The 57,671-nt window shown below is 68.7% G+C and carries 48 protein-coding genes and 1 pseudogene (2 of these 49 only partly in view); 32 read left to right on the top strand and 17 right to left on the bottom strand.

Translation table 11 applies throughout. The features are described from left to right. Positions 1 to 421, bottom strand: partial view of an SIS domain-containing protein gene (locus ABNQ39_RS27930; protein ID WP_376964658.1) — the beginning only. The gene continues 653 nt to the left of window position 1, outside the view; 421 of the gene's 1,074 nt are visible here — the first part of the coding sequence; its start codon is at positions 419 to 421; its stop codon lies off the left edge, out of view. A gap of 179 nt (positions 422 to 600) precedes the next feature. After that, positions 601 to 2,385 (bottom strand): PTS glucose transporter subunit IIBC, encoded by a 1,785-nt coding sequence (gene ptsG, locus ABNQ39_RS27925; protein WP_376964656.1) that lies wholly within the window; start codon positions 2,383 to 2,385, stop codon positions 601 to 603. A gap of 331 nt (positions 2,386 to 2,716) precedes the next feature. On the opposite strand from ptsG, the gene ptsP reads away from it, so the two are divergent. Beyond that, a complete protein-coding gene (ptsP, locus tag ABNQ39_RS27920; protein ID WP_376964654.1) occupies positions 2,717 to 5,299 on the top strand; it encodes a phosphoenolpyruvate--protein phosphotransferase in 2,583 nt (860 codons plus the stop codon). Between the two features lie 72 nt (positions 5,300 to 5,371). On the opposite strand, the gene ABNQ39_RS27915 is transcribed toward ptsP, so the two are convergent. Then, a complete protein-coding gene (locus ABNQ39_RS27915) occupies positions 5,372 to 6,073 on the bottom strand; it encodes a hypothetical protein (RefSeq protein ID WP_376964652.1) in 702 nt (233 codons plus the stop codon). Positions 6,074 to 6,423: 350 nt separating this feature from the next. Between ABNQ39_RS27915 and ABNQ39_RS27910 the strand changes: the two genes are divergently transcribed. The 3 genes from ABNQ39_RS27910 to ABNQ39_RS27900 all read left to right on the top strand — a co-directional run bounded on the left by ABNQ39_RS27910 (position 6,424) and on the right by ABNQ39_RS27900 (position 11,227). Further along, positions 6,424 to 7,332 carry a DUF6502 family protein gene (locus tag ABNQ39_RS27910; RefSeq protein WP_376964650.1) on the top strand — a complete coding sequence of 303 codons (909 nt, stop codon included), beginning with the start codon at positions 6,424 to 6,426 and terminating at the stop codon, positions 7,330 to 7,332. Then, complete coding sequence (locus ABNQ39_RS27905; protein WP_376964648.1) at positions 7,329 to 8,762, top strand: DUF5666 domain-containing protein; 1,434 nt, start codon at positions 7,329 to 7,331, stop codon at positions 8,760 to 8,762. The genes ABNQ39_RS27910 and ABNQ39_RS27905 overlap by 4 nt, the downstream gene beginning before the upstream one ends. A 362-nt stretch (positions 8,763 to 9,124) precedes the next feature. Then, positions 9,125 to 11,227, top strand: a complete 2,103-nt coding sequence (locus tag ABNQ39_RS27900) for a methyl-accepting chemotaxis protein (RefSeq protein ID WP_376964646.1) — start codon at positions 9,125 to 9,127, stop codon at positions 11,225 to 11,227. On the opposite strand, the gene ABNQ39_RS27895 is transcribed toward ABNQ39_RS27900, so the two are convergent. Beyond that, the gene (locus tag ABNQ39_RS27895; protein ID WP_376964644.1) at positions 11,205 to 12,434 is read right to left on the bottom strand and encodes an ROK family protein; all 1,230 of its coding nucleotides are present in this window, start codon (positions 12,432 to 12,434) and stop codon (positions 11,205 to 11,207) included. The genes ABNQ39_RS27900 and ABNQ39_RS27895 overlap by 23 nt on opposite strands. Positions 12,435 to 12,672: 238 nt before the next feature. Here ABNQ39_RS27895 and ABNQ39_RS27890 point away from each other — a divergent pair, with 238 nt between their 5' ends. The 11 genes from ABNQ39_RS27890 (at position 12,673) to ABNQ39_RS27840 (ending at position 25,226) form a co-directional block, all read left to right on the top strand. Continuing rightward, positions 12,673 to 14,187 (top strand): sugar ABC transporter ATP-binding protein, encoded by a 1,515-nt coding sequence (locus tag ABNQ39_RS27890; protein WP_376964642.1) that lies wholly within the window; start codon positions 12,673 to 12,675, stop codon positions 14,185 to 14,187. Between the two features lie 10 nt (positions 14,188 to 14,197). Next, complete coding sequence (locus tag ABNQ39_RS27885) at positions 14,198 to 15,172, top strand: ABC transporter permease (RefSeq protein ID WP_376964640.1); 975 nt, start codon at positions 14,198 to 14,200, stop codon at positions 15,170 to 15,172. Positions 15,173 to 15,196: 24 nt separating this feature from the next. Continuing rightward, a complete protein-coding gene (locus ABNQ39_RS27880) occupies positions 15,197 to 16,189 on the top strand; it encodes a substrate-binding domain-containing protein (protein WP_376964638.1) in 993 nt (330 codons plus the stop codon). Positions 16,190 to 16,291: 102 nt separating this feature from the next. After that, entirely contained in the window at positions 16,292 to 17,359 is a 1,068-nt protein-coding gene (locus ABNQ39_RS27875; RefSeq protein WP_376964636.1) for a sugar phosphate isomerase/epimerase family protein, read from the top strand. After that, entirely contained in the window at positions 17,356 to 18,528 is a 1,173-nt protein-coding gene (locus ABNQ39_RS27870; RefSeq protein ID WP_376964634.1) for a Gfo/Idh/MocA family protein, read from the top strand. Before ABNQ39_RS27875 ends, ABNQ39_RS27870 begins: the two co-directional genes overlap by 4 nt. A 211-nt stretch (positions 18,529 to 18,739) precedes the next feature. After that, on the top strand, positions 18,740 to 19,735 hold the full coding sequence (locus ABNQ39_RS27865; protein WP_428846418.1) for an alpha/beta fold hydrolase: 996 nt from the start codon (positions 18,740 to 18,742) through the stop codon (positions 19,733 to 19,735). Positions 19,736 to 19,892: 157 nt separating this feature from the next. Beyond that, positions 19,893 to 20,579 carry a hydrolase gene (locus ABNQ39_RS27860; RefSeq protein ID WP_376964632.1) on the top strand — a complete coding sequence of 229 codons (687 nt, stop codon included), beginning with the start codon at positions 19,893 to 19,895 and terminating at the stop codon, positions 20,577 to 20,579. Between the two features lie 79 nt (positions 20,580 to 20,658). Further along, positions 20,659 to 20,925 carry a XapX domain-containing protein gene (locus ABNQ39_RS27855; RefSeq protein WP_376964630.1) on the top strand — a complete coding sequence of 89 codons (267 nt, stop codon included), beginning with the start codon at positions 20,659 to 20,661 and terminating at the stop codon, positions 20,923 to 20,925. 119 nt (positions 20,926 to 21,044) lie between these two features. After that, a complete protein-coding gene (locus tag ABNQ39_RS27850) occupies positions 21,045 to 22,934 on the top strand; it encodes an amidohydrolase (protein ID WP_376964628.1) in 1,890 nt (629 codons plus the stop codon). A gap of 181 nt (positions 22,935 to 23,115) precedes the next feature. Next, positions 23,116 to 23,562 carry a DoxX family protein gene (locus ABNQ39_RS27845; RefSeq protein ID WP_376964626.1) on the top strand — a complete coding sequence of 149 codons (447 nt, stop codon included), beginning with the start codon at positions 23,116 to 23,118 and terminating at the stop codon, positions 23,560 to 23,562. A gap of 59 nt (positions 23,563 to 23,621) precedes the next feature. Then, entirely contained in the window at positions 23,622 to 25,226 is a 1,605-nt protein-coding gene (locus ABNQ39_RS27840) for a Na+/H+ antiporter (protein WP_376964624.1), read from the top strand. A 115-nt stretch (positions 25,227 to 25,341) separates the two neighbouring features. Here the strand turns inward: ABNQ39_RS27840 and ABNQ39_RS27835 are convergent, their stop codons facing one another. Then, complete coding sequence (locus ABNQ39_RS27835) at positions 25,342 to 26,412, bottom strand: ornithine cyclodeaminase (protein ID WP_376965051.1); 1,071 nt, start codon at positions 26,410 to 26,412, stop codon at positions 25,342 to 25,344. 13 nt (positions 26,413 to 26,425) lie between these two features. Beyond that, the gene (gene rocF, locus ABNQ39_RS27830; protein ID WP_376964622.1) at positions 26,426 to 27,376 is read right to left on the bottom strand and encodes an arginase; all 951 of its coding nucleotides are present in this window, start codon (positions 27,374 to 27,376) and stop codon (positions 26,426 to 26,428) included. A gap of 138 nt (positions 27,377 to 27,514) precedes the next feature. On the opposite strand from rocF, the gene ABNQ39_RS27825 reads away from it, so the two are divergent. From ABNQ39_RS27825 to ABNQ39_RS27800, 6 genes are all read left to right on the top strand, one after another. After that, on the top strand, positions 27,515 to 27,958 hold the full coding sequence (locus ABNQ39_RS27825) for an Lrp/AsnC family transcriptional regulator (protein ID WP_098736358.1): 444 nt from the start codon (positions 27,515 to 27,517) through the stop codon (positions 27,956 to 27,958). Positions 27,959 to 28,096: 138 nt separating this feature from the next. Next, on the top strand, positions 28,097 to 28,954 hold the full coding sequence (locus tag ABNQ39_RS27820; RefSeq protein WP_376964619.1) for an ABC transporter ATP-binding protein: 858 nt from the start codon (positions 28,097 to 28,099) through the stop codon (positions 28,952 to 28,954). 160 nt (positions 28,955 to 29,114) lie between these two features. Then, complete coding sequence (locus ABNQ39_RS27815) at positions 29,115 to 29,954, top strand: transporter substrate-binding domain-containing protein (protein WP_376964617.1); 840 nt, start codon at positions 29,115 to 29,117, stop codon at positions 29,952 to 29,954. A 5-nt stretch (positions 29,955 to 29,959) separates the two neighbouring features. Further along, complete coding sequence (locus ABNQ39_RS27810; protein ID WP_376964615.1) at positions 29,960 to 30,676, top strand: ABC transporter permease; 717 nt, start codon at positions 29,960 to 29,962, stop codon at positions 30,674 to 30,676. Between the two features lie 2 nt (positions 30,677 to 30,678). Then, positions 30,679 to 31,368 carry an ABC transporter permease gene (locus tag ABNQ39_RS27805; RefSeq protein WP_376964613.1) on the top strand — a complete coding sequence of 230 codons (690 nt, stop codon included), beginning with the start codon at positions 30,679 to 30,681 and terminating at the stop codon, positions 31,366 to 31,368. 64 nt (positions 31,369 to 31,432) lie between these two features. Beyond that, positions 31,433 to 32,227 carry an alpha/beta fold hydrolase gene (locus ABNQ39_RS27800; protein WP_376964611.1) on the top strand — a complete coding sequence of 265 codons (795 nt, stop codon included), beginning with the start codon at positions 31,433 to 31,435 and terminating at the stop codon, positions 32,225 to 32,227. Here ABNQ39_RS27800 and ABNQ39_RS27795 read toward each other — a convergent pair. The 4 genes from ABNQ39_RS27795 to ABNQ39_RS27780 all read right to left on the bottom strand — a co-directional run bounded on the left by ABNQ39_RS27795 (position 32,214) and on the right by ABNQ39_RS27780 (position 36,883). Then, positions 32,214 to 33,965 carry an ATP-binding protein gene (locus ABNQ39_RS27795; protein ID WP_376964609.1) on the bottom strand — a complete coding sequence of 584 codons (1,752 nt, stop codon included), beginning with the start codon at positions 33,963 to 33,965 and terminating at the stop codon, positions 32,214 to 32,216. The two genes, ABNQ39_RS27800 and ABNQ39_RS27795, sit on opposite strands and share 14 nt — an antisense overlap. Positions 33,966 to 33,984: 19 nt before the next feature. Next, positions 33,985 to 34,515 carry a YfiR family protein gene (locus ABNQ39_RS27790; RefSeq protein WP_376964607.1) on the bottom strand — a complete coding sequence of 177 codons (531 nt, stop codon included), beginning with the start codon at positions 34,513 to 34,515 and terminating at the stop codon, positions 33,985 to 33,987. A 2-nt stretch (positions 34,516 to 34,517) separates the two neighbouring features. Next, positions 34,518 to 36,347, bottom strand: a complete 1,830-nt coding sequence (locus ABNQ39_RS27785; protein WP_376964605.1) for a TonB-dependent receptor plug domain-containing protein — start codon at positions 36,345 to 36,347, stop codon at positions 34,518 to 34,520. Between the two features lie 203 nt (positions 36,348 to 36,550). Next, positions 36,551 to 36,883, bottom strand: a complete 333-nt coding sequence (locus ABNQ39_RS27780; protein WP_376964603.1) for a DUF1289 domain-containing protein — start codon at positions 36,881 to 36,883, stop codon at positions 36,551 to 36,553. Between the two features lie 358 nt (positions 36,884 to 37,241). On the opposite strand from ABNQ39_RS27780, the gene ccoG reads away from it, so the two are divergent. Both ccoG and ABNQ39_RS27770 read left to right on the top strand, forming a co-directional pair. Beyond that, on the top strand, positions 37,242 to 38,723 hold the full coding sequence (gene ccoG, locus ABNQ39_RS27775; protein ID WP_376964601.1) for a cytochrome c oxidase accessory protein CcoG: 1,482 nt from the start codon (positions 37,242 to 37,244) through the stop codon (positions 38,721 to 38,723). Positions 38,724 to 38,854: 131 nt separating this feature from the next. Continuing rightward, entirely contained in the window at positions 38,855 to 40,351 is a 1,497-nt protein-coding gene (locus ABNQ39_RS27770; protein ID WP_376964599.1) for a PLP-dependent aminotransferase family protein, read from the top strand. Between the two features lie 9 nt (positions 40,352 to 40,360). Here the strand turns inward: ABNQ39_RS27770 and ABNQ39_RS27765 are convergent, their stop codons facing one another. Continuing rightward, the gene (locus ABNQ39_RS27765; protein ID WP_376964597.1) at positions 40,361 to 41,566 is read right to left on the bottom strand and encodes an ROK family transcriptional regulator; all 1,206 of its coding nucleotides are present in this window, start codon (positions 41,564 to 41,566) and stop codon (positions 40,361 to 40,363) included. Between the two features lie 451 nt (positions 41,567 to 42,017). Here ABNQ39_RS27765 and ABNQ39_RS27760 point away from each other — a divergent pair, with 451 nt between their 5' ends. The 7 genes from ABNQ39_RS27760 to ABNQ39_RS27730 all read left to right on the top strand — a co-directional run bounded on the left by ABNQ39_RS27760 (position 42,018) and on the right by ABNQ39_RS27730 (position 49,670). Continuing rightward, on the top strand, positions 42,018 to 43,328 hold the full coding sequence (locus tag ABNQ39_RS27760) for an ABC transporter substrate-binding protein (RefSeq protein ID WP_376964595.1): 1,311 nt from the start codon (positions 42,018 to 42,020) through the stop codon (positions 43,326 to 43,328). 126 nt (positions 43,329 to 43,454) lie between these two features. Continuing rightward, complete coding sequence (locus ABNQ39_RS27755) at positions 43,455 to 44,327, top strand: carbohydrate ABC transporter permease (RefSeq protein WP_376964594.1); 873 nt, start codon at positions 43,455 to 43,457, stop codon at positions 44,325 to 44,327. A 2-nt stretch (positions 44,328 to 44,329) separates the two neighbouring features. Continuing rightward, entirely contained in the window at positions 44,330 to 45,160 is an 831-nt protein-coding gene (locus ABNQ39_RS27750) for a carbohydrate ABC transporter permease (RefSeq protein WP_376964592.1), read from the top strand. 13 nt (positions 45,161 to 45,173) lie between these two features. Then, positions 45,174 to 46,202 carry an ABC transporter ATP-binding protein gene (locus ABNQ39_RS27745; protein ID WP_376964590.1) on the top strand — a complete coding sequence of 343 codons (1,029 nt, stop codon included), beginning with the start codon at positions 45,174 to 45,176 and terminating at the stop codon, positions 46,200 to 46,202. A 14-nt stretch (positions 46,203 to 46,216) separates the two neighbouring features. Further along, positions 46,217 to 47,002 (top strand): L-iditol 2-dehydrogenase, encoded by a 786-nt coding sequence (locus ABNQ39_RS27740; RefSeq protein WP_376964588.1) that lies wholly within the window; start codon positions 46,217 to 46,219, stop codon positions 47,000 to 47,002. Positions 47,003 to 47,205: 203 nt separating this feature from the next. Then, positions 47,206 to 48,681 (top strand): mannitol dehydrogenase family protein, encoded by a 1,476-nt coding sequence (locus tag ABNQ39_RS27735; protein WP_376964586.1) that lies wholly within the window; start codon positions 47,206 to 47,208, stop codon positions 48,679 to 48,681. 14 nt (positions 48,682 to 48,695) lie between these two features. After that, on the top strand, positions 48,696 to 49,670 hold the full coding sequence (locus tag ABNQ39_RS27730; RefSeq protein ID WP_376964584.1) for a PfkB family carbohydrate kinase: 975 nt from the start codon (positions 48,696 to 48,698) through the stop codon (positions 49,668 to 49,670). A gap of 94 nt (positions 49,671 to 49,764) precedes the next feature. Here ABNQ39_RS27730 and ABNQ39_RS27725 read toward each other — a convergent pair. After that, positions 49,765 to 50,010 (bottom strand): annotated as a pseudogene (locus ABNQ39_RS27725) (integrase core domain-containing protein); the annotation flags it as partial. Positions 50,011 to 50,146: 136 nt separating this feature from the next. Between ABNQ39_RS27725 and ABNQ39_RS27720 the strand changes: the two are divergent. Then, positions 50,147 to 50,536 carry a hypothetical protein gene (locus tag ABNQ39_RS27720; RefSeq protein ID WP_376964582.1) on the top strand — a complete coding sequence of 130 codons (390 nt, stop codon included), beginning with the start codon at positions 50,147 to 50,149 and terminating at the stop codon, positions 50,534 to 50,536. Positions 50,537 to 50,564: 28 nt separating this feature from the next. Here the strand turns inward: ABNQ39_RS27720 and ABNQ39_RS27715 are convergent, their stop codons facing one another. The 5 genes from ABNQ39_RS27715 to ABNQ39_RS27695 all read right to left on the bottom strand — a co-directional run bounded on the left by ABNQ39_RS27715 (position 50,565) and on the right by ABNQ39_RS27695 (position 57,102). Then, on the bottom strand, positions 50,565 to 52,577 hold the full coding sequence (locus tag ABNQ39_RS27715) for a hypothetical protein (protein ID WP_376964580.1): 2,013 nt from the start codon (positions 52,575 to 52,577) through the stop codon (positions 50,565 to 50,567). 38 nt (positions 52,578 to 52,615) lie between these two features. After that, entirely contained in the window at positions 52,616 to 53,374 is a 759-nt protein-coding gene (locus tag ABNQ39_RS27710; RefSeq protein WP_376964578.1) for a transcriptional regulator NanR, read from the bottom strand. 184 nt (positions 53,375 to 53,558) lie between these two features. After that, a complete protein-coding gene (locus ABNQ39_RS27705; RefSeq protein ID WP_376964576.1) occupies positions 53,559 to 54,395 on the bottom strand; it encodes a phosphogluconate dehydrogenase C-terminal domain-containing protein in 837 nt (278 codons plus the stop codon). Positions 54,396 to 54,421: 26 nt separating this feature from the next. After that, positions 54,422 to 55,816 (bottom strand): four-carbon acid sugar kinase family protein, encoded by a 1,395-nt coding sequence (locus ABNQ39_RS27700; protein ID WP_376964574.1) that lies wholly within the window; start codon positions 55,814 to 55,816, stop codon positions 54,422 to 54,424. A gap of 11 nt (positions 55,817 to 55,827) precedes the next feature. Next, positions 55,828 to 57,102 carry a ribulose-bisphosphate carboxylase large subunit family protein gene (locus tag ABNQ39_RS27695; protein WP_376964572.1) on the bottom strand — a complete coding sequence of 425 codons (1,275 nt, stop codon included), beginning with the start codon at positions 57,100 to 57,102 and terminating at the stop codon, positions 55,828 to 55,830. A gap of 327 nt (positions 57,103 to 57,429) precedes the next feature. Here ABNQ39_RS27695 and ABNQ39_RS27690 point away from each other — a divergent pair, with 327 nt between their 5' ends. Then, on the top strand, positions 57,430 to 57,671 hold the 5' portion of the coding sequence (locus ABNQ39_RS27690; protein ID WP_376964570.1) for an ABC transporter substrate-binding protein. 874 nt of this gene lie beyond the right edge of the window; only the first 242 of its 1,116 coding nucleotides appear in the window; its start codon is at positions 57,430 to 57,432; its stop codon lies off the right edge, out of view.

The following is a 57,671-nucleotide window of genomic DNA, read 5'->3' as shown; positions in this document are numbered from 1 at the left end:
CGGCATTGACGAAACCGACCACCCGCGCACCGCCGGTCTTCGCCGCCTCCACCAGCCGCAGCAGGTCTGGGCTGCGGCCCGACTGCGAAACGGCGATGAACAGCGCCCCCTCCAGGCTGAGATGCCCACCATAGACCGAGGCGATGGACGGCCCGATGGAGGCCACCGCCCGCCCGATCCGCGTCTCGATCAGATATTTGCCATAGGCCGAGGCATGATCGGAGCTGCCGCGGGCGCAGGTGACGACGAAGCGCGGCGGCTCGCGGCGCAACCGTTCGCCCAGTTCGGCGAAGCCGGCGCCACAACGCTCAATCTGCCGGGCCACCGCGGCGGGGGCCTCCGCCGCCTCCACCGCCATCAGTGGGGCCATCAGCGGGGTAGAGCGGGAGGCGTTGAACTCTGGAATGCCCTGATCGGTCATGGCGGCGCTCGCGATTGACTGGTATAGATACCAATGTAAGACCTTCTTGCGCCGGAGGCCAGCGTCCATTGGTGGAATCTCATCACGACAGCCGCCGCAATGCGGAAAAGAAAAGCGGCGCGACCCGGAAAAGGTCGCGCCGCACGATAAAACCACTCAAATACCAGACAGGATGCCCGCTATTCGGCGGCGCGCCGTCCGCCCGGCAGCATGCCGGTCATCGCACCGGCCAGCGCGTCGGCGTCGTTGCCGACGATCAGGTCCAGGCCGTTGGCGCCCAACCCCATCACCGCGCGCACGCCGGCCCGCTTCAGCGCCTCGGCATTCGCCTTGCCGGCATCGCTCAACTCGACCCGCAGACGGGTGGTGGCGAATCCGGCCACGTCCTTGATGTTGCCGGCGCCGCCCAGCGCCTCGGCGATGCGGGCGGCGCGGTCGGTCGGGACCGCCGCCGCGGCCGGAGCGGATACCGGCTTCGCTGCGACCGGTGCCGCCACGGCGGCGGGACCGTCGGCTTCCGCGCCAGCGCTGTGCAGATACTCCTGCATCTCCGTCTTCAGATTCTCCGACAGGGTGCCGAACACCGCCTGCACGCTGTCGCGCACCCGCAGGACGCCGGACGCGCCCATGCCGCGCAGCTTGCCGTCGTCGACGCGGGCCGGGTCCTTCACCACCACGCGCAGGCGGGTGATGCAGGCGTCCAGATTGCTGATGTTGCCACGCCCGCCGAAGGCCAGGACGAGGTCGCGCGCCCGCTCGCTGCCGGTGGCGGTGCTGACGCTTTCCTCCGTCGCGTCCTCGCGGCCGGGGGTCTTCAGGTTCAGCGCCAGGATGGTGTAGCGGAACACGACATAGTAGATCGCCGCATAGACCGGCCCCAGGATCAGCACCAGCCACCATTTCTGCGACAGCGGGCTCAGCGCATTGAACAGCACGAAGTCGATGCCGCCCTGCGAGAAGGTGAAGCCCATATGGGCGCCCAGCGAGTTCATGATGAACTGCGAGGTCGCCGCCAGCACCGCATGGATCAGGTACAGCACCGGCGCCAGGAACAGGAAGCTGAACTCGATGGGTTCCGTAATGCCGGTCAGGAAGGAGGTCAGTGCGGCGGACACCATGATGCCGCCGACGCGCACCCGGTTCTCCGGCTTGGCGGTGTGCCACATGGCGATGGCCGCCGCCGGCAGGCCGAACATCTTGAACAGGAAGGCGCCGGACAGGATGCCGGCGGTCGGATCGCCGGCGAAATAGCGGGCGATGTCGCCATGGACCACCTGCCCGGCGGCATTCTGGAACGACCCGATCTCGAAGAAGAAGGGCACGTTCCAGATGTGGTGCAGGCCGAAGGGGATCAGCAGGCGTTCGACGAAGCCGTAGATGGTCGCGGCCAGACGCGGATCGTTCACCGCCGCCCAGCGCGAGAAGCTGTTGATGCCCTCCTGCACCGGCGGCCAGACCACCGACAGCACGATGCCGAGCACGATGGCGGCCAGCGCCGTGATGATCGGCACGAAGCGCTTACCGGCGAAGAATCCCAGATAGGCCGGCAGCGCGATCTTGTAGAAGCGGTTGAACATCGCCGCCGCCAGCCCGCCGGCCAGGATGCCGCCGAACACGCCGGTTTCCATCGACTTGATGCCCATGATGGTCTTCGGCTCCATGCCCCAGACCCCGGTCATCACGCCCAGCGTGGCGAGCATCACGATATAGCCGATGGTGGCCGCGATGGCCGACACGCCGTCATTCTCGGTGTAGCCCAGCGCCACGCCGATGGCGAAGATCAGCGGCAGATTGCCGAAGATCACGTCGCCGGAATTCTTCATCAGCATCGACAACAGCGGCGGCATCCATTCGAAGTTCGCCGCGCCGATACCCAGCAGCAGACCGGCGACGGGAAGAACCGCCACCGGCAACATCAGTGACTTGCCGATTTTCTGTAGAAACGCAAAGGGGTTCATTGCCATGGCGGCTCTCCCGCAAATTGTCCGGCGGCGGCGACATCCTAGGTTCCGGATGGGTCGGCCCTGGGTGGAACTACAACCTGACCCATGCTCGGGTTTCACGACATAGGCGACATAGCGTGCCGGGCAAGCTTGCGGCTTATCCCCGATGCGCCATGCGGGGCGCGGATTGGCCGCAGGCTTCCGCCTTTCCCGGACGGGATCTTTCGATAACATATGACGAGAATTGCGCTTGGGCTATGCGGCGTCTGCGCACAGACGGCGTCCGATACAGGAGACGCCCGCCAGGGGATGCCCGCTGCGGTCTGGCGATAAGAAAAGAGGACCGAACCACATGATCGCGATCACGCTTGCAGCCCCGCTGGCCGGATGGGCCATGCCGCTGTCCGAGGTGCCCGATCCCGCTTTCGCCCAGGGGCTGGTCGGAACCGGCATGGGGATCGACCCCACGGTGAACGAGTTGCGCAGCCCCTGCGACGGCACCGTGCTGTCGATCCACCGGGCGCGCCATGCCTGCACCGTCCGCACCGCCAGCGGGGCGGAAATTTTGCTGCATCTGGGGGTCGACACCGTCGGCCTGAACGGCGAGGGCTTCACCGCCCATGTCCAGGACGGGCAATCGGTGAAGACCGGCGACCGCCTGATCAGCTTCGACATGGATCTGGTGGGAAGCCGGGCGCAGAGCCTGGTCAGCATGATGGTGGTGGTGAATGACGGCTACACCGTCGACGGCCAGTCCGTGAACCGCGAGATCGCCGCCGGCGACGCCGCGATGACCGTCCATGGCGGCAGCGGCGCCGATGCCGGACTTCCCGCCGCCGCTCCCGACTCGGGAGAAGACGGCGACGGGGAAACCGGCGAGCGGAGCGTCGTGCTGCCCATCGCCAGCGGGCTGCATGCCCGGCCGGCGGCGGCCCTGGTCGCCGCGACCAAGGCCTATCCCGGCACCGTCACCATCCACTGCCGCGACCGCCGCGCCAACGCCAAGAGCGTGGTCGCCCTGATGGGGCTCGGCACCATGCTCGGCGACCGGCTGACGGTGCGCACCGCCGGCCCCGGCGCCCAGGACATGGCGGAGAGCATCGCCGTGCTGATCGAGGGCGGGCTGGGCGATCCGGTCGTCCCCGGTGCCTCGGCCGCTGCCGCTGAACAGGTCGCGCCGGCTGCCACCGCCATCCCGGCCCAGCCGGCCGCCGAGGAAGAGGTCGGCCCGCCCTTCGCCCCCGGCGAGGAGGTGCTGCTGAAGGGCACCATCGCCGTGCCGGGACAGGCGGTCGGCGCCGTCATCCGCCGGTTCCGCAGCATTGTGCGCGTGGTCGAACAGGGCGCCGGCCCGGATGTCGAGGAGCCGCGCCTGCGCCGGGCGCTGGAGCAGGTCGTCGTCGGTCTGGCCCAATCGGCGCAGCGGATGCCCGAACACGCCGCCATCTTCCAGGCCCACCGGGAGCTTCTGGACGATCCGGAACTGCTGGACGGGGCGCTCGCCGACATCCGGGCCGGCAAGAGCGCCGAATGGTCCTGGCAGCGCACGGCGCGCCTCCAGGCCGACGCCCTGGCCGCCCTCGCCGATCCCCGCATGGCCGAACGCGCCGCCGACCTGCGCGACCTCGAACAGCAGGTGCTGACCGCCCTGTCCGGCAAGGGGCCCGACGTCGGGCTGGCCGAGTTGCCGTCGGGCAGCATCGTCCTGGCCGACGAGATCCTGCCCTCCGACCTCGCCGGGGTTCCGGCCGGACGGCTGGCGGGCATCGGCATGGCGCATGGCGGCCCGACCTCCCATGCCGTCATCCTGGCGGCGGCGCTGGGCGTGCCGACCGTGGTGGCGCTGGGCCGGCAGGCGGAGCGGGTGCCGGACGGCGCCCCCGTGGTGATCGACGGCAACCGCGGCGAGCTGCTGGTCTTCCCACCGGAGGACACGCTGGCGGCAACCCGGACCGCCGTCGCCGCCCGCACGGCGCGCCGCGAGGAGAACCGCCTCACCTCCCGCGAGGACTGCCGCATGGCCGACGGCACGCGGATCGAGGTGTTCGCCAATCTGGGCCGGGTCAGCGACGCCCCCGGCGCGGTGGTGGAGGGTGCCGAGGGCTGCGGCCTGCTGCGCACCGAGTTCCTGTTCCTGGAACGCCAGTCCGCCCCGACCGAGGACGAGCAGTACCAGCAGTACCAGCAGATCGCCGACGCGCTGGAAGGCCGGCCGCTGGTGATCCGCACGCTGGATGTCGGCGGCGACAAGCCGCTGTCCTACCTGCCCCTGCCGAAGGAGGAGAACCCGGTGCTCGGCCTGCGCGGCGTCCGCGTCGGCCTGCGCGAGCCGGAGCTTCTGCGCGCGCAGATCCGCGCCATCCTGCGGGTGAAGCCGGCCGGCGTCTGCCGCATCATGGTGCCGATGATCGCCTCGCCGTCCGAACTCCAGGCGGTGCGGGCGATGGTGGATGAGGAGCGGGCAAAGCTCGGCCGGGCCGAACCCATCGAGCTGGGGGCGATGATCGAGGTGCCGGCCGCCGCCCTGATCGCCGACCGCATCGGCGCGGTGGCCGACTTCCTGTCCATCGGCACCAACGACCTGACCCAGTATGTGCTGGCGATGGACCGCGGCAACCCGCATGTGGCGGCCCAGCTCGACGCGCTGCATCCGGGCGTGCTGCGGCTGATCCGCCTTGCGGTGATGGGGGCGAAGACCCATGACCGGGTGGTCGCGGTGTGCGGCGGCTCCGCCTCCGACCCGATGGCGGCGCCGCTGCTGATCGGCCTCGGCGTCACCGAACTGTCGGCCACCCCGGCGGTGATCGCCGACCTGAAGGCGTTCATCCGCACCCTGCGCATGGAGGATTGCCGCCGCGTCGCCGAAGCCGCCCTCGGCACCGACAGCGCCGACGAGGTCCGCCGGCTGGTCGCGGAGGCCTGGCCGGCGCTCTGAGATCCTGACATGGAAAAAGCCGGCCGCCCATCGCTGGGCGCGCCGGCTTTTCAATGCGTTATCGAATAAGCGCTACACCCGCCCGGCCATCAGCAGCACCGCCGCCGCCTGCCGGCCGCCATGCCAGCGGGCGGCACTCCGGGCAGCGGCGCGCATCGCGGCGATGCCGATCAGCGATGCGGCGACGAACAGCCCCGGCGTCAGGTCGCCGCGCATCAGCAGCGCCGCACCCAGCCCGACGATCAATACGCGATAGACGGTTTCGCAGAAGCCCAGCCCGGCGAGGAAGCCGTCGGTGCAGCCGAAGCTGTCGGCTCCGGCCAGCCGGGCGAGCTGCGACTGCCCGCCCGCGGCATGCGCCGGCCCGGTCGCCCCCACCGCGATCATCGCCGCCAGCGCCGCAACTCCGGCCAGCGCCATGGCACCCATCAGCGGAGTCACCAGCGCCAGCACCGCCAGATGGACCGGCGCCCATGCCGCCTCCAGCACCCACAGACGCGGCAACCACCCGGTGGCGGCACCCGACGGCACCAGCCGCGCCAGCTCCCGCGATTGCGCCAACTCCAGCATCGCATGCAGGGCGAACAGGCTCAGCGCCACGGCCACCAGCAGAAGAAGGCTGCCATCGTCGCCCCCCACCCACAGGGCATCCTGCAATGGCCGGGCATAGAGTGCGCTGCCGGCCACCAGCAGGTTCGCCGCCACCCCGAACAGGCAACTGCGGATCAAAGCGGACCGGTTGGTGACCGCGTGACGGGCGATGGACGACGCCATGTCGGACGCTCGCGTTCGGAAGGGAAGGACCGGCGGCAGGCTCTGCGCCCCGCGCGCCATAGCGGGGGCCGGACAGTCACGGCCAGCGGGCTGGCGGGCGGGCTGATGATCGAACGATGACAGGCTCATGCTGGCTACGGCCGGGCGACCGCTCCTTAAACCTCGGCGGACCTCGACGGTCCTCCTGGCACTGCGCAGCCACGGCGACCGTCGCATGTCCGGCATGATGAGTGGGAAAATTTCCCACATCAAGCGAAAAGGTGATTCCCTTTCCCTTCCGCCGCGCTATTGTCACGTCGGTCCTCAGATCGATACAGGACCCAGCCCCCAACCGCCGGAGTGTCAGGCGCGTGCCGATCCGCAGCCCCGAACCAGACCGCGCGACAGTGGCCGGCAGCACCGGGGCGGCACCGCCGCCGGCGCTGCTGACGGCGGTGCGCCGGCTGCTGGTTCCGCTGGTGCGGACGCTGATCGGCTTCGGCATTTCCTGGCCGATGCTGGCGAACCTTCTGAAGTCGGTGTATGTCGAGGTGGCGGAGCGCGGCTTCGCGCTGCCCGGAAAGCCGATGACCGACAGCCGCATCACCCTGCTGACCGGCGTCCACCGCAAGGATGTCAGCCAGATCCGCAGCGCGCCGCCGGTCGCGGAGGCCGCCGCCGCCGCCGCCCCGTCGCTGGGTGCCCAGGTGCTGAGCCGCTGGCTGACCGACGCCGCCTTCCTCGACACCGACGGCCGCCCCCGCCCCCTGCCCCGCGTTTCCGATGGCGAAGCCGGCTTCGAAACGCTGGTGACCGGCATCAGCAAGGACATCCGCCCGCGCGCCCTGCTGGACGAGCTTCTGCATGCCGGACTGGTGACGGAACGGCCGGACGGGCTGCTCGACCTTGCCGAGGCGGCGCATGTGCCGCGCGGCGACCTGGACAAGCTCGCCTACTATTACGGCCGCAACCTTGCCGACCATCTGGCGGCGTCCGGTCACAATCTGGCGGGCAGCACGCCGCCGTTCCTGGAACGGGCGCTCGCCTATGACCGGCTCAGCCCCGACTCGGTCGCCGTCCTGCGGCGGGAGGCCGACCGGCTGGGCATGGCGATGCTGGTCGAGCTGAACCGCCTGGCTACCGATCTCGCCGATGGCGACGCCGGCCGCGACGACGCCGGCTACCGCTTCACCGCCGGCCTCTACCTTTATGACGAGGAAGAGGCCGGCGATCCTGCGCGGCAGGATGCCGGGGCCGGCGAGGGAGCGGCGGCATCGTGATCCGCAAGCCCGCCCCCCTTGGCCGCATGCTGTTGCTGACGCTGATGCTGGCCGCCGCCGGCTGCGGTCCCTCTCAGAACCGGGATGGTGGAGTGGCGGACCGGGGCATCGGCGGCACCGGCGTTTCCGTCGCCGACCGCGGCATCGGCGGCACCGGCATAACCAGCACCGGCATCGTCGGAACCGTCACCGCCTTCGGCAGCGTCTGGGTCAACGGCCTGCGGGTCGATCTGCCGCAGACGACCCAGGTGCGGATCGAAGGCCGGCCGGCCCAGCCCGGCGACGTGCGGATCGGCCAGACGGTCGCCATGACCGCCGCCCCGGGCGGGCCGACCGGCCTGACGGCGCAGACGCTGGAGGTGCGTTTCGCTGTCGCCGGCCCGGTGGACCGGACGGCGACCGGCGGCGCTCTGGTGTTGGGACAGCGCATCGACCTTGCCGAGGCGGAGGGCACCACGGCGCTCACCCCCGGACGCTGGGTCGCGATCTCGGGCCTGCGCCGGCCGGATGGGGTGATCGACGCCAGCCGCGTCGATCCCTGGGAGCCGGCGCGCGGCTGGGTCCTGCGCGGACGGCTGGACTCCGTGACAGCGAAGACGCTGACCGTCGCCGGGCTGACGCTGTCCCGCGGCCGGAGCCTGACCGGCGCCCTCCCGGCGGTGGGCAGCATGGTCCGCGTCGCCGGCAAGCCCGATCCCGCCGCGGCGCTCGCGGTGGAATCCGATCCCTTCAATCCCTTCGGCAGCACGGTCAACGCCCTGTCGATCGAAACCTATGTCGATGCCTCCGGGCAGACGACGAGTCCGGGCGGCCCGCGCATCGGCCGGCCCGACGGCAAAGCCGCGCCTGCGCGTGTGGTGATCGACAGCGTGGTGACGGCCGGCGGCGGAATCGACCGCAGCCGGTCCTTCGGCGCCCAACGCCTGGGAGGCCGCTCGCTCGACGGCGCCGATCCCGCCGCCCGTGCCGCCGGGCTGGCACGGGCAGGCATGCGCCCCGACGGCCCGCAGGGGCAGGACGCACCGGGTATGGAGGGGCTGGGCATGGAGAGGCCGGCCATGGAGAGGCCGGAAGGACCGCTCGACGGCGTGCGCACCCATCCGGGATGGGGGGCGCCACCCAGCCCTTATGGCGGCCCCTATGGCGAGCCGGCCACCGGCCAGCGTCCCGCTGCCGGCCCCAACTTTGGCCCGGACGGCAGCTCCGCCTCCGGTGCCGCCCGTGCGGCCAGCCCGCCCTCTTCCACGGGCGCCTCGCCGGAGTCCACCGCCGCCCCGACCGGCGGTGGGTTCGGGGGAGGATTCGGCGGTCCCGGCCGGGGACGGGGCTCCATGCCGGGGGATGGCGGTTCGCCCCATGGCGGCCCAAGAGGAGGGTTCGGCGGAGGGTTCGGTGGTGGGCCGGATGGGAGTCGCGGCGGGCGTTTTTGATCAAGCACCGCGACCGTTGCGTACAAATAACGCCACTTCCTGGACTTAAGTATTTATTTTAAAAGCCGGAGATCTGCCTTTGCCCCCGCTCGCAAGGTGCTGCGGCATTTTGATCCATACTTGGATTTCGCCTGCATTCCCGACCTTATCCGCATTAGCATATTAATATATCAACGTCGGAGGAAAGCCGTCGCGGAAGACCGGCGCCATTGTCAACCGGGGATGAACCGAAACCGCATAGCCGGTTTCCGGTATCGTCTTCGGTTCAGGCCCTGACCGGTTTCCAAGACCCGCCCTGGCAGGGGGAACGGTGTCGCGCCGTCCGCAACGGCTCCAACCTTTCGCACAGACAGGACCAGACCATGATCCCGCTCCTTTCGCGGCTGTCGATCCGCGCCACCCTTGGACTTGTCGTCGCCGCGCTGGGGCTGTTGCTGATCGCCACCAGCAGTGTCACCCTGATCGACGTCGTCGACCGCACCCGCAACGCCCAGCGGGTCGCCACCCTCAGCGAGACCAGCCGCGACCTGCTGCGCACGCTGCTGGCGATCCGGTTGGAGCGCGGTCTGGTCGGCCCGGCGCTGGGGGCGGAGGAGCCGGCCGGCGACGCCGAACTGCGCGACATCGCCGCCAACCGCGCGGTGGCGGAAAACGGCTATGCCGCCATCGCCGCCAAGCTGGATGCGCTCGACCTTCCCGGCCTGCCGGCTGCGGCCGCGACGCTGCGCACCGCCCACGACACGCTGGCGGCCCTGCGCCGGCAGGCCGATGGCGCGCTGCGCCAGCGCAAACCCGCCCGCGATCCGGCGGTGGCGGAGGCCTGGGCGACGGCGCCGGTCGCCTATCTCGACGCGCTGACCGCCGCGACCGATCTGCTGGACGGATCGCTGAAACTGGCCGATCCGATGATCGACCATCTGCTCGGCATCAAGCGCGCCGCCTGGAACACCCGGCTGAATGCCGGCGGCATGGCGCTGCGTATCCAGACCGCGGTCGCCACCGGCCAGGCCTGGACGCCGGCCGATGCGCAGGCAGTGGCGGAGGCCATCGGCCGTACCGGTCAGGCCTGGGCCCTGGTCAGGGAATCGGCCTCCCGCCCCGACACGCCCGACCGGATCCGCGAGGCGGTCGAAAAGGCCAAGGTGAATTTCGAAGGCCCGCTGGTCGAGCAGCGCAAGGCGGTGCTCGCCGCCCTCGCCGAAGGCCGCAAATCTCCGGTCGAAATCGGCACCCTGCGCCAGCAGGACACCGCCAGCCAGGGCTACATCGTCGACGCCGCCCTGGCGGCGGTGGACCGCATGGTCGTCCGTTCCGATGCGCAGGCCGCGCGTGCGACGCAGGATGCCGTCATCGCCGGACTTCTGGTGGTGGCCGCCGTGCTTCTGACCGTCATCGGCATGGTCGTCGCCAAGCGCCGGGTCAGCGATCCGATCCGCGAGATGACCGAGGCGATGCGGCGTCTGGCCGACCGCGACATGGCCGTCGCCATCCCCGGCCTGGGCCGCGCCGACGAGATCGGCGGCATGGCGGCGACCGTCACAATCTTCCGCGACAGCATGTTGACCGCCGACCGTCTGGCGGCGGAGCAGGCCCGCGAACAGGCCGCCAAGGAGGCGCGGGCCGCCCGGCTGGAAGCGCTGATGCGCGATTTCGATGCCAAGGCCATGCACATCGTCGAGACGGTGGCATCGGCCGCCACCGAGATGCAGGGCACCGCTGGCGCCATGTCGACCACCGCCAGCCATGCCAGCGCGCAGGCGACCGCCGTCGCCGCGGCCTCCGAACAGGCGTCCGTCAACGTCCAGACCGTGGCGTCGGCGACCGAGGAGCTGTCGGCCTCCATCCTGGAGATCGGCCGGCAGATCGCCGCCTCCACCCGCATCTCGGGCGAGGCGGTGACCCAGGCCGAACGGACCAACAGCACCATGCGCACGCTGGTGGAGGCGGCCGACCAGATCGGCCATGTGGTGGAGATGATCAACACCATCGCAGCACAGACCAACCTGCTGGCGCTCAACGCCACCATTGAAGCGGCCCGCGCCGGGGAGGCCGGCAAGGGCTTCGCCGTCGTCGCCGGCGAGGTCAAGGCGCTGGCCAGCCAGACCGCCCGCGCCACCGACGAGATTCAGGCCAAGGTGAAGGAGATTCAGCAGGCCACCGGCGGCGCCCAGGACGCCATCCACGGCATCGGCCAGACCATCGGCCGCATCAGCGAGATCACCACCACCATCGCCGCCGCCATTGAGGAACAGGGCGCCGCCACCCGCGATATCGCCGGCAACGTGACGGAGGCCGCGCGCGGCACCACCGAGGTGTCCTCCACCATCGTCGGCGTCAACCACGCGGTGCTGGAGACCGGTTCCGCCGCCACCGAGGTGCTGGACGCCGCCAGCAGCCTTGCCCGCGAGGCCGAAACCCTGCGCGGCGAGGTGACCTCCTTCATCACCGCCGTGCGGGCGGCGTGACGCCAGTCCCCGTCGTCGGTCCGGCCAGCATGGTTTCCTGCACCGCCATCACCGCGGCGCCGATCACCCCGGCGCTCTCGACCTCCGGCACATACTGGATGTCGAGATGCCGGGTGGAGAGGGCGAGCGAGCGCCGATAGACGCTCTGCCGGATCGAGGCCAGCAGCAGCGGCCCGATCCGCGCCACGCCGCCGCCGATGAAGATGTGCGACGGGTTGAAGAAGTTCACCACGGCGGCCAGCATCCGCCCGATATGGCCGCCGGCCTGCTGGACGATGGCGGTGGCCGCCGCATCCCCCGCCCGGCTGGCGTTGCCGAGATCGACCGTCGTCAGCGCGCCGTTGCGCTCCAGCACCTCCATCAGCCGCGGGCTTTCGCCGCCCCGCGCCGCGTCCTCCGCCATGCGCGCGATGGCCGGTCCGGCCGCCATCGCCTCGACGCAGCCGGCATTGCCGCAATGGCAGACCGGCCCCTGCGGATCGACGCAGATATGGCCGACGTCGCCCGCCGACCCGTCCCGCCCGCGATAGACCAGGCCGTGGCAGATGATGCCGCAGCCGATGCCGGTGCCGACCTTGATCACCAGGAAGTTCTGAAGCTGGCCGCGCAGGCGCCAGTGCGTGCCCAGCGCCATGATGTTCACATCGTTGTCGACGAAGACCGGGGCGGCATACTCCTCCGCCAGGAATTCACGGATCGAGAAGGTCTCCCACCCCGGCAGCAGCGGTGGGTTGACCAGCATGCCGCTGTCGAAGGCGACCGGCCCCGGCACGCCGACACCGATGCCCAGCACCCGGCCCGGCCCGATCCCCATCCGCTCCCGCGCCTCGCGCAGCAGGGCCCGCACCCGCCCGAACACCGCCGCCGGGCCGTCGCGCACGTCCGCCGCTTCCGACCTGTGGTCCAGCACCGTCATGTCGGGGGCGAGCAGAGCCACGTCGATGCTGGTGGCGCCGATGTCGATTCCCGCCAGCACCCCCATCCGGTGGCTCAGCCGCAGCACCTCCGGCCGCCGCCCGCCCGACGAAGGCTGCACCCCGCCTTCCTCGATCAGTTCGCGGCCGATCAGGCTGGAGATCGCGAGGTTGGCCTTGCTCTTGGAGAAATCGACCGACGCCGCCAGTTCGCCCCGCGACAGGCCACCCGCCCAGAACAGCCGCTCCAGCAGGGCGCGCTCGCCGTCCGACAGACGTTGCCAGTCAACCATCGACGAGTGCCTTTCCGAACGACGCGTGTCTCCTTCCCTATCACAGCTTACCCACTTTTGCCAAATTATGTTCGAAGTCGGCCATTGTCTGTCCAAAGCGGCGGGCTTACCATCAGCCCAACGAACGAAGCGGCGTCTTACGGGACGACACGCTTCGCAGTGGGAGAAACGTCATGGACGGTATCCGCCCGGCCGCAGGCTTGCGGTTGGTGGAGAGGCCGTCAGGGGGTGCGGAGCCATGAGCCTGCATGTCGCCTTCGACGGCATCACCAAGGAATTCGGACCCGTGCGGGTACTGCACGGCGTCAGTTTCGACCTGCATCCGGGCCGGGTGCATGGGCTGCTGGGCGAGAACGGCGCCGGCAAATCGACGCTGATGAAGATCCTCGCCGGCTATCACGCGCCGACCTCCGGCACGCTCAGCATCGACGGCGAAGCGGTGACCTTCCGGAACTCCCGCGACGCCGAACAGCGCGGCATCGTGCTGATCCATCAGGAACTCAGCCTCGCCGACGACCTCACCGTCGCCCAGAACATGTTCCTCGGCCACGAGATCAAACGCGGCTGGCTGCTCGACGACCGCGCGATGCGTGAGCAGGCGGCCCAGGCCCTGCGCCAAGTCGGCTTCGAGCGCGACCCCGACACCAAGGTCCGCGACCTGATCGTCGCCGAGAAGCAGTTGGTGGAGATCGCCAAGGCCCAGCTGCGCAACGCCCGCCTGCTGATCATGGACGAGCCGACGGCCAGCCTGACGCCGTCGGAATGCGACCGGCTGTTCGGGCTGATCGACCGGCTGCGGCGGGACGGCGTCACCATCGTCTACATCTCCCACAAGCTGGATGAGGTCGAGCGCATCACCGACGAGGTGATCGTGATGCGTGACGGCCGTTTCGTCGCCCGCGCACCCACCGCCGAGACGCCGCGCCAGCGCATGGCGACGCTGATGGTCGGGCGCGAACTGACCGACATGTTCCCGGACAAGCGCATGCCCGCCCTCGGCAAGCCGCTGATGGCGGTGCGCGGCCTGACGGTGCCCGGCTGGGCGGAGGATGTGAGCTTCGACCTCCATCCCGGCGAAATCCTGGGCTTCGCCGGCCTTGTCGGCGCCGGCCGCACCGAGCTGTTCGAGGGCATCCTGGGCCTGCGCCCGCGCAGCGGCGGCACGGTCGAGATCGAAGGCCGCCCGGTGTCCTTGCGCAACCCGCGCGAGGCGATGCGGAACGGCCTGACCTATCTCAGCGAGGACCGCAAGGGCAAGGGCCTGCACGTCGCCATGGGGCTGCGCGACAACCTGACCCTGATGACGCTGCGCCACCATGCCCAGCCGCTGCTGTCGCCGGCCTCGGAGGATCGGGCGCTGGAGCATGCCGTCGCGAATTTCGGCATCCGCGGCAACCCGCAGGGCACGGCGTCGTCGCTGTCCGGCGGCAACCAGCAGAAGCTGGCCATCGCCAAGTTCCTGGAGCCCGACCCGCGCGTCTTCGTGCTGGACGAGCCGACCCGCGGCGTCGATGTCGGCGCCAAGCGGGACATCTATTTCCTGATCGCGCGGCTGGCTGCCGAAGGGCGCGGCGTGATCGTCATTTCATCGGAACTGATCGAACTGATCGGGCTCTGCCACCGGGTGATCGTGATGCGCGGGCGCCGGGTCGCCGCAACCGTGCCCGCCGACCGGCTCAGCGAAGAGGAGTTGATTGCCCATGCCATCGGGACCAACGCCGGCACCGACATCGGCGCCCACGCCCGTCACTGAGGCCGGCACCATGCCCACAGGCAAGCCCGCCCGCCGCGTCGATCCGCACCGCTTCGGCCCGGTCGTCGGGCTGGTGCTGCTGCTGATCGTCGGCACGGCGCTGAACCCGGATTTCGCCACCTGGGACAACATGATGAACGTGCTGACCCGCACGGCCTTCATCGGAATCATCTCCATCGGCATGTGCTTCGTCATCATCTCCGGCGGGATCGACCTGTCGGTGGGGTCGATGGCGGCGCTGATCGCCGGCGGCATGATCCTGCTGATGAATGCGCTGTCCGGATCGGTCGGCTCGCCGGTCGTCGTCGTGGCGCTCGGCATGCTGTTCGCCCTGCTGCTGGGCGGCGGCTTCGGGCTGGCGCACGGCTATCTGATCACACGCGGGCGGATCGAGCCCTTCATCGTCACGCTGGGCACGCTCGGCATCTTCCGCGCCGTGCTAACTTGGCTGGCCGACGGCGGCGCCATCACGCTGGACAACGACCTGTCGGACGCCTACGGCCCGGTCTATTACGGCAGCCTGCTGGGCATTCCGGTGCCGGTCTGGGTCTTCCTGGTGGTGTCGGTCGCCGGTGCCGTCCTGCTGAACCGCACCGCCTTCGGCCGCTATGTCCAGGCCATCGGCTCCAACGAGCAGGTGGCGCGCTTCGCCGCGGTGGATGTCGACCGGGTGAAGCTGCTGACCTACGGGCTGCTCGGCGTCTGCGTCGGCATCGCCACGGTGCTGTATGTGCCGCGCCTGGGCTCCGCCTCCCCCACCACCGGCCTGCTGTGGGAGTTGGAGGCCATCGCCGCGGTGATCGTCGGCGGCACCTCCTTCAAGGGGGGAGAGGGACGGATTGCCGGCACGGTGATCGGTGCGGTTCTGCTGTCGGTGATCAGCAACATCCTGAACCTGACCAGCATCATCAGCGTCTACCTGAACGCGGCGGTGCAGGGCTGCGTCATCATCGCCGTCGCCTTCCTGCAGCGCCGGCGTCCTTAAAAAATCAAGAGGAGGAGAAACGTCATGTCGGAAGTTGCGCGTTATACCCGCCGTCTCGTCCTGGGCGCCGGTGTCGCCATGGCCGCGACGGTCGCCCTCGGTGGCGGCCTCGGCGGCGTCGCCTTCGCGGCGGACACGGTGAAGCTGGGCGTCAGCATCCCGGCCGCCACCCACGGCTTCACCGGCGGCATCGTCTGGTGGGCCAATCAGGCGAAGGCGGAGCTTGAGAAGGCCCATCCCAACCTGAAGATCACCGTCAAGACCGCCAGCGGCGCGCCGGAGCAGGCGAACCAGCTTCAGGATCTGGTGACGGTGACCAAGATCGACTCGCTGGTCATCTTCCCCTTCGAATCCGCCGCCCTGACCCAGCCGGTGCTGCAGGCGAAGAAGAAGAACGTCTACGTCACCGTCGTCGACCGCGGCCTGACCGATCCCAGCGCGCAGGACGCCTACATCGCCGGCGACAACACCGCCTTCGGCCGCATCCCGGCCGAATACATCGCCAAGAAATACAACGGCAAGGCCAACATCGTGGCGCTCCGCGGCATCCCGACCACGCTCGACAACGAGCGCTGGGAGGCCTTCACCGGCGCGCTGAAGCAGTATCCGGACATCAAGATCCTCGACGGCAAATACGCCAACTGGAACCGTGACGACGCCTTCAAGGTGACGCAGGACTTCCTGACCCGCTTCAAGGACATCGACGTCGTCTGGGCCGCCGACGACGACATGGCCTTCGGCGTGCTGAAGGCCATCGAGCAGGCCAAGCGCACCGACATCAAGGAGGTGTTCGGCGGTGCGGGTTCCAAAACGATGGTGAAGACCATCCTCGACGGCTCCAACCCGCTGATCCACGCCGACGTGTCCTATTCGCCGAAGTTCATCTACGACGCCATCAAGATGACCGCCGAGGCGCGTCTGAAGGGCGACAAGCTGCCGGCGACCTACATCATCCCGTCGGCGCTGATCACCAAGGAGAACGCCAAGGAGTTCTACTTCCCGGATTCGCCGTACTGATCCCTGGTTCGTCAGTCCCCCTGACCGTCCCCCTCCCAGCGGGGGAGGGTTAAGGGGGACAGCCGCCAGCCGACACCTCCCGAAAACCGGGGAGCCAGACCCATGAAGACCATCAAAGGCCCGGCGATCTTCCTCGCCCAGTTCGCGGGCGACGCAGCCCCCTTCAACTCGCTGGACGGCATCGCCCGCTGGGCCGCCGGCCTCGGCTTCAAAGGCGTGCAGATCCCCAGCTGGGACCGCCGCCTGTTCGACCTGCACAAGGCCGCGACCAGTCGAACCTACTGCGACGAGATCAGGGGCACGCTGGCCGATGCCGGCGTCGAACTGACCGAGCTGTCGACCCACCTGCAAGGCCAGCTCGTCGCCGTCCACCCTGCCTACGACGCGCTCTATGACGGCTTCGCCCCGGCAGAGGTCCATGGCCGTCCCGACGCCCGGCAGGCCTGGGCGGTAGAGCAGCTGCACCTCGCCGCCAAGGCATCCGCGAACCTCGGCCTCACCGCCCACGCCACCTTCTCCGGCGCGCTGGCTTGGCCCTATCTCTATCCGTGGCCGCAGCGCCCGCCCGGCCTGATCGAGACCGCCTTCGATGAGCTGGCGAAGCGCTGGCGGCCGATCCTCGACGCCTTCGACGAGGCCGGCTGCGACCTCTGCTACGAGATCCATCCCGGCGAGGATCTGTTCGACGGCACCACCTTCCAGATGTTCCTCGACCGGATCGGCGGGCATGAGCGCTGCAACATCCTGTTCGATCCCAGCCACTTCGTCCTGCAACAGCTGGACTATCTCGGCTACATCGACGTGTTCCGCGACCGCATCCGCATGTTCCACGTCAAGGATGCCGAGTTCAATCCGACCCCCTGGCAGGGCGTCTATTCCGGCTATGCGCCGTGGAAGGACCGCGCCGGACGCTTCCGCTCGCTGGGCGACGGGCAGGTCGATTTCAGCGGCATCTTCTCCAAGCTGACCCAGTACGGCTTCGACGGCTGGGCGGTGCTGGAATGGGAATGCTGCATCAAGCATCCGGAACAGGGGGCCGCCGAAGGCGCCCGCTTCATCCAGGACCATATCATCCGCGTCACCGACCGCGCCTTCGACGATTTCGCCGATGCCGGCACTGACGAGGCGGCGAACCGCCGGATTCTCGGTCTGGGGAAAGGGGCATCATGAGCCCGGATCAAACACCCGCTTTCTCCAGACGGCTGAGGCTCGGCATGGTCGGCGGCGGCCAGGGCGCCTTCATCGGCGCGGTCCACCGCATCGCCGCCCGCATCGACGACCGTTACGAGCTGGTGGCCGGCGCCCTGTCCTCCAACCCTGAGCGGGCGCGGGCCAGCGGAGCCGAGCTTTTTCTGGCGCCCGACCGCTGCTACGACGACTTCCACAAGATGGCGGCGGCCGAGGCTGCCCGCGCCGACGGCATCGACGCGGTCGCCATCGTCACGCCGAACCACCTGCATTACCCCGCCGCCAAGGCCTTCCTCGAAGCCGGCATCCACGTCATCTGCGACAAGCCGCTGGTCCACACGGTGGAGGAGGCTGAGGAGCTGGCCGCACTGGTGCGCAGCCGCGGCCTCGTCTTCGTCCTGACCCACAATTACAGCGGCTATCCGATGATCCGGCAGGCGCGCGCCATGGTGGCGTCGGGCATGCTGGGCCGCATCCGGGTGGTCCAGGCCGAATATGCCCAGGACTGGCTGGCGACCGACCTCGAGGCCAGCGGCCAGAAGCAGGCCTCCTGGCGCACCGACCCGGCGCAGAGCGGCATCGCCGGCTGCATCGGCGACATCGGCACCCATGCCTTCCATCTGGCGGAGTTCGTGACCGGCCTCAACTGTACCCACCTTGCCGCCGACCTGTCCGCCTTCGTGCCCGGCCGGCGGCTGGACGACAATGCCCACATCATGATGCGCTTCGACGGCGGCGCCCGCGGCATGCTGTGGGCCAGCCAGGTCTCCCCCGGCACCACCAACGGCCTGCGCCTGCGCATCTTCGGTGAGGCCGGCGGGCTGGAGTGGCAGCAGGAGCAGCCCAACGAGCTGCGCTTCACCCCGCTGGGTGAGCCGACCCGCACCCTGCTGCGCGCCGGTGCCGGCAGCCTGCCGGCGGCAAGCGGCATCTCCCGCACCCCGGCCGGCCATCCGGAGGGTTATCTGGAAGGCTTCGCGCAAATCTATCGCGACGCCGCCGACCGCATCGCCGCCAGCATCGACGGCCGCCCGGCCCCTGCCGACGTGCCGCTGCCGACAGTGGAGGATGGGGTGCGCGGCGTGCGCTTCATCCATGGCGCCGTCGAGTCCAGCCGCCGCGACGCCGCCTGGGTGTCGTTGGCGGGATAGTACCCTCTCCCGCCTCGGGAGAGGGTACTATCCCTACGAAAAGCCGGTCCTCCTGTACGGGGACCGGCTTTTTCGCGTTTACGGTGCGGGATGCGCAGAACCGGCAAAAGCCGTTCCGAAGAGGCAATCCCCCGCCCGGCCATTTCCCTAACATCCGTTCACCAAGACAGCCGGCGCCGGTCCTGCCGGCCCGGCCCCGAACGGACTTCGCATGACCACCCAGGATTTTCATCCGTCCCGCCGGACGGTCCTTTCCGGCAGCGCCGCCCTTGCCGTCGGGGGCAGCGGCTTGCTGACCGCGGTCGCCGGCACCGCCGTCGCCGCCGAAAAGACGGCCACCCGCCCAGACCAGACCAAAGGAACGAAACCCATGCTCCAGGGCAGCCACGTCACCACCAAGGACGGCGTCCAGATCTACGTCAAGCAGTGGGGTCCGCAAACCGGCCAGCCGGTGGTCTTCAGCCATGGCTGGCCGCTGACCGGCGACGCCTTCGAAGACCAGATGATGTTCCTGGCCCAGCACGGCTACCGCACCATCGCCCATGACCGCCGCGGCCATGGCCGGTCGTCGCAGCCGGGCTTCGGCAACGATCTCGACCATTACGCCGACGATCTGGCCGCGGTGACCGAGGCGCTGGACCTGAAGAACGCCGTCCATGTCGGCCATTCCACCGGCGGCGGCGAGGTCGCCCGTTACATCGGCCGCCACGGCGTGTCGCGCGTCGCCAAGGCGGTGCTGATCGGCGCCATCACACCGATCATGGTCAAGACCGGCTGGAACCCGGACGGCGTGCCGCTGGAGGTCTTCGATGGCATCCGCGCCAGCGTGAAGGCCGACCGCTCGCAGTTCTTCAAGGACCTGACCACCCCCTTCTACGGCTACAACCGGCCGGGCGCCAAGGTCTCGCAGGGCGTCATCGACAGCTTCTGGCTTCAGGGCATGATGGGCGGCCTTCAGGCCGAATATGAGTGCATCAAGGCCTTCTCCGAGACCGACCAGCGCGACGATCTGAAGAAGATGATCGTCCCGACGCTGGTCCTGCACGGTGACGACGATCAGGTCGTCCCGCTCGCCACCACCGGCAAGGCCGCCGCGGCGATGCTGCCGAAGGGCACCCTCAAGGTCGTTCCCGGCGGGTCGCACGGCATGTGCACCACGCAGAAGGACCTCGTGAACGAGGAACTGCTGGCCTTCATCCGCGCCTGACCGGCCTGCGGGACATTGTCCTTAAATTTGCAACAATCATATTCCAACCTATCTGATTGTCCCGAATAGCCGCCCCATGCCATTGTCCCTTCAGACGGCGGCGCCGACGAAAACGGCAGCCAACCCCTTAAAAATCCATACGGAACAGGAAACGATCATGACCTTCAACGCCAAGTCGCTCATCAACGCCGACGACACCGTCTTCATCTTCATCGATCACCAGCCGCAGATGTCCTTCGGCGTGGTCAACATCGACCGCCAGCAGCTGAAGAACAACACCATCGCGCTCGCCAAGACCGCCAAGCTGTTCGGCGCCTCGACCATCGTGACCGCCGTGGAGACCGAGAGCTTCTCCGGCTACATCTGGCCGGAACTGATGGACGTGCTGAAGCAGGACCCCATCGAGCGCACCTCGATGAACAGCTGGGACTCCGAAGAGCTGGTGGCCGCCGTCAAGGCGACCGGCAAGAAGAAGCTGGTCATCGCCGCGCTGTGGACCGAAGCCTGCCTGCTCTACCCGACCCTGTGCGCCATTGAGGAAGGCTTCGAGGTCTACATCGTCACCGATTGCTCGGGCGGCACCTCCAAGGAGGCCCATGACGCCGCGGTCCGCCGCATGGAACAGGCCGGCGCCCATTCCATCACCGCGGTCAACGTCCTCTTGGAAATCCAGCGCGATTGGGCCAAGCGCGAGAGCTACGACGGCGTGATGACCATCGTCCGCGAGCATTTCGGCGCGTACGGCATGGGCGTCGATTACGCCTACACCATGGTCCACAAGGCCCCGCAGCGCGGCGAATTCCCGCACAAGGTGGTCGGCGGCCTCAAGCACGAGCACGCCTGATCCCTGCCTGCATGCCTTGCCGGCGCCCGGTTCCGACCGGGCGCCGGCCCCCATTCCAGAAAGCGGGAGAGCGGACCCCATGATGCCCTATCTTCTTTCGGGCGGTGCCGGCATCCTGGTCGGCGTCATCTATGCGCTGCTTGGGGTCCGTTCCCCGGCGCCGCCGACCATCGCCCTGATCGGTTTGCTCGGCATACTGGTCGGCGAACAGGTGGTGCCCGTCGTCAAGCGGCTGGTGGCCGGCGAGCCGGTGCTCGCCTTCATCCAGACCGACTGCGCCCGCCATGTGCTGGGGCCGCATGCCGGGGCTGAGACGCCGCCGGCTGCCAAGGAAGACAAGGCGTGACGCCTCCCCCCATCGATCGCCCCATTGATCGTCGCAAGGCGATGGCGGGAACCGCCGCCGCTTCCCTGCTAGCATCGCCGCTGCTGTCCACCCTCGCGTCCAGACCCGGGAATGCCGCCATGCCGAACACTGCCGCCCCGAATCAAGCCGCCGGCGATCTGATCCTCGTCAACGCCAAGGTCACCACGCTCGACCGCGCCAACCCGCAGGCCAGCGCCATCGCCATCCGCGACGGCCGCTTCCTCGCCGTCGGCACGGAGGCGGAGGTGCGCGCCGCGGCTCCCCAGGCGACGGTGATCGACGCCAAGGGCCGGCGGGTGATTCCCGGGCTGATCGACAGCCACATGCACATCATCCGCGGCGGCCTGAACTACAACATGGAGCTGCGCTGGGACGGCGTGCCGAGCCTCGCCGACGCCATGGCGATGCTGAAGCAGCAGGCAGCCATCACCCCGGCACCGCAGTGGGTCCGCGTCGTCGGTGGCTTCACCGAGCACCAGTTCGCCGAGAAGCGCCTGCCGACCATCGAGGAGCTGAACGCCGCTGCCCCCGACACGCCGGTCTTCATCCTGCATCTCTACGACCGCGCCCTGCTGAACGCCGCGGCCCTGCGTGCCGTCGGCTACACCAAGGACACGCCGAACCCGCCCGGCGGCGAGATCGTGCGCGACGCCGCCGGCAACCCGACCGGCCTGCTGCTGGCCCAGCCCAACGCGACGATCCTCTATTCGACGCTGGCCAAGGGGCCGAAGCTGCCGCCCGAGTATCAGTTGAACTCGACCCGCCATTTCATGCGCGAGATGAACCGGCTGGGCGTGACCGGGGTGATCGATGCCGGCGGCGGCTTCCAGAATTATCCCGACGATTACGCCATCGTCGAAAAGCTGCATGCCGACGGCGAGCTGACCCTGCGCATCAGCTACAACCTGTTCACCCAGAAGCCGAAGGAGGAGTTGGCCGACTTCGCCGGCTGGGCGTCGAAGGTGAAGCCGGGAGACGGCGACGACCGCTACCGCCACAACGGCGCCGGCGAGATGCTGGTCTATTCCGCCGCCGATTTCGAGGATTTCCGCGTCGCCCGCCCGGACATGCCGCCCAACATGGAAGGCGATCTGGAGCCGGTGATCCGCCTCTTGGCCGAGAACCGCTGGCCCTGGCGCCTGCACGCCACCTATGACCAGACGATCAGCCGCGCGCTCGACGTGTTCGAGAAGGTCAACCGCGACGTTCCCTTCGACGGGCTGCACTGGTTCTTCGACCATGCCGAGACGATCAGCGACCGCAACATCGACCGCATCGCCGCACTCGGCGGCGGCATCGCCGTCCAGCACCGCATGGCCTATCAGGGCGAATATTTCGTCGAGCGCTATGGCGCCAAGGCGGCGGAGCGGACCCCGCCCATCGCCAAGATGATGGCGGCCGGCCTGCCGGTCGGCGGCGGCACCGACGCCACCCGCGTCGCCAGCTACAACCCCTGGGTCTCGCTGTCCTGGCTGGTGACCGGCCGGACGGTGGGCGGCCTCAGCCTCTATCCGCGCGCCAATTTGCTGGACCGCGAGACGGCGCTGCGGCTGTGGACCGAGGCCAACACCTGGTTCTCCAACGAGCAGGGCAAGAAGGGCCAGATCAAGGCCGGACAGCTCGCCGACCTCGCCGTGCTGTCCGACGACTTCTTCTCGGTGCCGGAGGACCGCATCGTCCACCTGACCTCCGTCCTGACCATGCTCGGCGGTGCGGTGGTGCATGGCGAAGGCGATTACGGCCCGCTGGCGCCGCAGTTGCCCAAGCCGATGCCGGACTGGTCGCCGGTGCGCACCTTCGGCGGCTACTACAAGTCGGCCGACGCCGGTGCGAACAGCCAGCGTCAGGCGCTGGCCTCCGCCTGCGGCTGTGCCACCGGCTGCGGCGTCCATGGCCACGACCACGCCGCCGCTTACGCCGCCGACGTGCCGGCCGCCGACGTGCAATCCTTCTGGGGTGCGCTCGGCTGCGGCTGCTGGGCGGTTTGATCCCACCCTTCCCGAAGCAAGTTCCCTCTCCCCTCCGGGGAGAGGGTCAGGGTGAGGGGGTAGCACAGGCGCAGCCTGTGCCAGGGGATTGCCAAGGGGCAGCATGCCCCTTGGTGGTGCGCGAAGCGCGCCCTCCCCCTCACGATTTTGCGTTCCCCCAAAACCGAAACGGTCCCTCGCCATGACCCTCCGCTCCTTCGAACGTCCGGCGGACCGCATCGTCGACCGCATCCTCGACTGGGACGGCACATGGCTGCTGGCCCGGCTGGCCCTGGTCGGCGCCTACCTCCTCGGCGGTTTGGTCAAGCTCACCGACTGGCCGGGCGCCGTCGCCGAGCAGGCGCATTTCGGCCTCACCCCGCCGGCACTCTGGGCAGCCCTGACCATCCTGGTCGAGCTGGTCGGCCCGCTGCTGATCCTGCTGGACCGTGCACTGTGGCTGGGTGCCGGCGCGCTCGGCGTCTTCACCGTCCTGGCCGCCCTGATCGCCAATGATTTCTGGACGATGGCCGGACCGGAGCGCTTCATGGCGACCAACGCCTTCTTCGAACATATCGGGCTGGTCGGCGGCTTCGCGCTTGCCGCAATCGTCTCGCGGATGCGCCGCCGCTTGGGCATAAACCGGTAAGCGAAGGAAAGCGCCCCGGCCTCATCACCCTCCACGACAACAGCACAGCGGACCCCAGCATGTCGCCATCCGGTCAGTTCGAACTCGTCCTCGGCCTGATGGCGGCGATCATCGTGCTGGAACTTGCGGCCAAGCGCCTGCGCATGCCGCCCTCGGCCGTGCTGGTGCTGGGCGGCATCGCGCTCGCCCTGATCCCCGGCCTGCCGGAGATCACGCCCGATCCAGATCTGACCCTGCTGCTGTTCCTGCCGCCGCTGCTGTTCGCCAGCGCCTATTTCACGGTGTGGAGCGATTTCCGCGCCAATTTGCGCATCATCATCCAGCTTGCGGTGGGGGCTGTCGCCTTCACCACGCTGGCGGTCGGGGTGGCCGCCCATCTGGTGATGCCGTCGCTGCCCTGGGCGGCCTGCTTCACGCTGGGCGCCATCCTGTCGCCGCCCGACGCCGTTGCCGCCAAGGCGGCGCTGAAGGGACTGCCGCTGCCGCCGCGCATCGTCACCCTGCTGGAGGGCGAAAGCCTGGTGAACGACGCCACCGGGCTGGTTCTGTTCCGCATCGCCATCGCCGCAGGGATGACCGGCACCTTCGAGGCCGGCCACGCCTCGCTGGAGTTCCTGTGGCTCGCCATCGGCGGTGTTGCGGCCGGCGTGGTCTTCGGCCACATCGCGGCACTGCTGCTTGGTCGCCTGCGCGACGTGCCGCTCAGCATCGTCGGCGGTTTCCTCGCCGCCTGGGGCAGCTATCTGGGCGGCGAGGCGCTGGAGGTGTCGGGCGTGCTCGCCACCGTCGGCTGCGGTCTGGTGATGGGCCGGCGCCAGCACGACCTGTTCACCGCGCAGCTGCGCACCCACGCCAACGCGGTGTGGGCGGTGGCGGTGTTCCTCATGGAATCGATGGTCTTCATCATCATCGGCCTGTCGCTGCGCGGCGTGCTGGGCCGGCTGGAGGCCGCCGGCACCGGCCTGACCGACCTGCTGCCGATGATCGTCGCCGTCACCCTGGCGATGATCCTGTCGCGCTTCGCCTGGCTCTTCCCCTCGACCTACCTGCCCCGCTTCCTGTTCCCAAGCCTGCGGCGGCGCGATCCCTACCCGTCGGTGGCGGTGCCGGTGATCATGGGCTGGGCGGCGATCCGCGGCGTGGTCAGCCTTGCCGTCGCCCTGTCGGTGCCGGTGGAGTTTCCCGGCCGCGACATCATTCTGGCGACCACCTGGGCGGTGATCCTGGTGTCGATCCTGGGGCAGGCGACCACGCTCGCCCCGCTGATCCGCAGGATGCGGCTGGGCGGCTTCACGCTGGAGCGGCGCCCAACCCTGTCGGAATCCGAAGCCCGCATCCGCATGGCCCGCGCGGCGCTGGACGCGGTGCGCGAGCGTTCGGGGACGGCCGACGGACGGCAGCGCCACCCCCGCCTGCTCGAACAGTACGGCCACCGCGCGACGATGGCTGAGCGCTTCCATGAGAGCGAAGGCATGCTGACGGAGGACCGGCGCGAGCATTTCGCCGCCATCCTGGCCGCCAACCGCGCCGCCCGCACGGAGATCCTCGACCTGCACCGCGGCGGCCGCATCCACGACACGGTGCTGCACCGTCTGGAGGCGGAGCTGGACCTTGAGGAACTCAGCGCCGAACAGGCGCTGGCGGAGGGGGAGGCTGCGGGGTAAAGCGCCTCTCCCCCTAGAGTCTGTCCGATGCTTATTGAAGCATTAGACAGACTCTAAGCATTTGGTTTTCCGTGTGATTCACGCTTCAAGCGATTGCGCTTGAACCGATCACACTCTAGGCAGCCTCGCCCACCGGGGCCGGCTTGGCCGCGCGCAGGATCATGCCGAACAGGTCGCGCGGCTCGTCCGGATCGGCCAGCATGTCCAGATTCTCGAAGAATCCCGTCCCCGCCACCTTGTCGCGGACATAGCGCAGGGCGGAGAAATCCTCCGTCGCGAAGCCGACCGAATCGAACAGCGTGATCTGCCGCGCGTCGCGCCGCCCCACCGCCTGCCCGGCCATCACCGTCCACAGCTCCGTCACCGGATGGTCGGGAGCGAGCTGCTGGATTTCGCCCTCGATCCGCGTCTGCGGCGGATATTCGACGAAGATGTCCGACCGCAGCAGGATGTCGCGGTGCAGCTCCGTCTTACCGGGGCAGTCGCCACCGACCGCGTTGATGTGCACCCCGGCCCCGACCATGTTGTCGGTCAGGATGGTGGCGTACTGCTTGTCGGCGGTGACGGTGGTGATGATCTGCGCACCCTCCACCGCCTCTTCGGTCGATTTGCAGGCGGTGATCTCGAAGCCCTGGTCGCGCAAGTTGCGCACGCATTTCTGCGTCGCCGCCGGGTCGATGTCGTAGAGCCGCAGTTTCCGGATGCCCAGCAGCGCCTTGAAGGCCAGCGCCTGGAATTCCGCCTGCGCCCCGTTGCCGATGATCGCCATGCAGGCAGCATCCTTCGGCGCCAGATGCTTGGCCGCGACGGCGGAGGTCGCGGCGGTGCGCAGCGCCGTCAGGATGGTCATCTCCGTCATCAGCACGGGATAGCCGTTGCCGACATCGGCCAGCACGCCGAAGGCGGTCACGGTCTGCCGCCCCTCCCGCGTGTTCTTCGGATGGCCGTTGACGTACTTGAAGCCATAGGTCCGGCCGTCGCTGGTCGGCATCAGCTCGATCACGCCCTCCGCACTGTGCGAGGCGACCCGTGGCGTCTTGTCGAAGCTCTCCCAGCGGCGGAAATCCTCCTCGACATAGGCCGACAGCTCGGTCAGGAAGCGCTCCACGCCGATGTGCAGCACCAGCTTCATCATATGGTCGACGCTGACGAAGGGAACGAGATTCAGGTTCGGGATCATGGTCAGACGCTCCATTCGCTCAGAAGCTACGGGTGGGGTAATCGAGGACGCGGCGCCCCATCAGGCTCGCCAGCAGTTCCACCATCAAGGTCGCGGTGCGGCCGCGCTCGTCCAGGAAGGGGTTCAGCTCGACCAGATCGACGCTGCTGACCAGACCGGTGTCGTGCAGCATCTCCATGATCAGATGGGCCTCGCGGAAGGTGGCGCCGCCGGGAACCATGGTGCCGACGCCGGGGGCGATGCCGGGGTCGAGGAAATCCACGTCCAGGCTGACATGCAGCAGCCCGTCCGCCTCCACCACCCGCTCCAGGAACGGGCGCAGCAGGGCGACGATGCCGTGCTCATCGATCTTGCGCATGTCATGAACGGTGATGCCCGAGGTCTCCAGCGCCCGCCGTTCGGCCGGATCGACGCTGCGGATGCCCATCATGCAGACATTGTGCGGGTCGAGCCGTGCCGGCGGCGGCGGGAAATAGCCGTCGAAACCGGCCAGCCCGGTGGCGTAGGCCATCGGCACGCCATGCAGGTTGCCGCTCTCCGTCGTCTCCAGCGTGTGGAAATCCGGATGCGCATCCAGCCACAGCACGAACAGCGGGCGCCGCATCCCGGCGGCGCGCTGCGCCAGCCCGGTCAGGGTGCCGGCGGCAAGGCTGTGGTCGCCGCCCAGGAAGATCGGCATGGCATCCTGTCCGGCGCTCGCCTCGTAGGCCACCTGGGTCAGCGCCGCGGTCCAGCCGGCCACTTCCGGCAGGAACTTCAGCGCGGCGTTGCCATGCACCGGCGGCCGCTGCGGCAGCGGCGCCACGTTGCCCAGGTCGGTCACGCTGTGGCCCAGGTCCGACAACGCCTTGGCGATGCCGGCGGTGCGGTAGGCGCTGGGTCCCATTTCGCAGCCAAGCCGGCCCGCCCCATCCTGCACCGGCACGCCGACCAGCCGGCACTGCTTCGTTTTGGTCTTGTGGTAGGACATTGTTTGGTCTCTTGCCTGTTCCTCTCACCAGCAAACCACAGGCCTCCGGCGGAACGGACAGGGCAATTTGACAAATGTCGCCAATCCACCTACCAAACTGAACAGCCAAGCTTGCCAGAATGTTGGAGTGCCTCACCCATGACGCTCGACCAGCTCGACGAGAAGCTCATCACATTGCTGCGCCATGACGGCCGCCGCAGCATTTCCGACCTCGCCATCGAACTCGGCGTCTCGCGGGCGACGGTCCGGTCGCGGATGGAGCGGCTGGAAAGCTCCGGCATCATCACCGGCTACACGGTGATCCTGCGCGCCGACACGGTGGAGGCGCCGGTGCGCGGCATCATGCTGATCGAAGTCGAGGGACAGGCCACCGACCGGGTGGTCCGCACGCTCAGCGGCTTCCCCGAAATCATGGAGATCCACAGCACCAACGGACGCTGGGACCTGATCGTCGAGCTGTCGGCCGGCAGCCTGCCGGAGTTCGACGGGGTGCTGCGCCGCATCCGCCTGATCCCCGGCATCACCACCAGCGAAACCAACCTGCTGCTGAACACCCCGCGCAGCACCCGTGCCCGGCTCTAGCCGGTATATGACTTGCCAATCCGCGCAGTCCAGGCTTCCATTCTGGCAAGTTCGGCCGAGTCTTCTGTCACTTTTTCCTCTTCCGGCCGCCGTCTGCTTCGCTGATGCTCCGCCCCACCAACGAATTCGGGACGCCGCATGGACCAGCATCGCATCGCCACCGATCCTATCGCCACCGTCGGCCGGAACCGCCCGGCCCACCGCCACCCTCCCTCCAATCCCACCGCCACGGTCGCCGTCCAGGCGGACGGCCTGCACAAGCGGTTCGGATCGCTGGAGGTGCTGAAGGGCGTGTCGCTGACCGCCCGCGAAGGCGACGTCATCACGCTGATCGGCTCTTCGGGGTCCGGCAAGAGCACGTTGTTGCGCTGCATCAACATGCTGGAAGTCCCCGACGAAGGGCGCGTCACCATCTGCGGCGAGACCATCGCGATGAAGACGGCGCGCGGGCGGACCCTGCCGGCCAATTCCCGTCAGGTCGACCGCATCCGCACCAGCCTCGGCATGGTGTTCCAGAACTTCAACCTCTGGAGCCACATGACCGTTCTGGAGAACGTGATCGAGGCGCCGGTCCATGTGCTGGGCGTGCCGAAGGGCGAGGCCATCGACCTCGCGCGCAGCCTGCTGGACAAGGTCGGCATCCTGGGCAAGGCCGATTGCTACCCGATCCAGCTGTCGGGCGGCCAGCAGCAGCGCGCCGCCATCGCCCGCGCCCTTGCCATGCAGCCCAAGGTGATGCTGTTCGACGAGCCGACCTCGGCGCTCGATCCCGAACTGGTCGGCGAGGTGCTGCGCGTCATCCGCCAGCTGGCCGATGAGGGCCGCACCATGATCCTGGTGACGCACGAGATGGACTTCGCCCGCGAGGTCTCCTCCAAGGTCGTCTTCCTCCACCAGGGCCGCATCGAGGAGGAAGGGGCGCCCGACAGGGTGCTGACCAATCCCGAATCCGACCGCGTGCGCCAGTTCCTGTCCCGCCATCTTTCTGCCGCGTGACTCTGCCGCCCAAAGGGGGGTGCGCCACACAAGCGCAGGCTTCCCGGCTTTCGCGGCGATGACGGCCGGCGGACGCCTGTGCCAAAGTCCGCCGTTCCGCGGCCGGCACGGATCGCAAGAGCCGGACCCGAGCGGACAAACGAAAACAGGATACCAACCAATGAAGAAGATCCTTTTGGCCCTGGTGCTGGGCGCCCTGGCCGCCGGCAGCGCCGTTCCGGCGATGGCGAAGGATGCAAAGAAAATCCGCATCGCGTCGGAAGGCGCCTTCGCGCCGTGGAACGGCATGGATTCGTCGGGCAAGCTGGTCGGCTTCGAAATCGACCTCGCCTGGGACCTGTGCAAGCGCATCGAGGCCGACTGCGAGCTGGTCGCCATGGATTGGGACGGCATGATCCCGTCGCTGCAACAGGGCAAGATCGACGCCATCATGGCCGGCATGACCATCACCGACGAGCGCAAGAAGGTCATCGCCTTCGCCGGCCCCTACGGCACCGAACAATCCACCTTCGCCACCCTGAAATCCTCCAAGCTGGCCGGTGCCGGCGTCGGCGCCGAGCGTGTCGATCTCGCCGACGAGGCTGCTGCCAAGCCGGCAATCGCCAAGCTGGCGGAGCTGCTGAAGGGCAAGACGGTGGGCGTCCAGACCTCGACCATCCAGGTCGATTTCCTGGAGAAGTATCTGCCGGACGTGACCGTGCGCAACTACGACAAGATCGACAACGCCGCCATCGATCTGGCCGCCGGCCGCGTCGATGCGATCTTCGGCGACCGTTCGCCGGTCGAGGCGCTGATGCGCGCCGCGGGCACCGACAGGATGACGCTGTTCGGCCCGGCGATGACGCGCGGCGTGCTGGGCGAAGGCATGGGCGTCGGCCTGCGCAAGGCCGATGCGGAGCTGAAGGGCCGTCTCGACAAGGCCATCGCCGATGCCAACAAGGACGGCACCATCGCGACCCTGAGCCAGAAGCATTTCGGCTACGACGTTTCGGTGCGGTGATCGCAATGCTGGACCTCCTCGATTCCGGGCTCACCTCCGGGCTGCACGGCTGGGGGCCGCAGCTCCTGTCCGGGACGGCGATGACCGTCGCGGTCGCGCTGTCGTCCTTCCTGCTGGGCCTCGCCTTCGGCACCGCCGGCGCCGCCGCCAAGCTCAGCGACAGCCTGGTGTTGAGGGGTCTGGCGGAGCTTTACACCACCGCAGTGCGCGGCGTGCCCGAACTGCTGGTGATCTACCTGCTGTTCTTCGGCGGTTCGGGCATGATCATGGCGGTGGCCGGGATCTTCGGCTACGGCGGCCTCATCGAGCTGAACGCCTTCTCCATCGGCGTCGCCGCCGTCGGCCTGATCTCCGGCGCCTATTCGACCGAGGTCATCCGCGGCGCCGTCAAGTCTGTGCCCTACGGCCAGATCGAGGCGGCGCGGGCCTGCGGCATGGGGCGCTGGCGCATCCTGCGCCGGGTTCTGGTGCCGCAGACCCTGCGCTTCGCCCTGCCCGGACTCGGCAATGTCTGGCAGCTGACGCTGAAGGACACCGCCCTCATCTCCGTCACCGCCCTGGCCGAGATCATGCGCGTCGCCCACACCGCCGCCGGCTCCACCCGGCAATCCTTCCTGTTCTACAGCGTCGCCGCGCTGCTGTACCTCGCGCTGACCACCGTCTCGACGACGGCGTTCCAGCGGGCCGAGCGCTATGCCAGCCGCGGCGTGCGGAGGGCCTGACGATGAACTGGACCCTGATGTGGGACAGCCTGCCGCGCCTGCTGGCGGCCCTGCCCCTGACCTTGCAGCTGGTGACGCTGGCGCTCGCCTTCGGGGCCGTTCTGGCCTTCGCCACCGCCCTTCTGCGCCTGTCCGGCAACCGGGTGGCGGTGGCGCTGACCTCGGCCTACACCTTCATTTTCCGCGGCACGCCGCTGCTGGTGCAGATCTTCCTGATCTATTACGGCCTCAGCCAGATCGACCTCATCCGCGACAGTTTCCTCTGGCCCATCCTCAGCCAGCCGATGTGGTGCGCCATCCTGGCGCTGGCGCTCAACACCGGTGCTTACACCTCCGAGATCCTGCGCGGCGCCATCGAGACGGTGCCGCAGGGTCAGGTGGAGGCGGCGCGGGCCTGCGGCATGTCGCGGGTGCGGCTGTTCCGCCGCATCGTCCTGCCGGTGGCGATCCGCCAGATGCTGCCGGCCTACGGCAACGAGGTGATTTTGATGGTGAAGGCCAGCTCGCTCGCCAGCACCATCACGATGATGGAGATCACCGGCGTCGCGCGGCGGATGATTGCCCAGACCTTCGCCGTCTTCGAGATCTTCATCGTCGCCGGCATCCTCTACCTGCTGATCAACTTCGTCGCCACCCGCCTGATCAAGCACGCGGAATGGCGCATGACTCCCTATCTGCGGGCGCGGGCCTGACGCGCGGCATCCATGCTATCCTGCCGTCCGGCTTCGACTGCACCAGCAACAGCAACCGGACACCATGACCACCGCCGTCAGCGACCAAGACCGCCTGTTACCCACCTCCACCGGCGCAGGCTTCGGCCGTCTTTACGTGAAGGATTGGACGCCCTCCCCGGCCGGCGGGCTGCCGCCGATCCTGCTGTTCCACGATTCGCTCGGCTGCGTCGATCTCTGGCGCAGCTTCCCGGCCTGCCTTGCCGCCGCGACCGCAAGGCGGGTGATCGCCTATGACCGGCTGGGCTTCGGCCGCTCCGATCCCCACCCCGGCACCCTGCCCCGCGATTTCGTCGCCGCGGAGGCGCGGGACACCGTCCCCCTCCTGCTCGACGGTTTCGGCATCGGCGATTTCGTCGTCTGCGGCCACAGCGTCGGCGGCGGCATGGCGGTGGAGACGGCGGCGCGCTTCCCCTCCCGCTGCCGCGCGCTGGTGACCATCGCAGCGCAGGCCTTCGTCGAGGAGCGCACGCTCGACGGCGTCCGCGAGGCCAGGCAAGGCTTCCAGGATCCGGCCCAACTGGCCCGTCTGGCAAGATACCAGGGCGACAAGGCGCGCTGGACGGTCGATGCCTGGACCGAAAACTGGCTGTCCCCCGCCTTTGCCGACTGGACCCTGGACGCCGCCCTGGCCGATGTCCGCTGCCCGGTTCTGGCTCTGCATGGCGACCGCGACGAATACGGATCGGTCGAGCACCCGGCCCGCATCGCCGCCGGACGCGGAACCGTCCACCTCCTGCCCGACACCGGCCACGTCCCGCACCGCGAATGCGAGGAGGCGGTGGTCGAGGCGATCCGCGAATTCCTCAGCGAACCCTGACGCCCGCCCCGTCTGCCCCCAGCGCCGCCTCCAGCAGCTCCGCAAGCTCCCCGATCCGGTAGGGTTTCGGCAGCACCCGCACCCCTTCGGTCCGGGCGATGTCCTCGCTGTAGCCGGTGGTCAGCACCACCGGGAGGCCGGGGCGCAGGCGCCGGGCGGTGTGGGCCAGATCGATGCCGTTCATCGCCCCCGGCATCACCACGTCGCTGAACAGGATGTCGATCCGCAGGGCGCGGTCATTCAACAGCCCCAGCGCCTCCTCGGCATTGCCGGCGCGCAGAACGGCATAGCCCATCTCGTCGAGCGCCGCCGCCACCATGCTGCCGACGATGGGGTCGTCCTCGACCAGCAGCAGGCGCCGGCCGGCCCCGCGCGCGGTGTCCAAGGACCGCTCCTTCGCGGGTGCGGCCACCGGCTTGACCGTCCGCGGCAGGAACAGCGAGACGGCGGTGCCCTGGCCGGGCGCGCTGTCGATCTCCACCCGGCCCGACGACTGGCGGGTAAAGCCATACACCTGCGCCAGCCCGAGGCCGGAGCCCTTGCCGACCTCCTTGGTGGTGAAGAAGGGTTCGAAGACGCGCGCCTTCACCTCCGCCTCCATCCCGGTGCCGGTGTCGCTAACCGTCACCTGCACGAGATCGCCGCTTGCCCCGTCCGCCGGCCGGTTGCGGGCGGTGACGCGCAGCCGTCCGCCTTCGGGCATGGCATCGCGCGCATTGACGGCGAGGTTCAGGATCGCCAGCTCGAACTGGGTCGGATCGACCTCCACCGGCCACAGCCCCGGCTCCACCTGCGTCTCCAGCGTGATGTCGGCGCGGATGGCGCGGGTCAGCAGGTCGGCCATGCCCAGCAGCCGGTCTCGGACATCCATCGGCTCCGGCCGCAGGGTCTGGCGGCGGGCGAAGGCCATCAGCTGCTGCACCAGCTTGGCGCCGCGGTCGATGGCCTGCTGCCCGGTCTCCAGCAGCGGCTGGATCGACGGCTCCTTCGCCCGCCGCCCGACCAGTTGGAGGCAGCTGGACAGCGCCTGGAGCAGGTTGTTGAAATCGTGGGCGATGCCGCCGGTCAGCTGGCCCATCGCCTCCATCTTCTGGCTCTGGCGCAGGGCGGCCTCGACCTTCTCGCGCTCGGCGATTTCGGCGTTGAGCGCCCTGTTGGCGGCGGAGAGGTCGCGCGCCCGTTCCTCCAGATCGTGGTTCGCCCGCGTCAGCGCCGCCTGCGCAGCACCCAGCACCAGCACGATCAGCAAAGTCATCGCCAGCAGCAGCGCCATGCCGACATAGCGTTCGGCCCGGCGGACGAAGGGCTCCAGCTCCGTGCGCAGGGACACGCTGCCGATGCGGTGCCCGTCCTGCATCACCGGCACGTTGACGGTCAGGGTGTCGTCGTCGAAATGATGGCCCGGCGGCTCGGCCATCGCAGGCACCGGCTTCATTCCAGGCGCGGTGTAGGCGGCGAACAGGGTGCCGCCGGCGTCATAGATACCGGCGGCCTCGAACTCGGGGCTGGCCGACAAGGCCGTCAGATACTCACCGGCGGTGGGCCTGTCGTTGAAGCTCAGCGCCGCGGTGGTGGTGGTGGCCAGGATGCGGGTCTGCACCTCCACGTCGCCGACCTTCTCCTCGCGATAGGCGGTTTCGCTGGCGACCGCCATAAGACCGCCGGCAATCAGCAGCACGGCCATGGCCAGCACAGTCAGGCGCGGCGTGTGCCGCCAGAATCCGGCCAGATCGGTCACGTTCCGCTCTCCTGCTTCCTCATGGCCGCACCGACAGGCTCATCAGCTTGGAACTGACCGCCAGCCGGTTGCCCTGGGCCGCCGCCGCATCGATGACGAAACGGACCCGGTCCTCCTGCAACACGAAGGTGATAACCGCCCCGGCAGCCGATCCACCCGGCGCATCGGCATCGCTGACCGTCAGAACGGGCTCGCCGCGCAGCCGGTCCATCGCCATTGTCCCATACAGCAGATGGCAGCCCGACCCTTTTTCGAACTGCGGCCGGCGCATCAGTTCGATCGGCCGGCCGCCGGCGCTCTGTCCGGCGACGGCCCGGTCCAGCACGTCGCCGAACGGGTCCGGCCCTTCCACGCAGAGGCGGAACGGGCTGTCCGCCGCGGCGAAGGCGCCCGGCGGCCAAGCGACGAAGGCGATGAATTTGTAGAGGAAGGTCGCCTTCACCGCCGCTTCCAGCGGCTCTGCCGATGCAATCGACACCGGCGCGCCTGCCAGCACCAGCAGCAGGCTCAGCGCCAGCGGACTGCACCAGCGGAGGGTTCGTTCCTCCATGCTCAAAACCCCGCCCGCATGCGCGCGTACACGCTCCGTCCGATGGCGCGCGGCGTGGTGCTGGACGGGTCGTAGGCTTCCAGATGCCGGGCATGCAGCAGATTCTGGCCGAACAGCGACAGTTCCAGCGCCGGGGTGACGTGCCAGCCCAGATGCAGGTCGGCCTCGGTATAGGCCGGGACGTTCGACACCGCGACCCGGCCGACCCGGCGCAGGGTGGCGTCGAACTCCACCTCCGGCGTCAGGTTCATCTGCGACCGCACTTGAAGCTGATAGGCCGGATCCTGGCCGGCGGCCTGGAAGTTGGAGAGATCGGTCGCCCCCGGCTTCAACCGCAGGTTCTTGTGCAGCCAGTTGGCGCCGGCATGCAGGGTCCACCAGCTGGTCAAGCCATAGCTGCCCCAGCCTTCGACGCCGTAGATGTTTCCCTCCATATCGTTGCGCAGCATGACCGGCAGGCCGCCGTCGGTAAGGCTGGTGGTGCGCAGGTCGTCATAGACATTGTAGAAGGCGGACAGCGCCACCCGGCTGTTCGCCACGGGCCGGCCGCGATAGCCGACCTCATAGGCCACCAGCCGCTCCGACTGGAAATCGGGCGAGGGCGCCAGGACACCGGCCCCCGACAGCTCGCGGTCGACGCGCGACGGCGTGCGCACCGACCGGCTGACCGCCGTCCACAGCATGTGGTCGTCCGACAGCCGCCAAGCGAGCCGCAGGTTGGGCAGGATGTCGAAGCCGGAATAGCTGTTGTATTCCACCTTCATCCCGACCGTCAGCTTCAGCTTCGGCGCCAGCGTAACCTCGTCCTGGGCGAACAGGCTGCCCAGCGAGATCGTCGCATCATCCTCCGGGAAACCGAGGGACACCCGCGAGCGGAAGGCCGACTGCCACACGCGGTACTGCGCGCCCCAGACCAGCTGGTGCCGGCTGCCCAGCGCCACATTGTGCTGGGCCTGGACGTCGACGGTCTCCAGACGGTCGGTCGCGACCGCATAATCGCGGGTCTGCTGGTCGTAGTAGGCCTGCAACTGCACCGACGATCCGTTGTCCAGCCTGTGCGTCCACCGCCCGAGCAGGTTCCCGCCATGCAGCGAGGTGTCGAGCCACTCCGTATGGTTGTGGAACAGATCGCCTTGCAGGGTGTAGGAGGCCGCGCCGTCCGCCGCGGTGCCATCCAGCCGGAACCCGGCCTGGGAGCCGTCGAAGGCGTCGGTGGTTATGTCGCCCGGCACCGCCGCGAAGCTGCTGCGCCGGTCGAAGCCGGTCAGATAGCCGCGCAACGCCAGTCCGCCATCCGCGGCCTTGACGCCATAGCGCAGGGTGCCGTTCCGCTCGCCGGAGCCGCCGCCGACCTCGGCGAAACCGCCCTGGCTGTCCGCGGCCGGCCGGGTGATGACGTTGACGACGCCGTTGACCGCATTGGCGCCCCACAGCGTGCCGCCGGGGCCGCTGACCACCTCGATCCGCTCGATCTCCGACAGCGGGACGTTGATCGCTTCCCAGAAGACGGTGGAGGCGACCGGCGAATAGACGCTGCGGCCATCGACCATCACCTGAAGCTTGTTGGCGGCCTCCGGCGAGTTGAAGCCGCGCGCGGAGATCGTATATCCGGCAGTGTTCAGCCGGGCGACCTCCAGATTGGGCGCCAGCCGCAGCGCTTCGGGCAGGCTGGTGGCGCCGGAGCGCCGGATGTCGTCGGCCGTGATGACATAGACCGCCGCCGCCGCGTCGCTCAACCGCTCCGGACGCTTGGAAATGGAGGTGACCTTGATCGTCCCCAGCTCCTCGAGCGACAGGGTCGACAGATCCTCGACCGTCTGGGCCGTCGCCACATAGGGACTTAAGACCAGAGACAGCGTCAGGAGGGCGCCCAGCCTGCGGGCGGGACCAATGGCTCCCCCGGTTCTCTCGCACCGGCTTTCACGACGGAGGGCTGCCCATGGCATCGACGCTTGGTTGCTCTGTTCAGTGTCTGCACGAACGAGCTTTATAGCAGTCCTGAGCGTGGCATCCCGCTAGGCGGAACGGCCGAACTCTACCTAGAGCGTTCGGACGTCTGACCAGGACGGTCGACCAGTTGGCCCCGGCCTACCCGATCACGCTCCTCCCGCAGCAGGGCGAGTTTCGCCTCCAGCTTGCCGATCTTCCTGTCGAGCTTGCGCAGCCGCTTGCGCGGCGCCTTTTCCCCGGCCAATCCGGCTTCGCTGCCCTGCCGGGAGTTGTCCGCGATCCTGGCATTGACCGCCGCCTTGGCAGCATCGCTCAGCCGCTTCCACCCCTTCACCTCCGCCTTGGTGCGGTGACAGCCCAGGCAGTTGCCGTCGCCGCCGAAACGGCAGAGGCCGATGCACGGGTTCCCGCTGTCCATTTTCGCTGTCCTGTCGCTCTGCTTTCCGCTCAAGGGGGCCTGCCACATGGTCGTCTCCGGTCGACGACAATGTGCGGCGTTGTTTGCGTCCGGCAATGGCAGCCGGCGGAAAGCTGGCATGCCTGCAACCCGGAAGCGCTTCGACACATCGTCCGAATGCATGGATCACTCGGAAAGAAATCCATACAAAAATGCGACACACCGCCGCATCACGGTTTCAAGGGCCGAAATCACCCTACAATCGTCTTGCTGTATCCGTACAAATAATCCATACAACCCCCATCGCCGGATGGCCGCTTCTCCATACGCCATAGAGCATGGACGGGCGCCCGGACGGCTTCTTCGTGCCAGGTGATCCATGCCCAGCGATGCGCCCATCATCACCCGCCGCCCCGACCATGCGGCGGACACTCCGGACCCGCCATCGGCCTACGCCTCCCACCGCAAGATCCATCCCAAGGCGGTGCGCGGGCGGTACCGGCGGCTGAAGACATGGCTGGGCGTGGTCCTGCTGGCGCTGTTCGCCATCCTGCCCTGGCTGCGCTGGGACCGCGGGCCGGGGCTGCCCGATCAGGCGGTGCTGTTCGATCTGGGCAGCCAGCGCTTCTACATCTTCGCCCTGCAGCTGTGGCCGCAGCATGTCTATTACATCACCGGCGTGATGATCATCGCGTCCATCGGCCTGTTCCTGGCGACGGCGCTGGGCGGACGGGTCTGGTGCGGCTTCACCTGCCCGCAGACGGTGTGGACCGACCTGTTCGTCTGGGTCGAACGGCGGGTGGAGGGCGACCGCGGCGACCGCATCCGGCTGGACAAGCATCCCTGGACCGCCGGCTGGCTGGCGAAGAAGACGGTCAAGCACGCGGGATGGCTGGCGATCTCCCTGGTCACCAGCTTCATCGGCATCGCCTACCTGACCGACGCGCCGTCCCTGGCGGCCGATCTGCTGCGCTTCGACGCCTCGGCTCTCGCCGCCGGCTCCGTCCTGTTCATCGCCGCCTGCACCTATGCCATGGCCGGCTTCATGCGTGAACAGATGTGCTTCTACGTCTGCCCCTGGCCGCGCATCCAGGCCGCCATGCTGGACGAGGAAAGCCAGGTCGTCACCTATCAGGACTGGCGCGGCGAAGGGCGCGCGCCCCTGCGCAAGAGCGAGGGCTGGGACACCCGCACCCACAAGGGGTTCGGCGACTGCATCGACTGCGGCCAGTGCGTCCATGTCTGCCCGACCGGCATCGACATCCGCGACGGCATCCAGATGGAATGCATCGGCTGCGGCCTGTGCGTCGACGCCTGCAACGACGTGATGGCCCGCATCGGCCGGCCCGGTGACCTGATCCGCTTCGACACCCTGACGGCACAGGCGGCGAAGGCGGCCGGCACCCCGCCGGCCCGCTACCGGCTGATCCGGCCGCGCACCATCGTCTATGGCCTGATGCTGGTCGTGGTCGGCGGGGTGATGGCAATCGCGCTGGCGATGAAGTCCAGCAACGACGTCTCCGTCCTGCGCGACCGGGCGCCGCTGTTCGTCACGCTCACCGACGGCCGCATCCAGAACGCCTACACCATCAAGATCGCCAACATGTCGCTGACGGACCGCCACTACCGCCTCAGCCTGTCCGGCCTTCCGCAGGCGAGCCTCAGCCTGTCGGGCGACGGCACCGAGACCGGCGAGCTGTCGCTGTCCGCCCGCGCCAACGCGGTGGAAACCTACCGCATCCAGGTCCGCGTGCCGCAGTCCGCCCTGCCGGACTCCTCCACCCCGGTGACCGTCGTCCTGACGCCCGACAGCGGCGCCGGCCAGCCGGCCCGGCACGACAGCGTCTTCCTGGCACCGTGACCCTCCCCCCTGAGGACTGCCCCTCTCCCGTCGGGGAGAGGGGCACTGGACGCTTGCAGCACCATGATCGGAGCGCGCATATGATGCCGACGGTGCCGCCGCAATCAGGCAAGGGAACGGCCAGGACATCCATGCAATCCGACACCCCGGAACACACCGGCCCGGCCAACCCTTCGGACACCGCCGTCTGGCAGCCCGACCTGACCAACCGCGCCAAGCCGGTCTATCTCGCCATCGCCGATGCCTTGGCCGACGACATCGCCGCCGGCCGGCTGGCGGCCGGGCAGCGACTGCCGCCGCAACGCCTGCTCGCCGACCGGCTGGGCGTGGACCTGACCACTGTCAGCCGCGCCTACAGCGAGGCCCGCCGCCGCGGCCTGCTCGACGCCCGCGTCGGTCAGGGCACCTTCGTCAGCGCGCAGGAGGGTGCGCCGGACCGCCTTCCTCCCGAGAGCGCCCGGCCCCGCCGCGAGGCCGCCGCCCCGCCCGCGGTCATCGACATGACCATGAACCAGCCGCCGCTGCCCGACGCGCCCGATCTGCTGGACCGGGTGCGCCGCAGCCTGTCGCAGGCGATGCTGCGGCTCGACCCGCAAACGCTGCTGCGTTACCCGGAAGCCGGCGCCGGCTTCCGCGCCGGGGAGGAGGATTGCGCCGCCGGAGCCCGCTGGCTCGCCAAGCGCCTGCCCGATCTGGACGCGTCCCCGCTCGGCGATCACGGCCGCATCGTCGTCTGCCCCGGCACGCAGAGCGCCCTCCTGGCCCTGCTGTGCATGCTGACCGGCCCCGGCGATACCGTCTGTACGGAGGAGCTGACCTATCCCGGCTTCAAGGCCATCGCCCGGCAGCTCGGCCTGCGGGTGATCGGGGTGGCGATGGACGGCGACGGGCTGGACCCCGACGCCCTGCGCGCCGCGGTGCGGGCCCATTCCCCGAAGGCGCTCTACTGCACCCCCACCCTGCACAACCCGACGACGGCGACCCTTCCCGCCAGCCGCCGCGCCGCCATCGCGGCAATCGCCCGCGAACACGGCTTCCCGATCATCGAGGACGACATCTACGGCGTGCTGCCGCTGGACGCCCCGCCGCCCATCGCAGCCTTGGCGCCCGACGTGACCTTCCACGTCGTCGGCCTCGCCAAATGCGTGGCGCCCGGCCTGCGCGTCACCTATGTCGCCGCCCCCGACGCCCGTCAGGCCATGCGGCTGGCCGCCGCCCAGCGCGCCACCATCCTCGGCACGCCGCCGGTCCCGGCCGCCGTCGCCACCCAATGGATCGCCGACGGCACCGCCGACGCGCTGCTGACCGCCATCCGTGCCGAGGCGGCGGCCCGCCAGCGCATCGCCCGCGACCTGCTTCCCGCCGCCGCACAGACCGCCCACCCCGAGGCGTTCCACCTGTGGCTGACCCTGCCGCCGGCCTGGACGCGCGGGGAATTCGCCGCCCATCTGCGCAGCCACGGCATCGCCGCCGCGGTCAGCGACACCTTCCTGACCGCCGGCGCAGTGCCGGAGGCCCTGCGCATCTGCCTCGGCGCCCCGGTGACCCGCGCCGACTGCCGCCGCATGCTGGAGGTTCTCGCCGACGCCCTCGACCAGAGCCCCGCCCTGGCCGGCATCGTGATCTGACCTGAGCTTTCAGACCAGATCCCGCGCCATGCCAGACCGGACCAGCAGGTCGGTGTCGGGCGAGAAGCGCGCCTTCAGCGGCAGCATCGCCGCCCCCAGCACGCGGGCCATCGGACCGATGGAGCCCGCCACCACCGGAGCGGCCTTCAGGCCCGACCGGTTGAAGCGGTCCACCGCTGCCGTCAGCCTCTGGGTGAAGCGGTCGCGCCAGGACGGCGGCAGGAAGCCGTCGACCACCACCTCCTGAAAGTCGATGACGCTGAGCGCCGACACGACCGCGCGCGACAGCTCCGCACACGCCGCTTCGGCCCAGGAATCGAAGATGGCGTCCGCCTTCTCGCCGCTGCCGTCGGGCAGTCCCGCCGACAGCGCCGCCGTCGGATCGATGCCGGCGGCCTCCAGTTCGCGTTCCAGCAGGAAGATCGAGGCGGCATGGATCAGCTGCCCCGGCGGCGTGCCCGGCCCGGCCGACCGGGTCGGCATCGAGCCGATGGCCCCGGCATTGCCCTGCTCTCCGCGATAGAGCCGGCCGTCGATCACCACCCCGCCGCCGATGAAGGTGCCGAGATAGATGTAGAGCGCGCTGCGGCTGACGATGGCATGACCGGCGATCATCTCGGCCGCGCAGGCCGCCGCGGCGTCGTTGTAGAGCGTCACCGGCAGCCCGGTCTCGCGCGCGAAGGCACCGGCGATGTCGGCATCGCGCCAGCCGTCCAATGCGCCCGGCGCCAGCCCCAGCTCCGCCGACCAGGCATGGATTTCGTCCGGCATGGCGACCCCCAGCCCGACCACCCGCGCCCGCGCCGCCGGCGACAGATGCGCCAGCAGCCCGACCGCCTGGGCGATGGCGGTGGAGATCGTCGGCTCCGGCAGCGGCGCGTCGTAGCGGACGCGGCTCGCCCCCAGCTCCTCCCCCAGCAGGTTGATCAGGATGGCCTCGACGCTGCGCCGGCCGATCTTGACCCCCAGCGCATAGGCGCCGTCCGGATTCGGCGCGATCGGTGTCGACGGCTGCCCGACCTGCCCGCGCACCTTGTCCAGCTTGACCAGCAGACCGTCCTCCAGCAGCCGGTTGACGATCACCGACGCCGCCTGACCGCTGAGACCGGTCTCCCGCGCGATTTCCGCCTTCGACAGCATGCCGGCCTGCAACAGCGCATGCATGACCAGCCGCTCGTTGTAGGCGCGCAGCCCGGTGGTATCGCCGCCCCGCATCCTTCCGCCGCCTCCCCGCCCTTGAACTCGACAACAGTCCGTATAACAACCAATCATAACAAAATCAAAGTGATTTATTTAATCCGACTTGGCCGCGGTCATGGCTGTTGGATCGATCGACTTTGAAACTTCGCCACCGTAGCAAGCGGGCCCCCAAGGGAGCAAGGCCGGCGGCAAATCCGGCTTAATCCATAACTCCGTTGCGTCGCCAGCCCCGCTGTCCGAGCCAGCTCCCCGCCCTGCCCCACAGAACGCCCGGGCCATACGCCGCCGAATATCAAAATCAATGTGATTTATCTATTGCGGCCTCTGATCGCCTGCGCCATAGTGTTGGTGTGCCCTACAAACCGAATGCCGCAATCGCATCCGGGTGTCGGGCGACCAGTCGCAAAGGGCCGGCGGGACGAAAGCCAGGGCGCGGCCGGACAGGATTTTGGGGAGGAAAACAGGAATGAAGCGTGCGCTTTCCTTGATCGGCGCGGCCGTCGCCGCGTTTCTCGGCAGCTCCGCCCAGGCGGAAACGCTGTCCATCGCCACGGTGAACAACGGCGACATGATCCGCATGCAGAAGCTGTCGGAGCATTTCACCAAGGCGCATCCCGACATCACGCTGAACTGGGTGACGCTGGAAGAGAATGTGCTGCGCCAGCGCGTCACCACCGACATCGCCGCCAAGGGCGGCCAGTACGACATCCTGACCATCGGCACCTACGAGGTTCCGATCTGGACCAAGCAGAAGTGGCTGATGCCGCTGACCAAGCTCGGCGCCAACTATGACGTCGAGGATCTGCTGCCCTCGATCCGCAGCGGCCTGACCACCGACGGCACGCTCTATGCCGCGCCTTTCTACGGCGAAAGCTCGATGGTCATGTACCGCAAGGACCTGTTCGAGAAGGCCGGCCTGACCATGCCGGAGGCGCCGACCTGGGCCTTCGTCTCCGACGCGGCGCGCAAGCTGACCGACAAGAAGTCCGAAGTCTACGGCATCTGCCTGCGCGGCAAGGCCGGCTGGGGCGAGAACATGGCCTTCCTCAGCGCCATGGCGAACTCCTTCGGCGCCAGTTGGTTCGACATGAACTGGAAGCCGCAGTTCAACACCGATCCCTGGAAGCAGACGCTGACCACTTATCTCGGGCTGATGAAGGACGCCGGCCCGCCGGGCGCCTCCTCCAACGGCTTCAACGAGAATCTGGCGCTGTTCCAGTCCGGCAAGTGCGCGATGTGGATCGACGCCACCGTCGCCGCCTCCTTCGTCTCCAACCCGGCGCAGAGCAAGGTGGCGGACAAGGTCGGCTACGCGCTCGCTCCCGACACCGGTCTCGGCAAGCGCTCCAACTGGCTGTGGGCCTGGAACCTCGCGGTTCCCGCCAGCAGCAAGAAGGGCGATGCGGCGCAGGCCTTCATCTCCTGGGCGACCTCCAAGGAGTATCTCGATCTCGTCGCCAAGGAAGAGGGCTGGGCCAACGTGCCGCCGGGCACCCGCACGTCGCTCTACGCCAATCCCGAGTACCGCAAGGCCGCTCCCTTCGCCGACCTGACGCTGAAGTCGATCCAGGCTGCCGATCCGCTGCACCCGACGGTCCAGCCGGTCCCCTACACCGGCGTGCAGTTCGTTGCCATCCCCGAGTTCCAGGGCATCGGCACGGCTGTGGGTCAGGCTTTCTCCGCCGCGCTCGCCGGCCAGACGACCGCCGACCAGGCCCTGCAGACCGCCCAGACGCTCGCCACCCGCGAGATGACCAAGGCTGGCTACATCAAGTAAGCGGTCACGCCTGACCTTCCGTCCTGTCAGATCACGGCTAACCTTCTTCCTCCGTCGTCCCCGCTTTCGCCGGGCCGGCGGGGAAGCAGGCCGCGCTCCACAACGCCGTTACCCAAGGGTCGAGCCATGGCCACCGCACATTCGCGTGCCGCCGCGCGCCTGACGATGTCTCCGGCCGTCATCCTGCTGCTCGGCTGGATGCTGATCCCGCTCGTGATGACGCTCTACTTCTCCTTCCTGCGCTACAATCTGCTGATGCCGGGGACGGAGGAGTTCATCGGCACGCTGAACTACCAGTATTTCCTCACCGATCCGGCCTTCTTCGCCGCGCTCGGCAACACGCTGGCGCTCGTCGGCGGGGTGCTGGTGCTGACCATCGCCGGCGGGATCGGGCTGGCCCTGCTGCTCGACCAGCCCTTCTGGGGCCGGGGCATCGTCCGCCTGCTGGTCATCGCGCCCTTCTTCGTCATGCCCACCGTCTCGGCGCTGGTGTGGAAGAACATGCTGATGAATCCGGTGAACGGCCTGTTCGCCGCCATCGCCAAGGCCCTGGGCCTCCAGCCCTTCGATTTCCTGGCCGAGGCACCGCTGTCCTCGATCATCCTGATCGTCACATGGCAATGGCTGCCCTTCGCCACGCTGATCCTGCTGACCGCGCTCCAGTCGCTCGACCGTGAGCGGTTGGAGGCGGCGGAGATGGACGGCGCCGGTGCGGTCGACCGCTTCATCCACATCATCATGCCCCATCTGGCGCGTGCGATGACGGTGGTTACGCTGATCCAGACCATCTTCCTGCTGTCGGTCTTCGCCGAGATCCTGGTGACGACCAACGGCGGCCCCGGCACCGCCACCACCAACATCACCTACCTCGTCTATGCCCAGTCGCTGCTGCAGTTCGATGTCGGCGGCGGCTCCGCGGGCGGCATCGTCGCCGTCGTCCTCGCCAACATCGTCGCCGTCTTCCTGATGAGGATGATCGGCCGCAACCTGGACATCTGACCATGGCGCGCGCCGCAACCAACCGCCACAAGCTGGTCGTGACCCTGATCGCCTGGACCGTCGGGATCGTGATCTTCTTCCCCATCCTGTGGACCGTCCTGACCAGCTTCAAGACCGAAGCCGAGGCCATCGCCAGCCCACCCTCCTTCCTCGCCTTCCACTGGACGCTGGAGAATTACGCCGAGGTCCAGCAGCGTTCCGACTATTTCCTCCATTTCTGGAACTCGGTCGTCATCTCGGTGGGGTCCACGCTGCTCGGCCTGCTGGTCGCGGTTCCCGCCGCCTGGTCGATGGCCTTCGTCCCCGGCAAGCGCACCCGCGACGTGCTGATGTGGATGCTGTCGACCAAGATGCTGCCGCCGGTCGGCGTGCTGATCCCGATCTACCTGCTGTTCCGCGATTTCGGGCTGCTCGACAGCCGCATTGGTCTGGTCATCGTGCTGACGCTGATCAACCTGCCGATCATCGTCTGGATGCTGTTCACCTATTTCCGTGAAATTCCGGGCGAAATCCTGGAAGCGTCGCGGATGGACGGCGCCGGGCTGCGCGACGAAATCCTGTTCGTGCTGCTGCCGATGGCGGTGCCCGGCATCGCCTCCACCCTGCTGCTGAACATCATCCTGGCATGGAACGAGGCCTTCTGGACGCTGAACCTGTCCGCCTCGCAGTCGGCGCCGCTGACCGCCTTCATTGCCAGCTACTCCAGCCCGGAAGGGTTGTTCTACGCGAAACTGTCGGCCGCCTCGACCATGGCGGTCGCGCCGATCCTGGTTCTCGGCTGGTTCAGCCAGAAGCAGCTTGTGCGCGGCCTGACCTTCGGCGCCGTGAAGTAGGGGGGAACCCGCTATGGGTCAGATCACGCTCGACCGCGTCACCAAAAGCTTCGGCGACATCGACGTCATCCCGCCGCTGGATCTCTCCATCGGCAACGGCGAGTTCGTGGTGTTCGTCGGCCCGTCGGGCTGCGGCAAGTCCACGCTGCTGCGCCTGATCGCCGGGCTGGAGGATGTGTCGTCCGGCACCATCCGCATCGACGGCAAGGACGCCACCGCCCTGCCGCCCGCCCAGCGCGGGCTGGCGATGGTGTTCCAGTCCTACGCGCTCTATCCGCACATGACCGTGCGCAACAACATCGCCTTCCCGTTGAAGATGGCCCGGCTCGACAAGGCCGCCATCGACCGCAAGGTGGAGGCGGCGGCCAAGGTGCTGAACCTCACCAACTATCTCGACCGCCGCCCCGGCCAGCTCTCGGGCGGCCAGCGCCAGCGCGTCGCCATCGGCCGCGCCATCGTCCGCGAACCGACCGCCTTCCTGTTCGACGAGCCGCTGTCGAACCTCGACGCCGCACTCCGCGTCAACATGCGGCTGGAGATCTCCGAGCTGCACGCCAGCCTCGGCACCACCATGATCTATGTGACCCACGATCAGGTGGAGGCCATGACCATGGCCGACAAGATCGTCGTGCTGAACGCCGGCCGGATCGAGCAGGTGGGCTCGCCCATCGACCTCTACAGCCGTCCGCGCAACCGCTTCGTCGCCGGCTTCATCGGCTCCCCGCGCATGAACTTCATCGAGGGCGAGACCGCGCGCGGCGCCGGCGCCGACTGCATCGGCATCCGTCCCGAACATCTGGCGCTCTCGACCGACTCCGGCCTGTGGTCCGGCACCGTCACCGTGTCCGAACATCTGGGATCCGACACCTTCGTCTATGTGCAGGTGGACGGGCTCGGCACGATGCTGGCACGGGCCGGCGGCGAGTTCCCGGTCCATCACGGCGACCGCGTCTGGCTGACGCCGCAAACCGAAAAGCTCCACCGCTTCGACGCCCAGGGCAACGCGCTGGCTTCCGTCGCCGACGGTGCGAAAGTGGCATGAAAGGGTCCAGTCCGATGACCAGTTCCATGAAGCGTCTCGACGGCAAATCGGCCATCGTCACCGGCGCCGCCCGCGGCATCGGCCGCGCCTTCGCCGCCGCCTATGTCGCGGAGGGCGCCACCGTCGCCATCGCCGACATCAACCTCGCCGCGGCGGAGACGGCGGCGGCGGAGATAGGCCCCGGCGCCTATGCCGTGGCGCTCGACGTGACCAGCCAGTCCTCCATCGACGCCGCCGTCGCCGCGGTGGTGGAGCGGGCCGGCGGCATCGACATCCTGATCAACAACGCCGCCCTGTTCGACCTCGCCCCCATCGTCGAGATCACGCGGGAAAGCTACGACCGCCTGTTCTCGATCAACGTCGCCGGCACGCTGTTCACCCTGCAGGCGGTGGCGAAGCGGATGATCGTGCAAGGCCGCGGCGGCAAGATCGTCAACATGGCCTCCCAGGCCGGACGGCGCGGCGAAGCGCTGGTCGGCGTCTATTGCGCCACCAAGGCGGCGGTCATCAGCCTGACCCAGTCGGCCGGCCTCGATCTCATCAAGCATGGCATCAACGTCAACGCCATCGCCCCCGGTGTCGTCGATGGCGAGCATTGGGACGGCGTCGACGCCCTGTTCGCGAAGCACGAGGGCCTCCAGCCCGGCGAGAAGAAGCGCCAAGTCGGCGAAGCGGTTCCCTTCGGCCGCATGGGCCGGGCGGAGGATCTGACCGGCATGGCGATCTTCCTGGCGAGCCGGGAGTCCGACTACATCGTCGCCCAGACCTACAACGTCGACGGCGGCAACTGGATGAGTTGAGAACGCCTCCCTCTCCCGCCCCGGGAGAGGGAAGGGGCCCATGGCATCGCCATGGGAAGGGTGAGGGGCAATCCGGACATGGATTTCTGATCCTTGCTCCACCCCTCACCCTCCCCACGCCTGACGGCGCGGGTCCCCTCCCTCTCCCGGGACGGGAGAGGGCGATACATCCCGCCTCCGCCGACATCCGCAGGACCCCCGCCATGACCATCGCCCTCTCCGCCGCCACCCTTCCAGCCATCGCAGCCCGCGCTTCGGTGCCGGCCTATGACCGTTCCGCCCTGTCCGCCGGGATCCTGCATTTCGGCGTCGGCAACTTCCACCGCGCCCATCAGGCGGTCTATCTCGACAGCCTGTTCGCAGAGGGCCGCGACCATGACTGGGCGATCCTCGGCGCCGGCGTGATGCCGTCGGACCAGCGCATGCGCGACGCGCTGGAGGGCCAGGACTGGCTGACCACCGTCGTCGAGCAATCCGGCGCACAGAGCCTTGCCCGCGTCACCGGCGCGATGATCGACATGCTGCCGGTCGGCGACAGCGACGTCCTCATCGCCAAGCTGGCCGATCCCGCCATCCGCATCGTCTCGCTGACGGTGACGGAGGGCGGCTATTACATCGACGCCGCCGGCAAGTTCGACGCCGGCCATCCGGCGATCCGCGCCGACATCGCCGTACCCTCCCGCCCGACGACCGTTTTCGGCCTGATCGTCGCCGGTCTGGCCCGCCGCCGCAGCGACGGCACCGTGCCCTTCACCGTCATGTCCTGCGACAACATCCCCCACAACGGTGTCGTCACCCGCAACGCCGTGCTGGGCATCGCCAGGGAGATCGACGCCGATCTCGCCGCCTGGATCGAAAACTCCGTCGCCTTCCCCAACGGCATGGTCGACCGCATCACGCCTGCCACCGGCGTGCAGGAGCGCGAGACCCTCGACCGCGATTTCGGCATCGCCGACAACTGGCCGGTCTTCTGCGAGGACTTCACCCAGTGGGTGCTGGAGGACCGCTTCTCCGCCGGCCGTCCGGCGCTGGAGGCGGTGGGCGTGCAGTTCGTCCCCGACGTGACGCCCTTCGAGACGATGAAGATCCGCATCCTGAACGGCGGCCATGCGGTGATCGCCTATCCGGCCGGGCTGCTCGGCATCACCTACGCCCATGAGGCGATGGAAACCCCGCTGATCCGCAGCTTCCTGCAAAAGATCGAGCGGGAGGAGATCATCCCGACCGTGCCGCCGGTGCCCGGCACCGACCTTGCCGGCTATTTCGGCATCATCGAGCGCCGCTTCGCCAACCCCAAGATCAAGGACACCATCCGCCGGCTTTGCCTCGACGGCTCCAACCGCCAGCCGAAATTCATCGTCCCGTCCATCGCCGACCGGCTGAAGGCCGGGGTCGGCATCGAGGGGCTGGCGCTGGAATCGGCGCTGTGGTGCCGCTACTGCTTCGGCACGACCGACGACGGCCAGCCGATCGAGCCGAACGACCCCAATTGGGACCGCCTGACCCAGGTCGCCGCCAAGGCCCGCACCGAGCCGACCGTTTGGCTCGACCAGGAGGAGGTCTACGGCGAGGTCGGCAAGTCGCAAATCTTCCGCGACGCCTTCTCCGCCGCCCTGCGCGCCCTGTGGACGGACGGCACCCGCGCCGTGCTCACCCGCTATGCCGGCGGATCCAACTGAAGGACTTGCCCGCCATGACCGCTATGCCGCCCGACGCATCGCAACCCCTCGACGTGCTGTGCCTGGGAGAGGTGCTGATCGACTTCATGCCCGCCGGCCCGGCGCAGCCGGGGGTGATCGGCGCCTTCGATCCGGCGCCGGGCGGGGCGCCGGCCAATGTCGCGGTCGGTCTGGCCCGGCTGGGGGTGCGCAGCGCCTTCATGGGCCGGACCGCGGCGGACGGCTTCGGCCGCTTCCTGGCGCGGGCGCTGACCGATGCCGGGGTCGATGTGTCCCACCTGCGGCGGGTGCCGGACGCCCGGACACCCGTCGCCTTCGTCTCTCTCGACGAGGACGGGGAGCGGGAGTTCCTGTTCTATGGCGAGCCGATGGCAGGCTTCTCCGCCGCCGATCTCGATCTCGATGCCATCGCGGTGGCCCGGCTGCTGCATTCCGGCTCCATCGGCCTGATCGACCCGGCCGCCCGCGAGGCGAGCCTGCTGGCGGTGGAGACGGCGCGCCGCCACGGCCGGCTGGTGTCCTTCGACGCCAACCTGCGCCTCGCCCTGTGGCCCGACCGGGACACGGCGGAACGCCTGATCCGCCAGGGCATCGCCGCCGCCTCCATCGTCAAGCTGAGCGACGAGGAATTGGAGTTCCTGACCGGCAGCGCCGATCCGGACACCGCCGGCCGCAGCCTGTGGCATGAGGGCCTGCGCCTGCTGGTGGTGACGCATGGCCGCAATGGCTGCACCTTCCTGACCGCCGATGCGTCAGGCCATGTGCCGGGAATGACCGTCACCACCGTCGACACCACCGGTGCCGGCGACGCCTTCGTCGCCGCACTCCTGGCCGGCATTCTCGAAGATGTGGACATTGCCTTCACCCCGGACCGGCTGCGCGACATCTGCCGGTTCGCCAACGCCGCCGGCGCGCTGACCACCACCGCCCCCGGCGCCATCCCCTCCCTGCCCGACCGCGCCGCGGTCAACCGGCTGCTGGACCGCTGAAGCCGGGCGGATTTTGAAGCATTTGTTTTTGAAGCTTTCGGTGGTCCGCGTGAACTGAACCGCGCTTGGTTTGCTGGAGGCCATTCGGTTTGAGTCACGCCGCCATGGCGACGCCCTCGGTTTGAGCATAGTAACGCGCTTCGGCCTCGGCGGGAGGGATGTTGCCGATGGGTTCGAGGAGGCGCCGGTGGTTGAACCAGTCGACCCACTCTAGGGTAGCGAACTCGACAGCCTCCAGGGTGCGCCATGGCCCGCGGCGACGGATCACCTCGGTCTTGTAGAGGCCGTTGATGGTCTTGGCCAAGGCGTTGTCGCAGGAATCGCCGACGCTGCCCACGGACCCGTCGGATAGCCAAACTCAGCGCCGCGTCGCTTCGCGAGCGGGCCGGCGCCCTGGACGGATCGGCCCGCCGGGCGGCATGGGTGCGGTAAGTGGATGGGGCGATCGGCAACACCTTGCAGATCGGCTCGACCCCGTGACCAGCCTGGAAGCGGACAAAGCCCAGCTGCTCGCTGCGCCCCAGGAGCCCGATGCGGTCCTGCCGTCGGTCCTGCTGCACCCCCAGCTGTCGGACCTCTACCGCCGCAAGGTGGAAGCACTGGAGGCGGCCCTCGCTGGCGGCGAGGACAGCGCCGAGGCGATGGAGATGGTGCGGATTATGATCGACCGCGTCGTCCTGACGCCCTCCCCTGCCGGGGCCGGGCTGAACGCCGGCCTGCACGGCGAGTTGGCCGGCGTCCTGGCGGTCTGCAAGGGCGCCGCCCGGATGGGCAAGGCCCAAACGCACGAACGCCCCGGCTCTTTCAAACCGGGGCGTCAAGTGTCGGTGGTTGCGGGGGCAGGATTTGGCCTTTGCCGAACCTGACATTGGTCGAGGCGAAATCGACTATGCCTCAGCGATGATCAAAGACCATACGCGCCACGGAGCAGGCCGGCAGGTCGAACTCCGACAACGGCCAGACTTCGCCCTCTCCCGCCATCCATTGCGGAGCCCGGGAGGACTCTGCAAAATGATCGGCGGTCAGCATTTGGACCCTGCCGCCGCAAACGCTGCCGATGTCGATCCGGATCGGATCGGCTGTGAGATTGGCAAGCCAAAGCTCGACCGCCCTCTCCCCGCCCGGCCGCTGCCATGCGAGCGCAACCGGCGTCGCCCCCGGCCCGTCGAAGCGGCACTCTAGCAGCGAGGCTCCGCCGGCCGAAGCCAGCGCACGGATGATATGGTAGGCGGGATAGATTGCCGTCGGCTCTCGATCGAACCAGGGCTGCGGCCAATCTCCAGGTTGACGGACGAAGCCGAAATCACCGGCTATGGCCCCAAGCGTGACAGAGGCGGCGCCCTGCCGCGCAAGCTCCGCGACATAGCCAAGATACCAGCCGGCTCCGAACAGCCCACGCTGGCGCGGATCCATGCGCGCCATGGGTATCCGCCCGTTTCCGGGGTTGTCGACCGGCCCGCGTCCGTAGGGGTTGTCGCGCATCCCGATGGCCGATGGACCCACCCGGATCGGCAGGCCACCGCAGAAGGAGCGCGCCGTCTCCATGATGGCCGGCAGGACTTCCAGGGACTGGGCTATCGACCGCTCGTCGGCGGCATGAACGATGGGGCTGGTGCAGAAGCTGACATAATCGCAGCCCTCCACCGGCGGCCGGGCCCGGTTCAGTTCGGGGAAGTAGGCATGAACTCCGCCGCCGACCGGCAGTCCCGGGAAGGCGCGGCGCGTGGCCCGGTAGATGTCGACGAATGATGGTCCGTCCGGCCAGGGGCCGGAGGGCTGATAACTCCTGAGATAGGTCGCGGGCGCAACCGTCAGCCCGGAGATCGGGAGGCGGGCGGCGTCGATGCGGGCGGCGATCTCTCCAAGCTCGGTGTCGAGCGGTTCGCGGCAGGGCAACGGCAGTTCGAGCAGCAGGTCCGCACCCGTGGCTTCCACCAGCCGCGCGAAGGCTGCCAGCGTCTCATCGCCCGAGGCCAGCGGGTCGAACCGGCCGACGAGCAACCGCACGCCGGCATCATGGATAAGGGAGGCGCCGGCCTCCTGCGCCGGCAGGCGGAGCGTATCGATGCCCACCCCCACCTGCGGCATCCTGACGTTCAACGCCTCACCCACCGTCAGCCGAAGCGTGCCGTTCGCCGGCTGGGCGGCAGGTAGCCCCCTGTCACCCCCGGCCTCTTCCGTGACGGTGAGTCTTACCGTCTGCTCCAGCCGCGTCCCGGCGGCCAGGACATAGGGCGTCGGCAGCGCCAGCGGCCGGACGTAGGTCTTGAAGGAGGCGTCGGTCCAGTTCCTCTGGTCCTCCATCTCGAACACGTCGCCGTCCAGGCGGCAGAGGGCGTGCAGCCCCGGCGCCGGTTCATGCGCAAGGCTACGGATCGAGAAAATCGGCTGGCCGGGGCTCACCAGCGCCGGGAAGCAGCCCTCCTCCCCGCTGCCATCCGCATGTTCGATCCTGACCGGCCGGCCGGCCACCCCGGCGATGGGATGCAGCACGACGAAACCGGTGCGGCAGGTGACGATATCGGTCTCGGCCATGCCGGCGGCCTCGAAGACGAACTCGCCGTCGGCCGATCCGCCGATCCGCACCTCGTAGCGGAAGCGTTGCCCGTCCTTATCCACCAGCCCCTGAAATCGGACGTCGAAACGGTCGGGCGTTTCCGTCACCTCCGGATCGGACAGTTGCGCGGAGTGCGTGCCCCAATGCGCGTCGCGCACCAGGAAGGCGACGCCGCGCAGGATCTCCACGTCACGCCAGCGGATGGAACGCATGGCCCCATCCTCCAGCTCGGCGCTGAGAGGACCGGCCCGCAGCACATGGGGGCGTGACGGTGGCTGGGCTGTCCCATAGCACGCGATGGCATGGTCCGAGATGGCATGGTCCGAGATGGACGACAGGCGGTCGAACACGACAGGTCCTTCCCTGTGATTCTTGGTACCGTGAGGCGTCAGCCCTGCTCGGCGTCCCGGTCCTGTTCCCCGGCGGGCGCAGCGGCCTGATCCTGCACTTGGCGGTAGAGGTGGTGGGCACGCTTGAGGTGGTCGGTCATCGCCTCGGCCGCGGCGTCCGGATCGCGCACGGCGATGCCGTCGAAGATGCGCTCATGCTCTTCGATGGTCAGCATCTCCATGCCGGGCGCCCGCAGCAGGTTGACGTAATAGGCCGACATCCAGTCGAACATCGCCTGACTGACGGCTGCATAGATCGGGTTGCCGGAGATCGCGGCGATCTCGCGGTGGAACGCCATGTCCCGCGCCAGGAACTGACCGCGGTCGTTCATGCTCTCCCGCTGTTCGTGCAGGCGCCAGCCCAGCCTGTCGATGTCGGCCTCGGTCGCCCGCTCGGCGGCGATGCGCACCATGCCGACCTCGAAGAACAGGCGCGCCTCCTTCAGATGCCCCAGATTTTCCGGCGCGGTGGCCAGGAAGTGACGGGCGGAGCCGCCGACCTGTTCGATCAGCTTCTCGGCGGTGACCGGCGTCACCCGCGCCCGCTCGCCGTGGGTGATGGAGACCAGCCCCATATGGGCGAGGGTCTGCATCGCCTCGCGGATCGCCGGACGCCCGACCTGGAACATCTCCATCAGCTGCCGTTCGGAAGGAAGCTGGTCTCCGGGCGCGTAATCTCCGGTCGAAATCCGCGTCAGGAGCCGGTCGAGGACCTCCTGCGAGAGCTTGCGGCGGGGGATCGGATCGATGGCGCTCATGATCGACTCTGCTGTGGGACGTACCGGAAGCATCCTCCGGGCGCGGGGCCCAGGGATCCGCCGAAGGCGACGCCCACCGGTGTGCCTCCGTTCCCGGATTCCGCGGTCGGCGGCCGGAACCCGCGGGAGCACCCCGGTATGACGATCACATCAGTATAGCGCAATGCCGCCGCGCCGGATGCCTTTAAGCGCAGATGTCCTTCACCGACTTCAGAACGGCCTCGCGGTCGAAGACGCGGCCGAGCCAGCCATCGCGGAAGATCTCCGGCTTGGCCTTGTCGATGGCATGCAGCGCGCCGTCGGAGAAGCGGCCTTCGGGGAAGATGTTGAAGGCGATGGCCAGCTCGATGTTCAGATGCCCGAGCATGAAGTCGATGGCGGCCTGACGAGGAACGCCCTGGCGCTCCGCCTCGTCCACGGCGTCGCGCATCGCCAGCGACAGGGTGGCGCCGACGGTCTCCGACAGGGCCGGCTCCAGGAACGCCAGCTGCTCCACCGTGACGCGGTGCGAGCGCATGACCGGCTTGTAGATGGTGCGGGAGATCTCCTCGCACAGGGCGTAATGCTCCTCCGGCCCCTGCATCAGCGCACAGACGATGTGCTGCTTGGCGGCGATCCCGCCGAAGAAGTCGGACTTGGCGGACGGCTCGACCTCGTCGTTGAAGATCGGCGGATGACAGGGATGGGTGACGAAATAGGTCACGTCGCCGCGCTCGGGCAGCAGGCCGGCATAAGGCGCGGCGGCGTCGAGCATGATGATGGCGGTGCCGGGCCGCACTTGGTCGATGAAGGAATGCGCGATCTTGCCGATCAGCCGGTCGGGCACCGCCATCAGCACGACGTCGGCATTGGCCAGCGCCTGCTCGCGGTCGACGCACTCGACGCCGATGGCCGATTTCAGCCGGGCCCGGCCCTCGTCGGAGATCTCCACATGGTCGACGGCGAAGCGCGAGCCGTGGAGGTTGGAAGCTAGCCGGACGCCCATCTTCCCGCCGGCGCCGAGCAGAGCAATCTTGGTCATCTGTCTTCGATCCTTTTTGAAAAAGCTCAGGGAGCGGCAGCGCCGCGTTTGACCGCGGCGAAATAGTCGGGCGCGCCCATCTGGCCGCCCTTCAACGCGATCTCCAGCCCGTCATGGGCCGGTTCGTCGGAATGGGCCCGGCACAGCGGCGCCCCTGGCGCGACCGGCGCCAGAACCGTCAGGGCGTGGATGCCCAGCTGCAAGGCCGCATGGCCCGAGGTGTCGCCGCCGGCAATGACGCCGCGCCTCAGCCCGGCGGTCCGCAGCACCCGGTCGAGCAACCGGCCGAGCCCGGCGCCGATGCGGTCGTTGACGTCGTCCGCGCTCAGCCCGTTCGATGCGGTGGCGTCGCGCAGGCGGGCGACCGCAGGGTCGTCCGGCCCCATGGCCGAGAAAACGAGCGGGTCACGCCCCTGCCCGACCGTCGCCAGGGCGGCCTCTGCAGCGCGTCCCAATTCGCGCTCCCACTCCGCCCCGTCGACGGCGCGGGCCGCGTCGATGCGCAAGGGGCGGAAGCTGCTCTCACCGGCGACGGCGATCTGGGCGGCGGTGACCGGCGCGCAGGACCCGGAGACGCAGGCGATCCGCTCTGCCGGAGACGCGCGAAACGGCTCCTTCGGCGGATCGATCAGGCCGGCCGCCTGCCAGTGCGCGACCAGCGCATACTCGACCCCTTGCGAGCCGAGGGCGAACAGCCCATCGCCGCGCCCGTCCCAGATCAGCCGGCCGGCTTCGCGCAGCGTCTCCGCATCGACGACATCGAGCGCCATGATCGCCGCTCCGCGCGCCCGTTCCGCGGCGAGGACCGCATCGGCGGCACCGGTCTTCATGGCGACCAGATCGACGAGCCCGAGCGCAAGCCCGGTCTGCCGGGCGATGTGCAGCCGAACGTCCGCCTCGTCCATCGGGGTGACCGGATGGCGCGCCATACCGGGATGCCGGTCGAGCCGATGACGGACGCCGTCGGACGCCACCGCGAAGAGGTTGCCGAACGCCTGATACCGGGCGATGGCCGGGGCGCCCGCCACCATCGGAATCCAGCCGCCGGCACCGAGGATCGGCATCGCCAGTTCGGTCGCCTTGCCGACCGACCCGATGTGGGGAGCCGAATCGAGGGTGGAACAGATCTTGTAGTGGGCGAGCGGCGCGCCCATCGCGGCCATCGCGCGGAACACCGGCGGAAGGTTGGCCTCCATCCACTCCGGCGTTTGCGACCGCGCCACTCCGGCGATGCCGACCCCCCGATATCCGGCGAAGCGGGCCAGACGCTCCGGCGTCGGCACGTCGAGAAACAGCACGGTCGGCAGACCGGCGAAGCTCATCACCTCCATCACTGCGGCCGAACCGGTATAGTCGTCGCCGTAATAGCTCAATAGCAGACCGTCGGGCAGCGGCGGGGATAACGCCGGGGGTGGGACCATGGAGGACGGGCTCATGCGTAGGCCTCGATGGCCTTGGCGAGCGCCGGATGGGTCTTCGCATGCAGGGCGAGCGGAATGCCGGCCAACGCCGCGTCCCAGGACTCGCGCAGGCTGGCGACGCCGACCGCCGGACCGTCGGGATGGCCCATGATCCCGCCGCCCGCGGCATAGATCAGGTCGGCGCTTCCCAGCGCGGCATACGTGTCCGGCGCCTGACGGGCGGACTGGCCGGAGGAGAAGACCGGCATGACGGTGCAGGGCTTGCTATCGAACATCGGGGTCAGGCAGCTGCGGGCCGACGCGATGACGCTGTCGTCCGGTTCGCAGAACTTGTTGCGCAGCCCGTTGACATGCATGTGGTCGGCGCCGGCCAGCCGCCAGATCTTCTGCCACGCCACATAGGACCAGCCGAGCGACGGGTCCCGCGACAGGTAGCCCCAGCCGTTGCGGTGGGCATGGATGGGCAGCTGGCTGAAGCGGCCGAGTTCGATCATCCCAGCAAGGCCCACGGAATTCAGGCTCGCCATCACGCAGGTGCCGCCGAGCGACAGCACAAGGTCGTGGCGCCGCCGCATCTGGTCGAGGTCGCCCGTGATGTTGAAGGCGTACATCACCTTCTTGCCGGTGCGGTCGGCCTGCCCGTTCACCACCCGCATCACCGCGCGCGCGCGCTCGTCGAAGGGACAGTGCGGGCCGTCGGCCTGCAGCTCGTCATCCTTGATGAAGTCGATCCCTGCCGCGCACAGCGTCCGGGCGACCTCGGCGGTCTCCTGCGGCCCCAGCCCGACGCTCGGCTTGACAATGGTGCCGATCAACGGCCCCTGCTCCACCCCGGCCAGCCGGCGGGTGCCGGCGACGCCGAACCGCGGTCCGGGATAGGCGGCGGCGAACGCCTCCGGCATCGTGATATCGAGGATGCGCAGACCGCTGAAGGGGCGCAGCTCGAACAGGTTGCCGGCGACGGTCGCCAGCAGGTTCGGCAGGGACGGACCGCAATTCTCCAGCGACCAGGACAGCACCACCTCCGCCCGGCGCCACAGCGGATCGCCGCCGGCCGCCGCTGCGGCACGGGGCAGCCCGGCACCGGGCAGCGACGGCGCACCAACCGGTTCCAGTTCGGTCACCTGCTCGATGTGCGCGCCGTAGGCGTCGCGCATGGCGTCGGTCTCGCCGGGAAGGCGGATGAAGGTCCCGGTCGATTGCTCGCCGGCCATGGTCTCGATCGCCTCCATCAGCGGACAGGCGGTCTCGATCCGGTAGGTCGCGGTGATGCGATGCGCAGACATCGTGCGTCTCACCTGTGGTCAAGGGATTTCTTCGGATTAGCCGCGACAGAGGGCATGGGCGTCACGCAGTTCCGATATACTCATCATACCAGTATTCCAGTTCGAGGCAACACAATCTTTTTTAAAAATGATCTTGCACACGAACGATAACTGGTATGATGATCGTGCCGTGTGCAGCCGCTGCTGGCGCCCGTTCGGCGGTCATGCCTGGGGCGGCGCGTTGCGGAGCCGCCCCTGGCATGACTGCCGAACGGCGCGCGGCTGCCGACATCCCTGCAAATCCGCTGCGAATGATCCCTACTGCAAAAACACCGGGAGGAGATGATGATGGAACGCCGACTGACTGGGACCGCGCCGCGGCCTAGCGCCACCCTGCCGCTCACCTCCCGACTGATGGTCGCGCTGCCCGTCGCGGCGGCCTCCCTGGCCGGCGCGCTGGCCTGCGGCATGCCGGAGGCGCTGGCCGCATCCGACAAGCCGGTAATCGCGCTGTCGAACTCCTATTACGGCAACACCTGGCGCCGGCAGATGGTGGAGTCCTTCGAGGCCGCGGCCACCCAGGCCAAGCA

Source organism: Azospirillum sp. A26 (genome assembly GCF_042604635.1).
GTDB lineage: Bacteria > Pseudomonadota > Alphaproteobacteria > Azospirillales > Azospirillaceae > Azospirillum > Azospirillum palustre.
This window is presented reverse-complemented; position numbering and strand designations above follow the sequence as displayed.

Coding starts and splice junctions, on each gene's coding strand:
- ABNQ39_RS27810 (WP_376964615.1), top strand. CDS start 29,960: ATGCTGGACCTCCTCGATTCCGGGCTCACCTCCGGGCTGCACGGCTGG.
- ABNQ39_RS27855 (WP_376964630.1), top strand. CDS start 20,659: ATGATGCCCTATCTTCTTTCGGGCGGTGCCGGCATCCTGGTCGGCGTC.
- ABNQ39_RS27885 (WP_376964640.1), top strand. CDS start 14,198: ATGCCCACAGGCAAGCCCGCCCGCCGCGTCGATCCGCACCGCTTCGGC.
- ABNQ39_RS27760 (WP_376964595.1), top strand. CDS start 42,018: ATGAAGCGTGCGCTTTCCTTGATCGGCGCGGCCGTCGCCGCGTTTCTC.
- ABNQ39_RS27865 (WP_428846418.1), top strand. CDS start 18,740: ATGACCACCCAGGATTTTCATCCGTCCCGCCGGACGGTCCTTTCCGGC.
- ABNQ39_RS27880 (WP_376964638.1), top strand. CDS start 15,197: ATGTCGGAAGTTGCGCGTTATACCCGCCGTCTCGTCCTGGGCGCCGGT.
- ABNQ39_RS27730 (WP_376964584.1), top strand. CDS start 48,696: ATGACCGCTATGCCGCCCGACGCATCGCAACCCCTCGACGTGCTGTGC.
- ABNQ39_RS27870 (WP_376964634.1), top strand. CDS start 17,356: ATGAGCCCGGATCAAACACCCGCTTTCTCCAGACGGCTGAGGCTCGGC.
- ABNQ39_RS27735 (WP_376964586.1), top strand. CDS start 47,206: ATGACCATCGCCCTCTCCGCCGCCACCCTTCCAGCCATCGCAGCCCGC.
- ABNQ39_RS27770 (WP_376964599.1), top strand. CDS start 38,855: ATGCAATCCGACACCCCGGAACACACCGGCCCGGCCAACCCTTCGGAC.
- ABNQ39_RS27800 (WP_376964611.1), top strand. CDS start 31,433: ATGACCACCGCCGTCAGCGACCAAGACCGCCTGTTACCCACCTCCACC.
- ABNQ39_RS27915 (WP_376964652.1), bottom strand. CDS start 6,073: ATGGCGTCGTCCATCGCCCGTCACGCGGTCACCAACCGGTCCGCTTTG.
- ABNQ39_RS27815 (WP_376964617.1), top strand. CDS start 29,115: ATGAAGAAGATCCTTTTGGCCCTGGTGCTGGGCGCCCTGGCCGCCGGC.
- ABNQ39_RS27840 (WP_376964624.1), top strand. CDS start 23,622: ATGTCGCCATCCGGTCAGTTCGAACTCGTCCTCGGCCTGATGGCGGCG.
- ABNQ39_RS27900 (WP_376964646.1), top strand. CDS start 9,125: ATGATCCCGCTCCTTTCGCGGCTGTCGATCCGCGCCACCCTTGGACTT.
- ABNQ39_RS27825 (WP_098736358.1), top strand. CDS start 27,515: ATGACGCTCGACCAGCTCGACGAGAAGCTCATCACATTGCTGCGCCAT.
- ptsG (WP_376964656.1), bottom strand. CDS start 2,385: ATGGCAATGAACCCCTTTGCGTTTCTACAGAAAATCGGCAAGTCACTG.
- ABNQ39_RS27890 (WP_376964642.1), top strand. CDS start 12,673: ATGAGCCTGCATGTCGCCTTCGACGGCATCACCAAGGAATTCGGACCC.
- ptsP (WP_376964654.1), top strand. CDS start 2,717: ATGATCGCGATCACGCTTGCAGCCCCGCTGGCCGGATGGGCCATGCCG.
- ABNQ39_RS27820 (WP_376964619.1), top strand. CDS start 28,097: ATGGACCAGCATCGCATCGCCACCGATCCTATCGCCACCGTCGGCCGG.
- ABNQ39_RS27850 (WP_376964628.1), top strand. CDS start 21,045: ATGCCGAACACTGCCGCCCCGAATCAAGCCGCCGGCGATCTGATCCTC.
- ABNQ39_RS27755 (WP_376964594.1), top strand. CDS start 43,455: ATGGCCACCGCACATTCGCGTGCCGCCGCGCGCCTGACGATGTCTCCG.
- ABNQ39_RS27740 (WP_376964588.1), top strand. CDS start 46,217: ATGACCAGTTCCATGAAGCGTCTCGACGGCAAATCGGCCATCGTCACC.
- ccoG (WP_376964601.1), top strand. CDS start 37,242: ATGCCCAGCGATGCGCCCATCATCACCCGCCGCCCCGACCATGCGGCG.
- rocF (WP_376964622.1), bottom strand. CDS start 27,376: ATGTCCTACCACAAGACCAAAACGAAGCAGTGCCGGCTGGTCGGCGTG.
- ABNQ39_RS27895 (WP_376964644.1), bottom strand. CDS start 12,434: ATGGTTGACTGGCAACGTCTGTCGGACGGCGAGCGCGCCCTGCTGGAG.
- ABNQ39_RS27750 (WP_376964592.1), top strand. CDS start 44,330: ATGGCGCGCGCCGCAACCAACCGCCACAAGCTGGTCGTGACCCTGATC.
- ABNQ39_RS27875 (WP_376964636.1), top strand. CDS start 16,292: ATGAAGACCATCAAAGGCCCGGCGATCTTCCTCGCCCAGTTCGCGGGC.
- ABNQ39_RS27695 (WP_376964572.1), bottom strand. CDS start 57,102: ATGTCTGCGCATCGCATCACCGCGACCTACCGGATCGAGACCGCCTGT.
- ABNQ39_RS27845 (WP_376964626.1), top strand. CDS start 23,116: ATGACCCTCCGCTCCTTCGAACGTCCGGCGGACCGCATCGTCGACCGC.
- ABNQ39_RS27710 (WP_376964578.1), bottom strand. CDS start 53,374: ATGAGCGCCATCGATCCGATCCCCCGCCGCAAGCTCTCGCAGGAGGTC.
- ABNQ39_RS27860 (WP_376964632.1), top strand. CDS start 19,893: ATGACCTTCAACGCCAAGTCGCTCATCAACGCCGACGACACCGTCTTC.
- ABNQ39_RS27765 (WP_376964597.1), bottom strand. CDS start 41,566: ATGCGGGGCGGCGATACCACCGGGCTGCGCGCCTACAACGAGCGGCTG.
- ABNQ39_RS27745 (WP_376964590.1), top strand. CDS start 45,174: ATGGGTCAGATCACGCTCGACCGCGTCACCAAAAGCTTCGGCGACATC.
- ABNQ39_RS27790 (WP_376964607.1), bottom strand. CDS start 34,515: ATGGAGGAACGAACCCTCCGCTGGTGCAGTCCGCTGGCGCTGAGCCTG.
- ABNQ39_RS27705 (WP_376964576.1), bottom strand. CDS start 54,395: ATGACCAAGATTGCTCTGCTCGGCGCCGGCGGGAAGATGGGCGTCCGG.
- ABNQ39_RS27780 (WP_376964603.1), bottom strand. CDS start 36,883: ATGGACAGCGGGAACCCGTGCATCGGCCTCTGCCGTTTCGGCGGCGAC.
- ABNQ39_RS27700 (WP_376964574.1), bottom strand. CDS start 55,816: ATGGTCCCACCCCCGGCGTTATCCCCGCCGCTGCCCGACGGTCTGCTA.
- ABNQ39_RS27805 (WP_376964613.1), top strand. CDS start 30,679: ATGAACTGGACCCTGATGTGGGACAGCCTGCCGCGCCTGCTGGCGGCC.